This window comes from Sphingobacterium ginsenosidimutans, from assembly GCF_039536865.1.
Classification (GTDB): domain Bacteria; phylum Bacteroidota; class Bacteroidia; order Sphingobacteriales; family Sphingobacteriaceae; genus Sphingobacterium; species Sphingobacterium detergens.
Genome location: NZ_BAAAZK010000003.1, coordinates 57,672 through 115,342 on the forward strand (window position 1 = coordinate 57,672; position 57,671 = coordinate 115,342).

General features: G+C 41.2%; 42 protein-coding genes (1 of these 42 only partly in view). 16 read left to right on the forward strand and 26 right to left on the reverse strand.

What is annotated here, in order from left to right; all coding sequences use genetic code 11:
- Positions 1-645: 645 nt before the first annotated feature.
- On the forward strand, positions 646-1,425 hold the full coding sequence (locus ABFX33_RS08675) for a LuxR C-terminal-related transcriptional regulator (RefSeq protein ID WP_346085537.1): 780 nt from the start codon (positions 646-648) through the stop codon (positions 1,423-1,425).
- A 14-nt stretch (positions 1,426-1,439) separates the two neighbouring features.
- Here ABFX33_RS08675 and ABFX33_RS08680 read toward each other — a convergent pair whose 3' ends face one another.
- Positions 1,440-1,955, reverse strand: a complete 516-nt coding sequence (locus ABFX33_RS08680; RefSeq protein WP_346085539.1) for a methylated-DNA--[protein]-cysteine S-methyltransferase — start codon at positions 1,953-1,955, stop codon at positions 1,440-1,442.
- 386 nt (positions 1,956-2,341) lie between these two features.
- Between ABFX33_RS08680 and ABFX33_RS08685 the strand changes: the two genes are divergently transcribed.
- Positions 2,342-2,878 (forward strand): ExbD/TolR family protein, encoded by a 537-nt coding sequence (locus ABFX33_RS08685; protein ID WP_346085540.1) that lies wholly within the window; start codon positions 2,342-2,344, stop codon positions 2,876-2,878.
- Positions 2,879-3,128: 250 nt separating this feature from the next.
- Here the strand turns inward: ABFX33_RS08685 and ABFX33_RS08690 are convergent, their stop codons facing one another.
- Positions 3,129-3,695, reverse strand: coding sequence for a hypothetical protein (locus tag ABFX33_RS08690; RefSeq protein ID WP_120259387.1), 567 nt, complete (start codon positions 3,693-3,695; stop codon positions 3,129-3,131).
- A gap of 181 nt (positions 3,696-3,876) precedes the next feature.
- On the opposite strand from ABFX33_RS08690, the gene ABFX33_RS08695 reads away from it, so the two are divergent.
- The 3 genes from ABFX33_RS08695 (at position 3,877) to ABFX33_RS08705 (ending at position 6,473) form a co-directional block, all read left to right on the forward strand.
- The gene (locus ABFX33_RS08695) at positions 3,877-4,269 is read left to right on the forward strand and encodes a group III truncated hemoglobin (protein ID WP_120259386.1); all 393 of its coding nucleotides are present in this window, start codon (positions 3,877-3,879) and stop codon (positions 4,267-4,269) included.
- A gap of 252 nt (positions 4,270-4,521) precedes the next feature.
- The gene (locus ABFX33_RS08700; protein WP_346085542.1) at positions 4,522-4,896 is read left to right on the forward strand and encodes a BlaI/MecI/CopY family transcriptional regulator; all 375 of its coding nucleotides are present in this window, start codon (positions 4,522-4,524) and stop codon (positions 4,894-4,896) included.
- Complete coding sequence (locus ABFX33_RS08705; RefSeq protein WP_346085544.1) at positions 4,893-6,473, forward strand: M56 family metallopeptidase; 1,581 nt, start codon at positions 4,893-4,895, stop codon at positions 6,471-6,473. Before ABFX33_RS08700 ends, ABFX33_RS08705 begins: the two co-directional genes overlap by 4 nt.
- A gap of 119 nt (positions 6,474-6,592) precedes the next feature.
- Here ABFX33_RS08705 and ABFX33_RS08710 read toward each other — a convergent pair whose 3' ends face one another.
- The 8 genes from ABFX33_RS08710 to ABFX33_RS08745 all read right to left on the reverse strand — a co-directional run bounded on the left by ABFX33_RS08710 (position 6,593) and on the right by ABFX33_RS08745 (position 17,548).
- On the reverse strand, positions 6,593-7,138 hold the full coding sequence (locus tag ABFX33_RS08710) for an SRPBCC family protein (RefSeq protein ID WP_346085546.1): 546 nt from the start codon (positions 7,136-7,138) through the stop codon (positions 6,593-6,595).
- 3 nt (positions 7,139-7,141) lie between these two features.
- A complete protein-coding gene (locus tag ABFX33_RS08715) occupies positions 7,142-8,308 on the reverse strand; it encodes a TlpA family protein disulfide reductase (protein ID WP_346085547.1) in 1,167 nt (388 codons plus the stop codon).
- 19 nt (positions 8,309-8,327) lie between these two features.
- Positions 8,328-9,449 (reverse strand): redoxin domain-containing protein, encoded by a 1,122-nt coding sequence (locus ABFX33_RS08720; RefSeq protein ID WP_346085549.1) that lies wholly within the window; start codon positions 9,447-9,449, stop codon positions 8,328-8,330.
- Positions 9,450-9,471: 22 nt separating this feature from the next.
- Complete coding sequence (locus ABFX33_RS08725; protein ID WP_346085551.1) at positions 9,472-10,749, reverse strand: M43 family zinc metalloprotease; 1,278 nt, start codon at positions 10,747-10,749, stop codon at positions 9,472-9,474.
- 36 nt (positions 10,750-10,785) lie between these two features.
- Positions 10,786-12,270, reverse strand: a complete 1,485-nt coding sequence (locus ABFX33_RS08730) for a RagB/SusD family nutrient uptake outer membrane protein (protein ID WP_346085553.1) — start codon at positions 12,268-12,270, stop codon at positions 10,786-10,788.
- Positions 12,271-12,282: 12 nt separating this feature from the next.
- Positions 12,283-15,819, reverse strand: a complete 3,537-nt coding sequence (locus tag ABFX33_RS08735; protein WP_346085554.1) for a SusC/RagA family TonB-linked outer membrane protein — start codon at positions 15,817-15,819, stop codon at positions 12,283-12,285.
- A gap of 48 nt (positions 15,820-15,867) precedes the next feature.
- Positions 15,868-16,902: a FecR family protein gene (locus ABFX33_RS08740; protein WP_346085556.1), complete on the reverse strand. Its 1,035-nt coding sequence runs from the start codon at positions 16,900-16,902 to the stop codon at positions 15,868-15,870.
- Positions 16,903-16,969: 67 nt separating this feature from the next.
- Positions 16,970-17,548, reverse strand: coding sequence for an RNA polymerase sigma factor (locus ABFX33_RS08745; RefSeq protein WP_257093530.1), 579 nt, complete (start codon positions 17,546-17,548; stop codon positions 16,970-16,972).
- A 294-nt stretch (positions 17,549-17,842) separates the two neighbouring features.
- On the opposite strand from ABFX33_RS08745, the gene ABFX33_RS08750 reads away from it, so the two are divergent.
- From ABFX33_RS08750 to ABFX33_RS08760, 3 genes are all read left to right on the forward strand, one after another.
- A complete protein-coding gene (locus ABFX33_RS08750) occupies positions 17,843-19,321 on the forward strand; it encodes a PhoX family protein (protein WP_346085558.1) in 1,479 nt (492 codons plus the stop codon).
- A gap of 90 nt (positions 19,322-19,411) precedes the next feature.
- Positions 19,412-21,205, forward strand: coding sequence for a cytochrome-c peroxidase (locus tag ABFX33_RS08755; protein WP_346085559.1), 1,794 nt, complete (start codon positions 19,412-19,414; stop codon positions 21,203-21,205).
- A 253-nt stretch (positions 21,206-21,458) separates the two neighbouring features.
- Positions 21,459-22,751, forward strand: a complete 1,293-nt coding sequence (locus tag ABFX33_RS08760) for a DUF3108 domain-containing protein (protein WP_346085560.1) — start codon at positions 21,459-21,461, stop codon at positions 22,749-22,751.
- A 144-nt stretch (positions 22,752-22,895) separates the two neighbouring features.
- Here the strand turns inward: ABFX33_RS08760 and ABFX33_RS08765 are convergent, their stop codons facing one another.
- Both ABFX33_RS08765 and ABFX33_RS08770 read right to left on the reverse strand, forming a co-directional pair.
- Positions 22,896-23,330: a hypothetical protein gene (locus tag ABFX33_RS08765; protein ID WP_346085562.1), complete on the reverse strand. Its 435-nt coding sequence runs from the start codon at positions 23,328-23,330 to the stop codon at positions 22,896-22,898.
- A gap of 245 nt (positions 23,331-23,575) precedes the next feature.
- A complete protein-coding gene (locus tag ABFX33_RS08770; RefSeq protein WP_346085563.1) occupies positions 23,576-24,781 on the reverse strand; it encodes an aminotransferase class I/II-fold pyridoxal phosphate-dependent enzyme in 1,206 nt (401 codons plus the stop codon).
- 174 nt (positions 24,782-24,955) lie between these two features.
- Between ABFX33_RS08770 and ABFX33_RS08775 the strand changes: the two genes are divergently transcribed.
- Positions 24,956-25,414 carry an Lrp/AsnC family transcriptional regulator gene (locus ABFX33_RS08775; protein ID WP_346085565.1) on the forward strand — a complete coding sequence of 153 codons (459 nt, stop codon included), beginning with the start codon at positions 24,956-24,958 and terminating at the stop codon, positions 25,412-25,414.
- A gap of 65 nt (positions 25,415-25,479) precedes the next feature.
- Here ABFX33_RS08775 and ABFX33_RS08780 read toward each other — a convergent pair whose 3' ends face one another.
- The 4 genes from ABFX33_RS08780 to ABFX33_RS08795 form a co-directional block, all read right to left on the reverse strand.
- Positions 25,480-26,502: a bestrophin family protein gene (locus tag ABFX33_RS08780; RefSeq protein WP_257093555.1), complete on the reverse strand. Its 1,023-nt coding sequence runs from the start codon at positions 26,500-26,502 to the stop codon at positions 25,480-25,482.
- Positions 26,503-26,537: 35 nt separating this feature from the next.
- The gene (locus tag ABFX33_RS08785; protein ID WP_346085566.1) at positions 26,538-26,804 is read right to left on the reverse strand and encodes a PqqD family protein; all 267 of its coding nucleotides are present in this window, start codon (positions 26,802-26,804) and stop codon (positions 26,538-26,540) included.
- Between the two features lie 494 nt (positions 26,805-27,298).
- Complete coding sequence (locus tag ABFX33_RS08790) at positions 27,299-28,486, reverse strand: hypothetical protein (protein ID WP_346085568.1); 1,188 nt, start codon at positions 28,484-28,486, stop codon at positions 27,299-27,301.
- A gap of 75 nt (positions 28,487-28,561) precedes the next feature.
- The gene (locus tag ABFX33_RS08795; protein WP_346085569.1) at positions 28,562-30,331 is read right to left on the reverse strand and encodes an erythromycin esterase family protein; all 1,770 of its coding nucleotides are present in this window, start codon (positions 30,329-30,331) and stop codon (positions 28,562-28,564) included.
- Between the two features lie 396 nt (positions 30,332-30,727).
- On the opposite strand from ABFX33_RS08795, the gene ABFX33_RS08800 reads away from it, so the two are divergent.
- Together ABFX33_RS08800 and ABFX33_RS08805 are read left to right on the forward strand one after the other, a co-directional pair.
- Positions 30,728-33,136, forward strand: a complete 2,409-nt coding sequence (locus ABFX33_RS08800) for a TonB-dependent receptor (protein WP_346085571.1) — start codon at positions 30,728-30,730, stop codon at positions 33,134-33,136.
- 23 nt (positions 33,137-33,159) lie between these two features.
- Positions 33,160-34,359: a hypothetical protein gene (locus ABFX33_RS08805; RefSeq protein WP_257093568.1), complete on the forward strand. Its 1,200-nt coding sequence runs from the start codon at positions 33,160-33,162 to the stop codon at positions 34,357-34,359.
- A 132-nt stretch (positions 34,360-34,491) separates the two neighbouring features.
- Here ABFX33_RS08805 and ABFX33_RS08810 read toward each other — a convergent pair whose 3' ends face one another.
- A complete protein-coding gene (locus ABFX33_RS08810; protein WP_346085573.1) occupies positions 34,492-36,099 on the reverse strand; it encodes a TlpA family protein disulfide reductase in 1,608 nt (535 codons plus the stop codon).
- A gap of 649 nt (positions 36,100-36,748) precedes the next feature.
- Between ABFX33_RS08810 and ABFX33_RS08815 the strand changes: the two genes are divergently transcribed.
- Positions 36,749-37,891, forward strand: coding sequence for a peptide-N-glycosidase F-related protein (locus ABFX33_RS08815; RefSeq protein WP_346085574.1), 1,143 nt, complete (start codon positions 36,749-36,751; stop codon positions 37,889-37,891).
- 151 nt (positions 37,892-38,042) lie between these two features.
- Here the strand turns inward: ABFX33_RS08815 and ABFX33_RS08820 are convergent, their stop codons facing one another.
- A complete protein-coding gene (locus tag ABFX33_RS08820) occupies positions 38,043-40,097 on the reverse strand; it encodes a CBM96 family carbohydrate-binding protein (protein ID WP_346085575.1) in 2,055 nt (684 codons plus the stop codon).
- Between the two features lie 272 nt (positions 40,098-40,369).
- On the opposite strand from ABFX33_RS08820, the gene ABFX33_RS08825 reads away from it, so the two are divergent.
- Entirely contained in the window at positions 40,370-41,002 is a 633-nt protein-coding gene (locus ABFX33_RS08825) for an MgtC/SapB family protein (protein ID WP_120259343.1), read from the forward strand.
- A 220-nt stretch (positions 41,003-41,222) separates the two neighbouring features.
- Here ABFX33_RS08825 and ABFX33_RS08830 read toward each other — a convergent pair whose 3' ends face one another.
- The 6 genes from ABFX33_RS08830 to ABFX33_RS08855 all read right to left on the reverse strand — a co-directional run bounded on the left by ABFX33_RS08830 (position 41,223) and on the right by ABFX33_RS08855 (position 51,426).
- On the reverse strand, positions 41,223-43,613 hold the full coding sequence (locus ABFX33_RS08830; RefSeq protein ID WP_346085577.1) for a PDZ domain-containing protein: 2,391 nt from the start codon (positions 43,611-43,613) through the stop codon (positions 41,223-41,225).
- A gap of 330 nt (positions 43,614-43,943) precedes the next feature.
- Entirely contained in the window at positions 43,944-45,377 is a 1,434-nt protein-coding gene (locus ABFX33_RS08835; protein WP_346085579.1) for a RagB/SusD family nutrient uptake outer membrane protein, read from the reverse strand.
- A gap of 12 nt (positions 45,378-45,389) precedes the next feature.
- Entirely contained in the window at positions 45,390-48,767 is a 3,378-nt protein-coding gene (locus ABFX33_RS08840; protein WP_346085580.1) for a SusC/RagA family TonB-linked outer membrane protein, read from the reverse strand.
- A 189-nt stretch (positions 48,768-48,956) separates the two neighbouring features.
- Positions 48,957-50,204, reverse strand: coding sequence for a FecR family protein (locus ABFX33_RS08845; RefSeq protein ID WP_346085582.1), 1,248 nt, complete (start codon positions 50,202-50,204; stop codon positions 48,957-48,959).
- A gap of 62 nt (positions 50,205-50,266) precedes the next feature.
- Positions 50,267-50,845 carry an RNA polymerase sigma factor gene (locus ABFX33_RS08850; RefSeq protein ID WP_346085584.1) on the reverse strand — a complete coding sequence of 193 codons (579 nt, stop codon included), beginning with the start codon at positions 50,843-50,845 and terminating at the stop codon, positions 50,267-50,269.
- Positions 50,846-51,045: 200 nt separating this feature from the next.
- Positions 51,046-51,426: a hypothetical protein gene (locus ABFX33_RS08855; protein WP_346085585.1), complete on the reverse strand. Its 381-nt coding sequence runs from the start codon at positions 51,424-51,426 to the stop codon at positions 51,046-51,048.
- Between the two features lie 435 nt (positions 51,427-51,861).
- On the opposite strand from ABFX33_RS08855, the gene ABFX33_RS08860 reads away from it, so the two are divergent.
- Positions 51,862-53,346 carry an alpha-L-fucosidase gene (locus ABFX33_RS08860; protein ID WP_346085586.1) on the forward strand — a complete coding sequence of 495 codons (1,485 nt, stop codon included), beginning with the start codon at positions 51,862-51,864 and terminating at the stop codon, positions 53,344-53,346.
- A gap of 141 nt (positions 53,347-53,487) precedes the next feature.
- Here ABFX33_RS08860 and ABFX33_RS08865 read toward each other — a convergent pair whose 3' ends face one another.
- Positions 53,488-54,549 carry an alpha-L-fucosidase gene (locus tag ABFX33_RS08865; RefSeq protein WP_346085588.1) on the reverse strand — a complete coding sequence of 354 codons (1,062 nt, stop codon included), beginning with the start codon at positions 54,547-54,549 and terminating at the stop codon, positions 53,488-53,490.
- 212 nt (positions 54,550-54,761) lie between these two features.
- On the opposite strand from ABFX33_RS08865, the gene ABFX33_RS08870 reads away from it, so the two are divergent.
- Positions 54,762-55,259: a DinB family protein gene (locus ABFX33_RS08870; RefSeq protein WP_259187390.1), complete on the forward strand. Its 498-nt coding sequence runs from the start codon at positions 54,762-54,764 to the stop codon at positions 55,257-55,259.
- Between the two features lie 17 nt (positions 55,260-55,276).
- The gene (locus ABFX33_RS08875; RefSeq protein WP_257093636.1) at positions 55,277-55,996 is read left to right on the forward strand and encodes a DNA alkylation repair protein; all 720 of its coding nucleotides are present in this window, start codon (positions 55,277-55,279) and stop codon (positions 55,994-55,996) included.
- A gap of 327 nt (positions 55,997-56,323) precedes the next feature.
- On the opposite strand, the gene scpC is transcribed toward ABFX33_RS08875, so the two are convergent.
- On the reverse strand, positions 56,324-57,671 hold the 3' portion of the coding sequence (gene scpC / locus ABFX33_RS08880; protein ID WP_120259333.1) for a succinyl-CoA:acetate CoA-transferase ScpC. 146 nt of this gene lie beyond the right edge of the window; only the last 1,348 of its 1,494 coding nucleotides appear in the window; its start codon lies beyond the right edge, outside the window — the gene reads right to left on this strand; the stop codon is at positions 56,324-56,326.

Here is a 57,671-nt window from a genome sequence, read left to right on the forward strand (position 1 = left end):
TGAATTTAGTAATGGTTCAGAAGTGGAGTTACTGATTAATCTGCGCGAATCCAATTACGCTACTTTAGAAACAAAATCTTTCCAAAAGATTATAACTTGAATAACAAATGTTTATCTTTGTATAAATTAAAACGTTCTTTAAATCTTTATTAAGATTTTGCAGATTAAAATATTAGTGGAGTTGTGGCAAATTCGTAGCAATGTTCTGATTTGAAATTTTAAATATTTCATTTTCAACAACTTACACCAAGTAATTCGAATCCCTCACTCTCCGCCACCAAAAATAAAGCCCGACGATAGTCGGGTTTTGTCGTTTATAGACTTTTGCAAACAATGTTTGATCAAAAGTATTAAACGACGAAAAAATGAACGGAGTGAATGGCTTTATTTTATGGTGAAGCCACCCCCTTTGGGATCATCTTATTATCCCTCACTCTCCGCAGAACAAGCCTTTCAGAAATGAAAGGCTTTTTTCGTGGTATTCGGATTCGAACCAGAAGGATCGGCCGGGGTTCGAACTTCTTCATCTTCCCCTATCGTCCCTTAGACTAATAAAAAGTGGCTTTTTTGATAAAAAAATCGAAGTCCTTTCATTCAGATATTCCTGTACATTTTGTAGATTTATGCTATTAACCGATTAAATTTATGGAGTCACCTAAATCCAAATATTATCTTACAGCAAAGAAGTTCTGGAGGACAGTTGTAGACATTGAGAAAACAGCGGACACCTCGGAATTACAACAACAGATCGAATTTCATAAACGCTTGTTAAATATATTTCAAGCAGGCAATTTCTATTATCTAGTGTTCAATATGTATACCGGGGAAGTCGAGATCATTAGCGAAGAATGCGAAAATTTGATCGGCTATAAACCAGAAGAGCTTTCTCTTCCATTTCTCATGGAACGCATCCATCCTGACGACAAAGCCTATTTCCTCAACTTTGAATATAAAGTCGTGGAGTTTTTTAAGAGTTTACCTTATGAAAAAGTAAAAAGCTATAAGGTCCAATATGATTTCAGGTTCAAAAGAAAAGATGGGCATTACATCAGGATCCTGCATCAAGCTATTCAGATAGATTATGATGAAAACAACTTCTACCGTACGCTCTCTCTGCATACCGACATATCGCATATAAAACAAGAAGGAAAACCCTGTTTCTCACTTATTGGACTTGATGACGAACCTTCTTTTTTTAATATTCAACTCGATCAAGCGTTCACAAAATCCTATGATATGTTTACAAAGCGAGAGCGAGAAATTTTAAAATGTATCGTTGAGGGCAAGATGAGCAAAAAAATTGCTGATGAGCTGTGTGTCAGTCTCCACACGATAAACACGCACAGGAAAAATATTCTTGCTAAAGCTGGCGTAAAAACACCCGTGGATCTAATAGCCAAGGCGATAAAGGAAGGCTGGTTATAGGTTAGGGCCTACTTTCAATCAAACAATGTCGGAGTCCGATCTTTCTTTTCCAGATCAATAAGAATAGACTTATTTTTCAGACCACCTGCAAAACCAACGAGTTTCCCAGATCCACCGATGACCCGATGACAGGGTACAATAATGGATATCGGATTCTTGTTCAACGCACCACCGACTGCACGTACAGCTTTGATATCACCTAGTTGGCGTGCCAGATCTCCATAGGTTTTTGTTCGACCATAAGGAATAGTGAGCAAAGCTTCCCACACCTTAAGCTGAAAGGGAGTTCCCTGCATATCCAACGGTAGGTCAAAAACAGTGCGCTTGCGGTCAAAATACTCCAAAAGCTGTTGTTGAGCGAGTAAAAGTAATGGTGCATGGTCCTCTCTATCCGGTTTAGATAACTTTGTACGGGTATAGTCCTCACCTTCCCACAATACAGCAGTAAGACCACGTCTGGTCGCCACAAGCCTTATGTTCCCTACTGGCGATGCGATATCTGTATAGACAAGTCCGTTATCCTGCTCCATATTTTTTATTGGCAAGTTACTAATCTTTTTTATTTCATTTCCCGCAACGAAAATATGTTCCTCTACAATTTCCCTTAACTGACGACCTATATTATAAAACCGCCACGACCATCTGATCACTGCTTCACCTTTTTGCGATAGCCACAACCAAAGAAGACAAATTCTCAATCTTAAAAGCTAGTATCACCACAACACGATTATTAGCATAAGCAAATCTTGGTCTATCATCTTCTACTAGACAATTCTTTAACCTATTGTAATTGAACCGACTGAAAAAATTCAAAGAAAAAAACGGTTCCCATTGTCAAAAAAAATATGGAATAGTTCTCGTCGGGGCATCATATCAATGTGTATGAACAAGAGTTATAACCTAAAGACAAAGCATCATGGCAGAATTAAACCAAAAAACACAAGAAAGCGGAAAGAAAAAAATTAGAAGCCGGAAAATGGCCCCAAAGGTAGATCTGACAGCGATGGTAGACCTTGCTTTTCTTTTGATCACCTTCTTCATGCTGACCACAACCCTAAACAAACCTGCAGCAATGGATATTGCCATGCCAGACAAAACAAAAGGCGAGGCGACACCACCAGTGCTCATTGACGAAAACCGGACAGCGACATTGATTCTTGGGGATGGAAAATTTATGTGGTATCATGGCGACTTCAAGAAGCCCATTGCCTTTTCTGAAAAACCAAGCGATATAGAGAAAACATTACCGCAGGTGCTCGCACAGTTGAAAGCAAAGATCAGTAACATGCCCAACAGCAAGGATATGATCGTACTGATCAAGCCGAGCAAAGAAGCAAGGACGAAAGATGTGATCCATACAATTGATGAGATCAAACACCAAAACATCACACGCTATGTCATTGGCAAAACGCAAGAAGAAGAGGAAAAACAGTTGTTAGCTTCCATTCAGTAAAATACGAAAGGGAAAGCACCAATAGCAATGAAAATCGACTAAAGTTCTTTCTATTCAATAAACCGAGCGTAACGAGTTCATTGATGCCTTAATGAAAAATACGAATCAATAAAAAACAGGCAATTCAGAAAAAAAAGCCTAAGTATTCAATATTCAAAAAAGGACTTTAGCGATCGAGCATAATCAAAGTCAAAAGGGCCATTCCAAAATTGAATGGCCCTTTTGTCTTTGTGTTCAGTATTACAATCTATTATCTTTTGTCCAGATTTTCCCAATAGCGTTCCACGTTCTCTTTTACCTCGGTAGGCAAAGAAGCATAATTGTCTGAATAGGAAGTCTTCGTATATCCATCCTCCGCCTCCGCACGCAGACGATAAAATTGTCCCTTATATAAAACCAAAGCAATACAGCTCAGCTGCTTTTCGACGTGATCCTTTGGATGCCTGGAATAGATAAACACCGCATCCAGTTTCCCATCTTTGTCAGCATCAAAGAAGGCTTTTCTGGATTCCCATACCGAAGTAATAATACCATCTTCAACGATAGTTTCCTCCACAATAGGCACCCACATACCATCTTTTCGCTGAAATTGCTGTGCATATAGTTTATCCGGATCTGCTCCGCGTTCCTCTTTTGAAAAAATGATATAATTATCTTCCTTTTCGGTCTGAATATGCTCCACCTGCAGCACACGTTTGCCTTTAAATGGAAAACCCGAAGATTCAAAATTTTCTTTGTTGACTGTAATATCGGTGATTTGTGCCTGCGCGGTGTAACATCCCAGCAGCAGCAGGACAAAAAAAGTGTATTTTCCCATGTGTTTTCCCTAAATATCTATTCAAATTACTGACAATAAAAGAAAAATCCAATATTTTTAACATGCATCTTTACATCAACCTGATTCAATTCTCCTATATTCTCGCTAAATTTATCTTATTCATACACCGTGCAACAGCTACAGATGAGGTATCCGTTTCACAAAAGCAGGCATTAAACCCATGAAACAGGACATTCAAACCATCGCGGACATAAAAATATTAGTCGATCAGTTTTACAGCACCGTTCGTCAGGACAATCTCCTAGGCCCTATTTTTCAGGAACGTATTCAGGACAATTGGGGCATACACCTGGAAAAAATGTATCGCTTTTGGCAGACGATCCTGCTGGATGAACATACCTACTTTGGCAGTCCATTTCCACCCCATATCCCCCTCCCCATTGAGGCAAAACATTTCGATCAATGGCTACTTCTGTTTGAAGCGACCGTCGATCGGCTATATACAGGTGAAAAGGCTGACGAAGCCAAATGGCGCGCACAAAAAATGGCACAGATGTTCCAGTTTAAAAAAGAATATTTTAATGCCAACCCGAAAAAGAAACCGCTGATATAGCACATTTTATATTCCAGGTTCGATATGCAGTCCCACTTCATTTTCTACTAGCATTCCAGATAAAGTTACCTCCCAGTATCCGATAGGCTCATTTTTTTAGCAGTCGCCATGCTCTTTTATTTTGTAACAAAAATTGCTTACCACAAGCACGAAAACAAAAATAAAGCACTAAAAATCAATTAAATACACAAAAATAACAAATTTTAACATTTCATATTCTACATAATGTAGAATAGATTCTATATTTGTAGTATGAATAAATTATCAGCGACTGAAGAACAATTGATGGGATACATCTGGGACATGAAAAAGGCCTTTATGAAAGATCTTATGGAAGCCTATCCTGAACCCAAACCTGCTCCGACGACGATTGCGACATTATTAAAACGAATGACCGAAAAGGGAGCCATATCGTATGTATTATATGGCAATTCAAGAGAGTACTATTCCCTGTTCGACAAGGACAGTTATTATCTCGCACACGTCAATGATATTGTTGAAACATATTTTGATAATTCAGCTTTAAAATTTGCTTCTTTTTTCACAAAACAATCGCAGTTGAACAAGGAGCAATTGGAAGAACTGAAAAAAATAATTGATTCAGAAATTAAAAACAAAGCGACATGATTATCTATCTGGGAAAATTGATCGCCTGTTCAGGCTTACTGTATCTGGTATACATTTCTCTTTTGCAACAGCAAAAGCTCTTGGTATTTAACCGGTTTTATCTGCTTGCCATTATACCTATCGCTCTTTTTACACCATTGGTGCAAACTGCTCTGCCGTCATTTATCCCTGATTTTTTTCATTTTAATAGGGTTCAAGCGGAAGTCGTTCCAGAGCATATGGAGCTTGCCATCACAGCCCCTGCAGCCGTCCAACAAGAACCGTTGATATCAACCAACACGGTTATTTTCCTTGTCTATCTACTGATTGCTATTGCACTTTTGGTTAGGTATATAGTAAGCTATAAAAAGTTTTCATCCTACATCAGTCGGGCATCAGCGACAGACAATCCTTCAATTTATAGTATTCATGGCCTTAAAACTCCCTTCTCATTTTTCAGACGGATCTATGTACCCCGTGGCGCCTATTTACAAGGAGAGATTGAGGCTTCGATTATCGCCCATGAACAGGCACATGCAGACCAGCGACATTCCATAGATGTGATGCTCATGCAGTTCATGCGCATTGTATTATGGTTCAACCCTTTGGTTTACCTGATCGACAGAGCTGTTCGACAAAACCACGAATACCTGGCAGACGATGCCGTAGTACAGGTTTATGAACGCGCCAGTTACCAACATCTGATTATCCAGTGGAGCATGTCCTCCCCCGATATAAACGCATTACCGGCCAGTAATTTTAATTTTTTAACAACAAAAAAACGATTAATTATGTTACAGAAAAGAACGAACAGTGGTAAGCTCCTGCTGATGCCTGCGCTTACCTTATTGCTGACAACAGCAATTAGCCTGTTGTTTTCGACCCAGGTCGAAGCACAGAAAACAACGCCGGCCAAAACAGAAAAAACTGAGCCTGCGAAACTGGCCAAGACTCCCCCCACTTCCAAAAAACCGGGTGCCCCAAAAGCGGTATCTGAACGGCCTAGTCCGCCCAGAAGAGAAGGAGCTCCCGCAATGGAACCCAAGAAAAATGCTGCTCCAAAAGAAGAAACAATACGCTTTCCAGAGCCTAAAAAAACAGGTGGAAACAGAAAGAAAACAATGAAAAATAAGCCACCAATGCTTGAAGAAGTGAAGGTGGAAACAGCACCCAAAATAGAAGAGGTGTATGTTGAAAACGTAAAATTTCAGGAACCTAAACGGATCAATGTAAACGGTAATGCGAATGGAAAAGCTACCGATAATGGCACCTCCGGCGGAAGTTCAAGTGAAAAGCATCAGGAACCTAAACGGATAACTATGCGTGGAACAGCGAATGTGAGCACTGTCACATCGGTAAACGCAAACAATGTTCAAGTCAATGATCCCAAAACGGTATCGATAGTAAAAACTGGAACTGCCACATCTGGATCGGCAAAGGCAACGGAAATTAGGTCGGCGGAACCACATACCATAACGAATGTAAACGTGCGTTCTACTAGTACCATCAGCTCCGAAGCAAAGGAAAACAACGGAAAGCGAGCCGCAAAAATCGTTCTTAAAGGTCAACCCGCAAAAAAAGAGTTTACATCAAATTAAACAGGATTTATGTCAAGTGACATGAAACGTCTGATTCAAAAAGCAAAAAACCGGAAGAACAATCGTTCCTCCGGTTTTTCAACCAAGCCTATGGAAAAATCGTGAAATCCATGAGGCTGTTATTGCATACGTACCGCCTGAATCACTTTCGGCTTGGATGTTAGGTAGTTCCTAAACCCAGTTGCATACTGTTCAATCTCTGCATTTAAGGTTTCGATGTACTTCTTTTTTGCTCCGCTATCACCATCCAGTTTTACCATCCAGTTAATTTCAGTGCTATCATCCCCTTTTTCTTTGGTAAATATCGCTACCTGAACCGCTTTCAAGCCCGTTGGCAGCGCATCTTTTTTAATCGTATACACCAAAAAACGATGCTGCTCCTCCAATTGGTTCAGCAATTCATCGCGCTTGGAACCGTCCTTAAATGTCACCTCCCGTGCAATAGGCAATTCAGTACCCTTGTTAACCATGGATTTCACATAGCCATTGGAAAGAACGGCAACCAAGCCGTTATTCTTCAGCAACGACCAGACCGAGTCCCGTGCTACGGGAACCTCGATCCGTCGGTCTATATCCCAGCTTACAACAGCTGCTGTGGCCATTTGCGCCTTACCTTGCATCGCAACCGATACCAGCAAAACAAGCATGAAAAGAATACGTTTCATCAGTTATTTGTTTAAAAGTTTGGCCAATTCTTTTTCAAGATCGGCACCACGAAGATTTCGAGCGACCACTTTACCATCACTGTCTAACAAGAAGTTAGAAGGAATTGCTGTGATATTATAATACTGAGCGGCTTCATTTTTCCAACCTTTCAGATCCGATACCTGTGCCCAAGGCATTTTATCATCTTTTACCGCTTTCAACCAGTTATCTTTCTTATCGTCCAATGATACGGCAAAGACATCAAAACCTTTTGCCTTAAAAGCATTGTATGCTTTCAATACATGTGGGTTCTCAGCCCGGCAAGGACCACACCAAGAAGCCCAGAAATCGACCAATACATATTTCTTACCTTTCAGGTAGTCGTATAAGTTGACATTCTTTCCTGCGGCATCTGCCTGTGTGATATTGATAAATTTAGCACCATCCTCTGTTTTCTTCACAGCAGCAAGAGCCTTGTTGATATTTTCCTTCACTTCCTTTGCTTCCTGTAACCAAGGGTATTTTTCGATCAGGGGATTGACATAGCTCAGGATAAATTCCTGATCACGTCTGGGACTGACATAGCCCAAAGCATAGACCACCTGCGGTTCATTTTTATAGTTCTTAACGTACCATTTAGCGCGGGTAGCCATATTATCATATTGTTCCATCATCATATCCGTCAACGATTTAGTCATTGCCGTATCCTTGCTCTGCATAGCCATGTACTGTCTTTTACCAATAGCAATGGTATTCTGATAGTTTTGATAATTTTCCCAGTTCAGCATATTGATCAACTGATTGTCTTTACCTTCAGATTCAATAAAAACATAAGGCGGATTTTTGATTTTGATTTTAGCGGTATCCAAGCCTCTAAAATCAATTTTTAAATCATCATTACCGGCCCAAAAGGTGATTCTATCCCAACCAAAAACATCCAGGCTGTAAAAACGAGGTGTTTTTGCCGGTACTTTTATTTCATAGGTATTATCTGCCTTTAATTGAATTTTCTGAAAAACCTCTGCATCCTTCATCGCTTTGTCTTTCAATACAAAGGGATATTTTTCTTGACTCTCTTTATCTGGTGGAAATTTCACTGTTCCCCGTACGGTAATGTAATCTCGCGTTTGCGCAATTAATGCTGTAGTCATCAATAGTCCAGCGACTATACCTAATACCACTTTTTTCATGTTGTATCTAATTATATGTTTAAAATTTAACCTTGAATAATTCTTCTAATTTTTTCTCCATAGCGCCACCACCTTTGGGCTCGAATCCGATTTCCTTCATAATGATTTTGCCTGAGGGGTCGATCAGATAAGAAGTCGGCACTGCATTGACATTAAATAGGGAGTAAGAAACCTTGCGGTCGTCGTATAACTGTGGCCAGGGATTAGACTCCTCCTTTACAGCTTTTAACCATGCGTCCTTATTTTGATCGATCGAAATATTGATCACAATAAAATCCTTATCCTTGATCTTGCCATAGACCTCACGGATCCTTGGGAACGAAGCCCGACAAGGGGAACACCAGGAAGCCCAAAAATCCAACAGAATGTATTTTCCCTTAAACTCATTAAAGCTGCGTAATTTTCCAAGGGCATCAGGCAGTTCAAAGTTCTTGACCGTAGCGCCTATATACGCATTTTTCTGTCCCTGGATCTTGGCATATAAAGTCTGCGATTCTTCGCTTTTTTTGACCTTATCCGATAATTTATTGTAATAATATTCTAATCGTTCGAGCGGTAAAGTCGTTTCCTGCGACTGTATAAACACAGGTGAAACCAATGCATTTGGTTTCACAAATACATTCAGCAAAGAATCATTCAAGTGCACAAAAAGCTGTTCTTTATACGCTTTTGCTGCTTCAAATTGTGCATTTCCGGTCTTCATGGCATCTGCACCATATTTTTCCTGTGTCAGACGCATGGATTCCCGAAATACCTTGATTTTCGCTTCATTGTATTGGTAAAAAGAAGTCGCTGAGGCAAGACCGCTCACTTTACCGGATGATAAACCTTTCAGCACATCAAATTCCACGTTTATGGTACCCGATTGATCGTAAAACAAGACTAGCGGTGCATACATACGACGTTTGGCATGATCATATTCAATGGAAATCGCCCGTGATCCAACTTTTTTATCTTCAAAATTGATTTCGAAGTGGCCATTTTTTATTTCCGCCGAATCTTTCACCATACGATTGTACAGGTATACTTTGTTGTGCCCTTCCGTATCACCAGTTACCTTCCCAATGACCTTGACCTTAATCTGACCGATGGCCAGCTGCGCGATCAAGAGCCCTAAAACACTAAAAATTATTTTCTTCATCTATCTAAAATTTATTATTAAGCTACTCTGATTGCCATGCTTTCCGTACGGGACAGCGTTCCATGACCAAACGCATCCGCTCTATCTGTCCCTGGGTGAAGCTATTCCGTAGCGAAGCAAAGCGGACATCATCCATAGCGTTGTTTGCCAGAAACTTTTCACCATCTAAGCCTGTCTTCAGGAGACCTGAAGATTGGTTTGCCGTCTGCGTATTCCCCGTAAAATATTTCTTCGTATCCGCCACAAAGTCATTGACAGGCAAGGTTATTGAATTCGTTGCATACAGACCATAATATATACCCAGATGAGGAGCGATTTCTATTTTGAGACTCGACTCCGGAAAGAAAATTGACCGCTGAATCCCCAGACCGTAGATTGTATAAAAATCAGTTGTCGGGATTTCGGCTTCCGAGTTAACGATATTGGCAATCCCCTCGATTGCCTGCTGCCCCGCAGGTACGAGTTGATAAGCCGCACGGTTATTTCCAATACTGGTATTTGCTACTGTTGGATAGATATAGATATTCAAAAATTTATCCTTGTTCCATTGGTAGGCAGCAGTCGCATTGATTTTCGCAGTAAAATTTGTGGGTAAAAACTGCGCTGTGGGTGAAGCTTTCCAGCTTGCATCATATAGGATCTTATTGTAACCAGGTAGTGCTAAAGCCATTCCTGCCGGATTTTTCTTCGCCAGACGGAATTCAAAATTTGCCTGCCCGCCATTTGGATCTTTACCATACACATTGTTAAATACCGCATTTGCATAGGCTATAGCCGACTCCAATTGTTTTTGCTGAATATCCTGATAGGTCAGGGCATCATAGCCGGGGTCCGTCGTACTCAGCTCAAACACATGGAATACCACATCAATGTAGCGTTTTGCTCCCAAAGGCTTTGGCGCTTTAATCTGTACTGATTTAACCTTAGATTTCAGGCCACCGATCTGCGCATAAAATTCTCGTGTGTTCTTCGAAAGATATTTTACCTGATATTCCATTCCATCGACCAGCTGTCCATCCGCAAAAATCTTGACTTCAGCTTTCGGGAGCTTAGCGTAGTCCACATACATCATCGTATCTCTTGGCTGTCCCCCCGCATCCTTGATCTGCACTTTACGATAGGCCTCCAGCACAAATTGCAATGTCGCTTTGCCATCGGCGATCAGCGATGTGCTTCCTGTCGAAAAGTAGATGGAATCGATATCTCCGACTTCTGCTGTATATGTTTGGTAATTAAACGTGTCTTTTTTGCAGGCCTGCAGCCCTAGCAAGACAATGAGTACAAAGAGTATATTTTTCATCTTTATCTATTTTTTTCGTTCATTCATCTATAACACTTAAAAAATAATTGGATTCCAGCCTTCATTTGGTACGATATGCGGATTTTCCTGCAATTCAGTCAATGGAATTGGCAATGCATAGTGATAGCCTCCGGCCTCGACCTTAATGTCAAATTCCTTATCGAAAAACTTGAGCTTACGCTGCATCGTGCCCAGTCGGTAACGTTTGAGATCTAACCAACGCTTATCCGTATCACAAAAGAATTCCTTGCGTCGCTCGCTGATAATCTCGCGCAGCAGCTGTTCATTATTCAGATTGTTTTTTGCTGTTGCCCCTCTAAATCCTTTAAACTTATTTAAGGTTGCCAGCGCTTGCTCGTTCTGATTTAAACGGCAGTAGCTCTCCGCCAATATCAGATACGCTTCCTCTGGCGTAAACAAGTGAATACGCACATATTTTGGTCCATTGGGCATCCCGTCTGGCCAGGTACTTGACAATACAGCTCCATTGAAATACGCCGCCTTCCGTATGTCATCGTTGTCAAAAGATTCCAAAAATCCGGGATCCACTTTTAGATTTGCCGGAGCAAAACCCAGATAATCGTAAGGCGATCCGTAGATGGCGCCGACATTACCAAAGTTTAACGATTGCATATAAACTGCCGGATATTCGGTATTGAGATTGCGCTGCACATTTTGAAAAGCCGTCAGTGTATTTGGAATATATGCATCCACACCATCAATAGCCGCCAGTGCATAGTTGCGCGCTTCTGTATAATCTTCCGCTTGTCTGGCCGAGGACTCGGCCTTAAACCAATAGACCTGAGCCAACAGATTCTGGATAAAACGACCATTGAAAAAGCGACTGTAACCAGGGTTCCCTCCTTCCGATTGGTAGAAGGCCAAAGCCTGTTTCAGATCGTCAATAACGACTTTGTATACATCAGCCGATTTCCACCTCTTCATTTCAATACCTACCACCTCTTTTCCTGTATGCAGATACAAGGGAATTCCCCGGTCTTCCTTATCCATAGGTGCGAAATATTGCTGCAGTTTGAAGATATAGTAGGCCCGATGTACCAGCATCTCCCCTTTTACGCGTTTCAGTTCACTCGGATCACCCTGCGTTAATTCGTCCGACTGATCGATCAATGCATTTAGAAACCCGATCACAGCATAATAGTTGTTCCAGATATTATCCGAGGTCTCCATATCGTTAAAAAGTAACTTATTAGCATACAATTTTTCGATACCGTGGATGTTTTTTGGATTGATATACTGCCCCATATTACCAGCAAAATCGAAATTGTCCGCATAGGCCTCAAACATCATATTTTGTGCTTCGTTCATAATTGGAGCCTGCCCAACAATTGGACTGGTGTTTGACCGTGCAAACATATCCAGATAACCAGCCAATACAGATTTTACGTCGTCCAGGGTTGTTACCGCCCGTTGGTTTTTCGGTGGCAGATCCAAGAAGTCCTTACAACCTTTATTGATTAATGTACAGCACAATGCGATATAGATTACTATCTTTTTCATCTTTAATAGCTATTAAAATCCAATATTTAACGAAAATGAATAACTCGGTGTGGTTGGATAACCAAAAGCCATCTGTGTCTCCGGATCCGAACCTGAATAAGGTGAAATCGTAAATAGGTTATTGGCAAATACGCCGATCTGCAGCTGTTTGATCAGTTTTTTGAGCACTGCTGGATTTGCGCGCCAGTTGACACCGATTTCGGTACATTTGATATACATCCCTGATTCAACATCCCTATCGATGAGGTAATTAACATAATTTGAAGCTGTCGGTGAATAATAAGGGATATCCGTCACATCACCATACTGACGCCAGCGATATTGCTGTTCCTTGAGACGGTTTGTACGTCCAGCTGTCACATCATCTGTCATCCCACTCGGTCCCTCCCGACGATCCTGAAATCCCTTGATCATATTACCGTCCGCAAACACAAAGTTTGTTGAGAACGTCATGCTTTTATACCGCAAGCGTGTATTGAAGCCGCCATATAGTTTAGGGTCCTGCTGTCCCAGATAGTATGTCCGGTACTTACTCTGTAGATCTGCCGACGATATTTTTGAAAGATCAATAATTTCCTCGCCGTTGATATTTCCGGCCGCATCCAGACGTTGGGCCTTCACCATCATGTGTCCATTATTCGGATCGATGTGGTCATATTTATAGCCAAACCAAGAACGCATCGCATAATTCTCTACATTTTGTGGTGTTAGATTAGACACTGTCGGTTCTTTCTTATAATACACCTTATCGAGGTTATTTTTGACTGTCGTCAGATTTCCGCCAACCTCCCAGAGCCAGTCTGTCTTTTTGAGCAATTCCACACGTGCCGAAAGTTCCCAGCCTTTATTGGAAAGTATTCCCGCATTCACGACAGAACTCGTACGCCCTACCGATACTGGCAATACCACATTGTCCAAGAGATCGGTCACCCGATTATCGTAATAGTTGGCTTCGATATTCAGACGGCTATTCAAGACAGATATCTGGACACCATAATTTATATCTCGCTTCTTTTCCCATTTCAATACAGGATTACCGTATTTAAACGCTTGTGCTTTTACGACATCATCATAGACCAATGCGCTGAGGGTATAGGTATGGAAGGGATAGACCGAACGGTTGATACTGCCTGTATAACCAAAACCTGCCGAGAGTACAAATCGGTTCAACCAGGGCAGTTGTTCCTTGACAAACTTCTCTTCATGTCCGTTCCATTTGGCTCCAACCGACCAGAGTGGTGTAAACTGATTTTTTGAACCAATGATATCCACACCGTCCGAACGGAAATTCGCATTAAAGACATAACGATTTGCATAACTATAGGTTGCGGAACTGATAAAGGATACCGAGCGATCTTTTTCATAATACGTACCGCCTAAGCGTGACAGATCCAATTTCTTATAGTTCGCTGGTGGCACATCATCCCAGGAAGGATAACCCGCCATACGGTAGTCCTGCAAATAAATGGGATTGTAGTGAAAGAAACGATTGTTTGTCCGCTCGGAGACCTCATTGGCAAAAAAAGCCTGTACATAATGCTTGTCTGCGAAAGTCTTGTTATACTCGATGGTATTCCGGACCGTGTAATCGAGGGTTCTGCCTGAATTTTCCTCCAAAAAGCCATAGTTAAATTTCGGTAATACTCCAGATCCACTCGTCCGGGCCACATTTAACCAGTTTTGAGCAAAGGAACGGTAGGTACCCGCACGGGATTCATCCGCAGTAGATACATTGGTATAATTCACAACAGCGGATCCACGGTATTGGAATCCATTTAAAAACTTCCATTCCAGTCCAAACTGACTCCGTACATTGGCATAATCCGTGGTCAACGTATTTTCCCGCAGTTCTTTGATGATATTGAAAGTCTCATAATTTAAATAGGCCGTTTCACCAACTTTACCACTTAAATCCCGATAGGTCTTATCCCAGGCATACGAGCCATCTTCCTGATAAGGTCGTTCATACGGATTGGCAAATAGCGCATAACGGAAGGGATCCATGGCCGATTGCCCCTCCTTATTTTTCTTGATCGTAGAATACAGATTAAAATCGACCAATAGTTTATCGTTGATATTACGCGTCAGTTTGACATTCATCCCCCCTTGTTTGTTGTTATTTTCCATCAGTGTACCATTGGCATCCTGATAGTTCAACGAGACATTGTACTGGAGTTTCGTACTTCCACCACTCATGGCAATATTATGAGATTGCTGATAGGCCGGATTGTATAGTACATTGATCCAGTCTGTATTGATCATTGACAGTTGGTTGATTTGCTGTTGTGCTTCCGCTGCTGAAATAGCGCCATTATCCACTTGCAGCAGCAATTGGTTGGCACGTCCACCATAGACCGGATGAAAATCTTTGTACAATTGGGTTTCGAAGGCCAGCTTTTCTGCCGAATTCATAAAATTGAATGCATTGCCCGGCTGCATATTCAAGGACTGCTTGGTGCTATAATTGATATAATCCTTGCCAGCTTCCCCACGTTTGGTCGTGATCACAATCACACCGTTGGCCGCGCGGGCACCGTAGATAGAAGCTGCGGTCGCATCTCGTAGAATATCGATGCTGGCGATGTCTTCCGGCGGAATATTTCCGATCCCGTTGGTCAGCAAGCTATTGATATTAGAACTTGTTTTATCTGTTCCAGCAACCCCACCGTTCTGTAGCGGCATACCATCCAGGATGATCAGCGGCTCACTGCTCCCGGTCATGGTATTACTCCCGCGAATGATAATTGATCCAGCTTCGCCCGGCCTGCCCGAATTGGAACGAACATAGACACCGGTCAGTTTTCCACGCAGGGCCTTGTCTACGGTCGTTATCCCCGATGCCTGCAGATCTTCCCCCTTGATGGAGGAAATATTTCCGATCAGTTTATTGCGTTCACGTTTTTGAAAGCCTGTGGAGATGACCACATCATCGAGCTGTTGTGCTTTGACACGCAAAGTCAGCATCAATGTTGTCTGTCCAGCGACATGGATTTCTTCGGGGTGATAGCCCAGGCAATTACAGAGCACCTGCTGCCCATCAGCAGGGCGGAGCAACTTAAAAGTCCCCGTACGATCAGTGGCAGTACCGATCCTGGTACCTTTGATCAGCAGGGTCGCTCCCACAACAGGATTGCCCCGTTCGTCAACCACCTTCCCTTGAATGGTATCTTTTTGTGCTGCCTGCAAGGTTAACGCTGCTGCTTTTGTTTCCCCGGTTCCTTTCGTCGTTCTTTTCTTCACCAAAACCTGCTGTCCCGAAATCTTAAATTCCAATTTCGTCTGCTGTTCAAGTAGCTGAATAACCCGTTCTATCGAACAGTTGGCACAGTCAAAGGAAATCGCAGGACTGTTTTCCACGGCCTTGTCGTAGAGAAATACATACTTGCTCTGTTTCTCGACCTGACGGAAGACGCTTATCAGCGATTTTTGTTTGGCGGCGATATTGATCTGTGCCTTTAGCCCTCCAAGCGGTGAAAGTATCAAAAGCCATACGCCTCCCCCGAGCAAAATGGATTTCACACGCCTATACTTCATGAAATGGTGTTTCATAATGTTTTAGGTTAAATATTAGAAAATTGATTAGTTTGCTTTTGTTGCTTATTCGTTTTTCGTGACCGTAATCTCAATATCAAAAAACCGCAGCATTTCCACGACTTCTTTCATGGAGTCCGTTCGCTTGATCCTTCCTGAGATTTTCTTCGTAGTATCCTGCTGTTTTAAGCCTATAGACACTGGATACCAGCGCTCAAGCTCCCTGACGATTGTGAGTGCGTCAGCATCTTCAAAGTAGAATTCGCCATTACGCCAAGCCACTACCGATTCCGGATTAGCCAATGTATGAACAGCCCCCACTTGCCCATCTGACACATACTGTTCGGCTGGTTTCAGTACCGTTGGCGCATCTTTTCGTCTGCTATCGCGCACCGCCACAGCGCCCTCCAATAAAGTGACGGTCTTGCTTCGCTCATTGTGATACCCTCGGGTATTAAAATGCGTTCCCAATACCTTCACCTGCTGTTGTCCCATCGTGACGATAAACGGAGATTTTTTGTTGTGCGCCACCTCAAAGTAAGCCTCACCAGTTACCGAAACTGGGCGCTCAGCCCCTTCAAAATGTGCTGGAAATTTCAGTTGCGAAGATGCATTCAGCCACACCTCTGAACCATCAGACAATGTCACATGTAATTGCTTTCCGCGTCCAGTTTGAAGGGTTTGAAGCTGCCCCTGCAGTTTCGTATGATCTAGTTTTCTAAAATCCAGTGAACTGGCGTTGTGCGCCAATTGAGACAAATTGCTATCCAATGGGCGCGCACCATCCAATAAAACGGTATCACCTGTAGATAGAATGAGTTTTGACGATGAACTAGCATCCACATAGGTTGCTTTGAGCTCCTTCTCGTCCATAAAAGAGGTGGATGAATGCAGCCACAATTTCCATAGCGAGCCCAACAGCAACAAGACAATAGCTGCGGCACTGACCGCCCAGGGATTCCGATAGATCGGAACAGTCTTTACAACCGTATTAACCGCTGACAGACTATAGTCGTTATCTAGCTCCGCTTTACGGACAATCCCCTTCCAGATATCGTTCTGTTTATTCTTATTTGGTTTATTGGATAGAAAATGCATCATCAAATTTTTATTTCCACTTATATAGTCTGTCCTTTTTCAAAAACATACTATATAAAAAATAAAAAAATTAAAATTTGATAAAAAACAGGAATAAGAGCCAGGTAGCCTTATCACCAAAACGGTTCTTAATACGCTTTAAAGCAGTAGAAATTTGGTTTCTCACAGTCTGTACACTAATTCCCAATTTGTCTGCAATCTGTTGGGCAGATAGGTTTTCAAATCGGCTGAGCAGAAATATTTCACGCATTTTTTCGGGCATAGCATCAATTTCCTTTCTTACCTGCTGATTTTCGGCGGCAAAATCCTGCTTTTCCCCCTCTTGAAAACTATAGTCCCAGTATTCCTCCTGTTCATTAATGGGGACAAAGATGGGGAGTCGATCCCGTTGGGCATAGAAATCGTATATTTTATGACGCAGCATGGACATCAAGTAAGCAGCGATATTGCTTTTCACTTGCCAGCCAGCGCGATTTTTCCAAATAATGTAAAAGACATCTTGTGTAATGTCAGATGCATCTTCTTCTGTAGGTAGTTTTTGCAGGGCTGTCCGATAGATTTTTTTCCAATACGTGTCAAACAGCCTTTTAAAAGCAATGGGATCGGCATTATTAATCGCCTCAATCAGTTCAACATCGTCTCTGTTCACAGCTAGGTTTTTCGTTAAAAGGTACTTGTTTAGAATTTATAATTTCCAAGTATAGAAAAAAAAACTTAGAAAGCAATTTCTAAAACCTCTTTTTAAGACAGCTACCTTTAAAAAAAATAGCGAACTCAAGTTCCTGTATGCGAATAAAATAACTGATTAAATTAAATAGATTAAAGTACACTAGAACAACCTATCCAAACAGATAAATTAAACTAAAAAGTATAGACAAAAGATAAATTGTTTATTTAAAATAGAGTTAATATACAGCTAATATCGCTAGAATACCTTTGCGGTATGAGAAGAAACCAAATTACAATCCTGAGTTTACTATTGTCAGTGGCAATAGCTGGCTGTAAAGACAACGACAAAATCGGAGATGGTGGAGAGAATCCGCCGGTGGAAAATTTAGAAAACTATTCAAAAGAACCTGCTTTTGTCTTTGGTATGCCCGGTTTTGAAAATTTAAAGATCACCACCCTGATCTCAAGTTCAGATAAATTATCCGGCAGTCCTGAATTCGTATTCGCTGGTCAACCTGATGGTGCTGGATTTATGAAGGATGACAAATCAGATGGTTTCCTGATGATCAGTAACCACGAAATCACGCAATCGGTATCCCGTGTTTATCTTGATAAAAACTTCAAACCTATTAAAGGCGAATATATCATGGATGGTACCGGTGGTAGCACCAGACTGTGTTCGGCTACACTTGCCACACCTGAGGAGCATGGGTTTTCCGCTTTCCTAACAGCTGGAGAATCTGGCGAAGAGAGTATGGTTCACAAGCTGGATCCACTGGGATCTGTAGCGCAACGCTCAGACAAAAACCGTGTTAAGCCGGCTTTAGGTAAAGCTTCCATGGAAAATGCGGTTCCTCTACCTAAAGATGTATCCAATGGCAAGACTTATATCCTGATCGGAGAAGATCAATCTTACGGTTCAAGCCATCAATCTGCTGGTCAATTGATCCTATACGTCGCTGATCAACAAGGTGACTTGGATAATGGCAAGCTATACGCCCTAAAGCGTAGCAATAATGACTATACCGAAACGAATATGAAAAAGGGTAGTTCTTATGATGTCGAGTTTGTCGAAATTCCAAATGCCAAAAATAAAACTGGTAAAGAAATCAACCAGGCAAACATAGACAACAAAGCCATCCGTTTCTCTCGGGTAGAAGATGTGGATTACCGTAAAGGTGCTGGTAATGGACGTGAAGTCTATTTTACCGCAACTGGGCAATCAAGTGATGGCAAGACCCCAACAGAAGGGTTAACAATGTGGGGCCGCGTCTATAAACTGAATATGGACGCTAAAGATATGTTGAAGGGTAAATTAGAAGTTATAGCGGAGGGAGATTCCGATCCGGGAAATAACCTGATCAATCCGGACAACCTATGTGTGACTGAAAACTTCGTCTATATCCAGGAAGACGGTGACTCCTATTATACTGATGCCAAACACGATTCTTATATCTGGCAATACAATATGGCGACCAAGACCTACAAACCTTGGTTAAACATGAAACATGAGCGCAACAACCAAGATTGGCAAAAAGCTTATAACCAAAGCGGCAACCTGCAGAAATTTGGCTCTTGGGAATTTGGAGCGATGACAGATGTTTCCAAATTGGTTGGCATTCCAAATACCTTTGCTGTCAATATCCACTCTCACACTTGGCAGAATGATAAATTTGCCAACGCGGATGGATCTGGTGCGGTTACCAACAAGGAAGGTGGTCAGGTCGTTCTTATCCGTAACGTACAACGATAATTTAAAAAAATCAATACTAAAACTCAAAAGGGTATTCTTTCATAGCGAGAGGATACCCTTATTGTTATTTTATTCAAACATAAAAAATAAATGAAATATTGGCTTGTGAGCGGTCTGATAGCAATTGTATTATTGGCTATCATGTGTAAGGGAAATCAGGAGACAGATCCCCAAGATTTGCCAGCAATCAGACAACAGGTGTTAAAGATCAATACCGCTTTTGATAAACAGATTGACCAACAGATCGCCAACGTCGAAAACAATAGTAGCGACCAACAGTTGCAACAAGGATTTGATCAGTTGCGGCTCACCTATAAAACTATGGAATGGGCAGTTGGCTATTTTATGCCCGAGACCGCCCGTTTTTTGAATGGTCCCAACCTGGACGAAATCGAACTGGAAGAAAATGCCGTCATCGAAGCTGAAGGTTTGCAAACTTTGGAGGAATATTTCTATCCAAGTTATCAAAAGGAAGAAAAACAACAGATTATTCGATTTTTAAAGAAGCTAAAAAACAAATCCCTAGCGATCAATACTTATTTTGAGGTCAATACCTTATCATTGCCACAGCTCATGGAATCATTACGCAATGAGGTATTCCGGATCACGACATTAGGCGTTACAGGTTTTGATACCCCCATCTCGGGGAAAGGTCTCGTCGAATCGACTCATGCCCTCGATGGTGTCGCTGATGTATTGCGTATGATCAAAGGACAGGTCAATCATCCTGGCGAGATCGAAAACATCTTAGGCTTAATTAAAACAACCAATACGATATTGGGCAAGAGTGCAGATCGGAACCAATTTGATTACCTCGGTTTGATGGATCAACATTTGAATAAAATTTCTGATGCACTGCATCAATTTCGAAAATCCGAAGGTATCCCATCCTTGCAGGTCAATCATCCTATCTCGCCCGATGCATCCAATCTTTTTAGCAAGGATGCCTTTAATCCCGATTTCTTTGTTCCCTCAGAGCGACAAAAAATGAGTCCTGAAAAAGTTGCTTTGGGCGCCAAATTATTCCGGGACAATATCTTATCCGGGGATCAAACCCGTTCTTGTATTTCCTGTCATCACGCAGACAAAGCCTTTGCAGATGGGGTCAAAGTGCCTAGTACCCTATCGGGTGCGAAGATGGACCGCAATACTCCTTCCCTTTCGTATAGTAATTATCAACATGGGCAATTCTGGGATATGCGTCGCGAAGATTTGGAAGGGCAAAGCGTGGATGTCATCACCAATAGGGATGAGATGCACGGATCCATGACGGAAATTGCCAAACGTCTGAATCAGCATAAGACCTACACAAAAGCGTTTAACAAAATTTATAAAACCGATACTGTTGAAAATTGGCAGGTACAGAATGTATTAGCCAGTTTTGTCCGTTCATTAAGCACATTTAACTCCCGCTTTGACCGTTATATGCGTGGTCAGTCGCAGCTACTGACAGCAGATGAAAAAGCCGGGTTTAACCTCTTTGTAGGCAAAGCCAAATGCGCTACTTGTCATTTTGTTCCCCTGTTTAACGGGACGGTACCACCTGAATATGCCAAGACCGAATCTGAAGTATTGGGCGTGGCTGTAGACTATCGTAATAAGCAACTGGATCCCGACCGCGGCAGAGGACGCTATCATGAGACGGTACCCCAATTGCAATATTCCTTTAAAACACCGACAGTACGCAATAGCAGCAAGACGGCGCCTTATATGCACAATGGTGGTTATGTCACCTTAGAACAGGTCATGGATTTTTACAACAAAGGCGGTGGTCAACAGTTTGGTTTTAAGCTGGACAATCAGACCTTACCGACAGATACATTAGGTCTAACAGCAAAAGAAACGGCCAAAATTATTGCCTTTCTCAAAGCTTTAGATGATTGATCCAAAAAGTAATATATCATCTCCTGGGTAGCAAAGACACTATCGGGAGCCTATCAGAATTCAGATACAATAAGAAGCCGCATGAACGGAGAGTTCCATGCGGCTCAAGTATGTATAGATTATCAGGATTATATATGACGATTGAAACCCACAATTGCGCCGAAAAATTTTAAAAAAGTTTTTTCCTACCTTAGATAAAGAAATCAAACGAGGAAAACCAACTTGTTTTTCATTAACTAACGTAATATTTTATATGAAATCATATGCACTTGTTTTAGCAGCGGGCCTGCTTCCGGTTGTTGCCTTGTGTCAGAAGATCGTTGCCCCCGGCAGCCGGGATATCAACACCAAGTATATAAAGCCTCAGAAATCGCTTTACACGGTATATTATGTCAAAGATACCAATTGGGACAAGCAGGGTACAATAACGTACGATATTGTTGCGGCCAACAATCAACTGAGCCTGACAAGTTCTTATACGCCCAAAGACAATGCTTGGGTCACGGCCCGCACCAGCGTCGTGGATGGAAGCACACTAAAATCCATCAGCTATGCGGCTGACACCAAGAAAACAAAATTAAATCTCAATTTTGGCGAAACGATCACTGGTAATTATTATTCCAAAGAGACTAAAAAAGATAAAAAACTGAATTTAAAATCCAACGAACCATTTATCGACTTCAACTGGACAGACCATCTGATGGGTACACTTCCCCTAGATGTCGGTTATAAGGCACGGATTCCGCAGTTTTACTACAATGACGAGTCCAATGTTCAGGTGGAATACTACAGCATTAAAGAAGTCAAAAGCTATAGTTATGGCTCGCCGAAAACAGGCAAACATGACAGCTGGTTAATCACGCTATTGGAAGAGAACACGGGGGCAATCTATAATTATGTCGTGGACAAGAAAGACCGCCGTTTATGGCAACGGGAGATGTCTATGGGCAATGGTAAGTGGGAAATTACCGTCAACGAGGAGCTCGATTACCAACCCATCAAAAACCGATTTAACAAAGAGCAAGCTGTTCAACAGATATCCAATGGTAACAGTGTGATCGTCGGCACCGCTTATGCACGGTCCAGCTCCGGCAAGCGGCTGGCTGGTCTTGTCAATACGGCGAAAAAACAATATGCGCCAAAGGGAACGGAAATTATGCTTTTTCCAAATTCAGCATACTACGAAGAATGGCTTGAGGTAAACAAAAAAATCCGAAAGCAAAAGAAAGTTGCGGAGGTTCCACTGGATCCCGATTTTGGCCACTCCGTCAAACACACCAAGGTTTATGATGATGAGGGACACTTTGAATTTGCGGAGCTCATGCCGGGCAATTATATCATTATGACCAGCTTTGATTTTTCCAACTCCTATAATTACTCCTATGTATCGGGTTACACCAATTATTACAACTATTGGGGTTATACCGGATCGACAACAAATTACGGTACCGGGCGATCCTCCTATATTGACAAAGCAAATATAGAGAAGCGCATTAGCATAGATAAGGATGGCGAGAAGAAAGAAGTCAATTTAAAAGAAATGTAAGCATAAATAGAAAGCCGCACAAATGGGGAATTTGTTGCGGCTTTAACACGAACTTATGAAAAACATATACTTATGAAAAGTATCTATCTATAAGACGGTTGAAAACCCCAATTGTCCCTACAAAAATAAAAAAATAAATTACCGCTATTTCTTTTTGAGTCGTTCCAAATAAGTATCCACACTTATGGGAAAGGTCCGAAAACTACCCAAAAGAAAACAGGCGCTCGCCCCCACCCAAACGGAATAGTTAAATGTCACTTTGATACCAAAAGACAAAGTCATCATCAATGCAAAAATAGTCAGCAAGCTACCCGATAGTAGCGCCACCAAACGTGTCCGATAACCGATTAGCAGCAATAGCGCTAAAATGACTTCCAGTATCGTAGCCCCTATGGCCAGCACATTCCCCATGGCAGCAGGTGCAAAAAAATTGAGATGATTGGAATAAGCCACAAAATTGGCCCAGTTTCCCCAGGAAGCATTCGCAGTGCCCGGTGCTCCCCAAAAACCCAGACGATCCGCCACTGCAGATAAAAAGGCTGTTGCCACAGCCAGGCGAACAAAAAGTTGACTATACATATGCTTTATTTTTTGATCAAATATAAAACAACAATAATCGTGTCAACTTAAACCAGTTTAAGAAATCAATTGACTAACAATAATAAGGCCGCCAGTACATCGGGTACTGAGCGGCCTTAAACATCAATTAATACGAATAAGAATTTATATGGTGTATCCCTCCATTAAAATGTGACACACTCTCTAAGTGACAACCGAATTGCCAAATAGTCCCAATAGAAAAACAAGAAAATTGTATATTTTCTCTAAATTAAAACTCCGGTTTTCATCATACATACCTTCATGCGCTGATAGGTTCGTTCAATATCATGATCCAGCCCAATAGAAAAACGGATCAATCCATCCGATATCCCCATGCTTACCCGTTCTTCCTCCGGAATTTCAGACGAGGTCGAACTGCCTGAACAGGAAAATAAGGTTTTATAAAACCCGAGACTTACCGCGAGATAGCCAAGATTCTCCACCTGCATCATTTCCATCAATTCATTGGCCTTTGCCGTCGTTCCAGCATCCAAAGTCAATATACCGCCAAAGCCATACTCGGCGTGCATCATGCTTTTTAGCAGTTCATGGTGCCTATGGGAAGATAATCCGGGATAGCAAACTTTTAGTCCATCCCGTTCAAAACGTTCAGCCAGATACAAGGCATTATAACTATGTTGCTTCATGCGGATATGGAGTGTTCTTAGATTTTTCAGAATACTGGCCGAACGCAGACTGTCCATTGTTGGCCCCAGCAACATACAGGCGCCAGAGTTTACATTTTTGGTGTCATTGATAAATTCCTGTGTCCCACAGTAGACACCGCCGACCGTATCGCTGCTGCCATTGATAAATTTGGTAAGGCTATGGATCACAACATCAGCTCCCAGGAGTCCCGGCGAAACGGATAAAGGCGAGAAGGTATTATCCACCACCAGTTTTAAATGATGTTTCTTGCAGAGCGCTGACAGTTTTCTTAAATCCGCGACCTCCAACAGCGGATTGCTGACACTTTCACAATAGATTATTTTTGTAGTCGGGCCTATCGCACGCTCAATCGCTTCGAAATTACTGATATCAACAAAACTTGTTTCAATCTGAAAAGGCGGCAGAAAATTTTTCAGAAAAGCATAAGTCCCCCCATAGATCGTACGGCTGGAAATGATATGGTCGCCACTTTTGCATAGCTGTAAAAGTACGGTCGTTATCGCCCCCATTCCCGAAGCCGTTACATTCGCGGCAGCCGTATTTTCCAGTTTGGCCAGTGCTTGCGCTAGATACAGATTCATCGGTGATGAATGTCGTGAATAGAGATAACAGCCATCCGCATTGCCCTCGAAGGTATCAAACATGGTTTTGGCCGACAGAAAGGTATAGGTTGAACTATCCGATATCGACGGATTTACACCCCCGAATTCGCCAAAATATTGCAAATCCTGTATTTCATTTGCTGCATTAAAATCTTCCATCTGAATATAATTTGGTTTATAGACAATTCTATTTTTATCTATAAAATTGAGGTATTTTAAGTTTTATTACAACACTTTATCAGTATATTAGATTATAAATCTAATGTTTAAAACAATTTTAGACAATAAATCTAACATGATTAAATTCAACATCTTTTCACCAAAAAATAATCTATGCAACTGGACGAAATCGACAAAAAATTGCTGCAATTTCTACAGGAAGATGCCAAGCAGACCAGTAAAGAGCTCTCGCACAGACTTGGTCTCTCTGTTACGGCGGTCTATGAGCGTGTACGCAAACTTGAAAACAGCGGGGTGATCTCCAGATACGTCGCACTGCTCAATAAGCAGAAGATCTCGAAAGATTTTATGGTACTCTGCCATGTCAAGCTCACACAGCACAAAAAAGAATATATTCAGCAGTTCGAACGTGAGGTCATGGATTTACAGGAAGTCACCGAATGCTTTCATGTCAGTGGAGATTATGACTATATCTTAAAAATCTGTGTACGCGATATGGAAGACTACCGACATTTTATGCTGAGCAAGCTGACCTCGTTACAGCATATTGCCAGTACACATAGTTCTTTTATGATCGCTGAGGTAAAAAACACATTGACCATTCTCGTTTAAACAAGCTGTTTAAACGAGAAGGTATTGCCATTGAAAAGACGATGTGTTGTTAAAACCGAGGATTATTAAACCAATACGCCGTTTTTTGAGGCAATTGGCTCTGGAAGATTATCTTCACCCATCAACTGTAATAAGTCGATCTCGATCGTCCGACAGATCGACAGCATCGGGATATCAAACATCAGTCCGCCGAAAGGGTTTTCGGTATAATCCCCAACCAGTTCCATCACGATATAGATCCATCCGATCACAACACAAAAGGGAATACTTGTCCAGATTCCCCAATGCCCCAATTTGGCAAATTCATTGACCAACCCTAAGGGCAATAACATGATCAAAATAACATTAAAAACAAATGCTGTACTTGCAAACTGCCTTGGCGAAGGAAACTTTTTGATCCGTTCGGCCTGTCCCTGGAAATCATAAAATTGATTGAGACAAGCCTGCAATTGTGTTTGATTAAAATCTGAGATAATCCCATCATTTTTTAAAGCATTGATATCTTTTGCCTGTTGGGCATTTAGATAAGTTGCAAAGTTCCGATAACTTGATTGCAACGCAAACTCCTCCGTTGAAAGATATTTATGCAAAAAAATAGGTGTTCGGCTATAATCCGGAAAACCTGCTTTGATCAATCTATGTCGCTTGACATTCAGTGCGCCAATATGCCTTTTCAGGCTGATGTGTTCCCATTCCGTCGGAACAAGCAGCTGCTCCCGGAATTGATACAACCAGGCAATATGACGGTAGGTTATTTTCTTTCTGATTTCTTCCAGATTTTGCTGATCCCCTTGTTCGGTATTAAAGGCATAAAGCATGGATACAAAGGAACGGCTGGAGTTGACGATCCCACCCCAAATCTTACGTGCCTCCCATAACCTATCATAAGCTTGGTTATTTTTAAAGCCCACATAAAAAGCTTCTGCTGTACCAATCAGTGCTAAAGGAACCCAAGGAATGATCATCCATTCCCACTGAAAGAAATAATAGACCACAGCAACGAGGGAACACCAAGCTGTCAGCCAGATCAAGTGGACACCAGCAAGGTTGAAAATCTGTTTGTAATTAAAATACTTTGTTGTAATCATAAAAGGTATATGTCATTAAGCCCTTCCAATATCAGTTAAATCAAAAATCCTTGTTTTTCAAATTGCTTGACCAATTTTGCAGCATCTTTTTCAGCCTCGTTCTCCTCCACCTCATAATTATCCAACAAAACGGCTGTTACACTTTCGACATTAAATTCCTTTCCCTGCAGTTCCAACCAGATCTGTACAGCTGTCTCATTAAACGTATATACCTTCGATGCATCCTGTTGAGCTTGCCCTGGATAGACTAGAATATGCTCATCGCCCAATTTGCGTAGTTGTAAATCTCCTCTAAGTTTCATCTGGCTATTCTTCTTTTTATTTCTATGACATTCAAATCGTCTGTTTGGTTTGTCCTATTACGAAAAAATATATACTTATCCAATGAATTCGAATGGCATTTTCGTCTCCAAGGCGGCTTCCTATCAAAGATAGAAAAGACACTGGAAAATACCGCACTCTATTTATTATATTATCATATCCCGCAATAAAAAAATTGAAATGGAATAGTGGATAACAGAAGTTAACAATTTTATTAAACATATCAGCAATTTTTAAAGATGTATTTATAACCTCTATTCTATCTATAGGACGACTATACCCAGCAAAAGGCCTAAGAAAAAAGCAAAAATTGACAACAGGAGATCACACGGACCTTATGTTGTCGGCAATTCAGCTATTTTCGCCGGCGCCTATACAAGAAAAAGAGCTAATACATAAAAAATCCGCTCTCTACCGGAAGCTATGCTATTGTAAAAACGGAATCAAGTTAATTTAGCTCTTCGATTTCTTTGACTTACAAATCGAAGGTCAATATTTCATTCTTTATTCTACTATTATATGGGCTATTACCCCGAACTGTAGATAAACGATAAAAGGTTGGTGCATCACCCCAGGGCCGAAATCTATAGCGATTATCCTTAACGATTTCAGCAAATAATTGAATCTTTTCCAATGGAGATTTGTGGACAAAGGCCTTATAACGCCAGTCTTCGGGTAATCCGAAGAAGAAACAACGTGCCGCATCTACTCGACTCAGAACTTTCTTTTCGGCATCTGTCAACTGTGTAAAATCGGACATCGCTTTTTGTAAAAGTTCCATCAGTTCTGTTGTGGCCCAACTATCAATAGCCAATATTCCATATCTTCCATAAGTAATCGAATTCATCATGACTGGATCTGTTTTTACATAAATTGAATCGTGGAAAACATCTTTGTATACATTCCAATTTATCTTGCTTGAATCAATAGACATCGTATAATAATCTTGTCTAAAGAAGACGAAGACACCATTTCGGCTTTCAATTGGTTCATCATCTGTCTTATAGTCAAATTTGGGATAGCCGGGTTCAAAAGCCGCTCCGATATCGGAATGATTGAAGAGGAATTGATCCTTGATGTCTTTATATTTCGCAAACTTGCCGATCTTGACAACAGTAGTGCCCCTATTTTCATTGATCCTTGCCTCTCCCAGCGCATTCGTCACTTGCGATTGCCAGACTTTCACATTTGAATTTCTTAATTCGGGCAAGGTTCCTCGTTGTAGCACGGTTCCATTTCCACCCACAATCTGTACATCTTGTGTTATTGACTTTCCATTGGTCCAACCTGGTGTAATAAATTTTCCATCTTCCAAAAAGGATCTTCCGTCAAGGTATTTGCCAATATAATGATCTGGATAGGTGCCCATATCATTGGTAATACCTGGCTGATATACACCATATTCCTCAGCCCCCTTCAAAATTCTGGAGATATCAAATGATACCTGCGTACTATCTGCATCTATCTTTAGGGACAGAACGACAACTCCCTTTTTTTCTAAAGCCTGTTGTAGGGAGTCTACCCGCCAAGCTTTACTAACACCATTTTTTTTAGTTTCCTCAGGCACCGGTTCGGGCTGGGTTACTTTATCTTTTTTGCAGGACAGACATAATACTGTAAGTGAAAAGACAAAAACAATATTTCGGAATACAAGATATTTCATACATTCTTTTCTTTATAAGTCGATTACCTGGGACTATCCCGAGGTATTTTCATTTTTCTCCGTTCTTAAAACACTTCATCTATTCGCAGGCAAAAGGGTGGAAGGTGATGATGTTTTTATGAAAATCAGATAGTCAAAATCTTCAGAAATCTTGCCTTCTGAGAACTCTATTGGATTACCTCCTCCTGCGCCAGTTCTTCTATATTCTAATTTGCCCAATAACCATTCGATATCTTTATGCTTATCAGATTTGGCTTTTTTTAGATCAAGAATAAACATCGGTTCCTGTACTTGCTCAAGCAAATATTCCAAGGTTCCGGGGTAAGCTTTTACAGCGTCATAACTCGTAAGGCCTTTTTTGCCAACGGCAGTATAACTTCCATCATAAAAAGAAAATCCAAAAGTTACATAATCATCCTTGAGTTTCTGTGCAAGGTGATCTCCTTGCATTTGGTTTGTTTCCATGATGTGTGCGTTATGCGCCCAAATGACAAATTTTGATTGCGGATTTTGCTCTTTTATCCACATAAAGTTGTCTGCCATACACTCGTCGCGCCACGAATAGTTATTCATAGCCAGATATTGCTCAATAATAACGATATTCTGCTGTAACCATGCTTTTTCGGCAGTTTTAAATGAAGATATTTCGACGCTGTTCTTTAAGAATGAGATCATGCCATTGATTTCCTTCTTCGCGCTAGCATCGACGACGATCATACCGCTGTTTTTTTGTGCATTACTTCTTACAACGTCCAGCTGGTTTTTCAGACTGTCTATTTTATCTTTTATTTCCTTATTTTCTTTGAATGCATTTAGAATTTCATTTACAGCTCCTGCGTAAAATTGCATATCGAAACCTGTGAATGTTATGCGTTGTTTTGGCTGGTTAAACCTGCGCATCCATTCGACCATGTTCAATACTTCGTCGGTCTGCCAAGTCCAAAAATACATACCTGCAATCAGCTTTTTCGGGTCGCCCTCTCCCCTGACTGTATAATCATTCAGCTTGTATGATTCGGGCATATTCGCCTCCATGGAAAACATATCGAACCCCTTATTTACTGCTAAATATTGGATGATACGGTTCTTCATCTTGAAGATCTCGCTCGAACCATGGGTCACTTCACCCAAAGCAACTACTTTACTGCTACCAATTAATTTACCTAGCGGTTTAAGATCTTTTGTATCGCCACTATCGGGCTCGTATGTTCGTAATGGATAGCTATATTTTTTAAGCGCAGCTAGCTCACTTGGCGAGAGCGAAGTTTTGGGAGCAGCCTCTACAATGTCAACAAATTTCTCACCGTCAATATACAATTCGAGGTCGTCGAACCATACAGTTCCTTCTCCTGGAAATAATCCACCGAAATTTATGTTTTTTGCGTCCTTGTTAACATCCATCTTGATGGAAACCTGTGTCCAATTGTTATCCCCTTTCAGTCCCCGGTCTTCCATATTATCGAATCCCAATGTAGCACCATTATCGCCATCAACCCTAAGCCATAGTCCGGCATAGCCGTTCTTGACACCTTTCGTTTTTACCCAACCTCGATATTCCACGCTTTTACCTGCATAAGTTTCGATGGGAAGTGTGCCCGTATAAACCCCAAAATCTCCATTCAGGTCACCGGTCTTTTCCATTTTTAGACTATATTTTCCAGCGTGCTTTTCTATGCTGTCCAACAAATAGCTGAAACCTTTCCCGCCGACAAACCAATATTTGGGCAATGACGTGCTATAGTTTTTGAGTTCAAAGCTCAAGTTCTGGCTTTTCTGTGCAAAGCCAACAATGCTAGACAAGCATAATGATGTAAAGACAATTAGAATTTTTGAAATTCCGTTCATAGGGCTGGTTATAATTGATAAATTGTAAAAAGCATTATTTCAATATAATTATTTTCTTTAAATTAAATATACAAAAAAAACTATCCATAGAATGAAAAAAAACTATACGAGAAAAAAAATTGAAGCAAAAAAATCCTTTGCCTTTCCAACATCAGTCATTCCTTCCTAAATCCCTCTGTTTTTCCTTTCACTGCCTGGCAATAACTCAGCTTACAATTAGTCCCCTTAACATGATATTGTTAAAAAATGTAAAAACTATTATTTGTATTTAATCTAAATAAACTTATATTTGTCCCGCTTTGAAAAACTTATACTCCATATAAAGCTGATTGGCAAGAGTATAATTAAACGATCTAATCATATGTCACTATAAAAAACATACATAACGTTAATAGCATGTTCAAGTCAACCTACATTTTTTTCATCTCGGTATTCTTCCTTACCTCCATAGCACAAGCTCAAACGTCCTTTTCAGGGTATGTGAAAGATGCCTTCGGAAAAGCAATCGAAAGCGCCACCGTTACCGTTGTCGGCACCAACCTCAGCACATCAACTGATATCGATGGGTTTTATAAATTAAAAATAGATTCCAAACAGAACCTTAAAATTGAGGTAACCTCTGTCGGTTATATCACGCAAAACGTCTCACTGAAAAGTAATGAAACGTACAAAGACTTTCAGCTCAAAAAGGATGACCACATGCTGGAAATTGTCAATGTAAAAGGGCAAACGGAAAACCAAAAAAAAGTCAACGAAATAAAAAGATCAGGATTCAATGTGAGTGTTGTTGACATGAACCGATATGCCAACCAGACCGCCAATGTGAGCCAGATTCTCCGTACAGCTCCCGGTGTGACCTTTCGGGAAGACGGTGGACTGGGTTCCAATTTTGTCTTCCGTATCAATGGTCTTGCCGCCAAGATCTATATCGACGGTGTCCCGATGGATGATTTCGGATCTGCCATGTCTTTAAATAATATCCCGGTTAATTTGGTCGACCGAATAGAAATCTATAAAGGGGTTGTTCCTGCATTTTTAGGATCGGATGCCCTCGGCGGAGCTGTCAACATCATTACCAAACAACGGAATAGACATTTCTTGGATCTTAGCTATAGCTATGGTTCCTTCAATACCCACCAGACATCTTTGGTCGGGATGTATACCAATCCTAAAAATAAACTATCTGTCCGGACAAATGCTTTTTACAACTATTCGGACAATGACTACAAAATGTATACCGAGGAAAAATACGGTATTGTCTTTGAAAAAGTAGTAAACAATAAATTCGTCCCCATTGATGTGGTGAGGCGCTTCAATGACCGCTATTATTCGTCTATGGCCCAAGTTGAGATTGGCCTCCGCGATAAAAGCTGGGCCGATCAGTTTTTCGTTGGTCTGACCTATTCCGGAAATAATAAACAAAATCAGCTCGGCGCCACGATCAACAAGCCTTATGGTGGCAGCTGGCGAGAATCGGCCTATATCATGCCTACCCTGAGCTATAAAAAGCAAAATTTCATTATTGACCGGCTATATGCGGACATCTACGCAAACTATGGCTTTGATATCACCCGCAACAGGGATACAGCACAATATAACTATGAATGGACCGGTAGTCCGATCAGCAACCCCAATGGTCAGAACAGGCGAAAGAAGGTCTACAACAAACAAAACACCAATAGTGTACTCGGAAGGATAAATCTGAACTATGACTTCGACGAAAGCCGCAACCATAGTTTGAACCTCAACTATAATATCAGCAGCAATTACCGCAAAACCTTTGATAAAATAGCAAACAATAATACCTCAGGTTTGCCCAAAAACATGGTTAAGCATATTGCAGGGCTGGCCTGGCAGAGTCAATGGTTTGACAAGCGTTTGGTCACCAATATTGCGATCAAATACTACGGCATAGATACCGATCAGCAGGTTGATCAGCGCAAATTCGGAGATAATAATGAAATCTTGAGTGGTGCTATTATCACACAATCAAAATATCTAGGCTACAAAGGCTATAGCTTTGCTTCCCGTTACCGGATTTTCAAAGATGGCGGAGTTAAATTCTCTGCCGAGCGGGCTTATAATATGCCCGAAATGATTGCCATTTATGGTGATGATCAAAACTATCTTGCCAATTGGGATCTCAAACCTGAGCGTAGCGACAACCTCAACACGGGTTTCTATTATAATACATTTTTTAATGAAAACCATTTTATAAATCTTGACGTTTCGGGATTCTACCGTCTGGCAAAAGATTATCAAAATGTACGTATCGTCACAAACGATGAACGCGACAAATTTCAGTACTATAATATTCCGGGCGTAAAAATATATGGTGGAAGTTTCGAATTTCGCTATGGCTATAAAGATATCATCACCGCCGCGCTAAATGGAAGTTATGATAAAGCCATCGACAACCAAAAATATACCAACGAAACCAGTCAGGAGGTTAGCTTGTCCTATGGTTATCAAATACCCAACCGACCGTGGACATACGGCAATCTAGATCTTGGTTTTGCTCAAAATGACTGGTTCAGCAAAGGCAGCCGCACACAATTTAACTGGACAACGCAGTATACCAAATGGTTTTATCTGAGCGATAGCCATCTTGGTTCGCTGGCTTCAAAAAATTACATCCCCACACAGCTTGTTCACTCCTTGCTGGTGAGCTATTCCTGGAACCGCAACAGATACAATATCTCCGGTGAGGCCCGCAACATCTTCGATGAACGCGCCTATGACAACTTTCGTCTCCAAAAGCCCGGAAGAGCATTTTACGTAAAATTTAGAATATCATTACTATAATTCATCAAACACCATCAATAATCATGAAAACAAATAGACTATTTGGCTATTGTGCATTAGCAGGACTGTTATTATCTTCCTGCAAAGATAGCCCGAGCATCCCTGAAGTTACAGAAACCATACCATCTACGTATTCTGTCTGGGTGGCTACCGCCAATGGATCGTACCTGTTGACGACCGATAAAATCATGAAGGATACCTTATTGTCGCCTGCGAATAACAAAGGGGTTGACATCACGGGCAACCTGCCGCAAGCCCGATATGCAGGTTATGCCTATATTTTCAATGGCTACTATTACTTATCCAATGACGGAACCCGTTTTAGTAAACACCAACTGACAGACAACGGACAATTCAAAGAAGTCGATAATTATGCTTTCCCAACCGATTTCTATCTGGGGAAAGTTGCAGCCCAGTTTAGCAGCACAGACGAAATTGTTTTTACGGGAACAGGAGCGAGTGACGCGAACCTGGAGAAAAAAGTATTTGAAAAGGACATCTACTTTATGAATACTAAGGATATGACGATCTCAAAAACCTTAAAAGCGCAGATTCCAACGTTAGACTATACCGTTTACAAACCCGATGGCAGTGTTGATCCGACGATACTCAACGTCACCAGTATGCGCATTGGCGGTGGAAAAGCGTATTTTGGTTTCTTCTACTATAACTACGATTACAAACCAGTAGACAAGAAAGCTTACGTCTATATCTGTGATTACCCAAGCATGCAAAATGGTCATGTGATGAGCGACGAAAGAGCGAGTTATGTAGCGGGTCACTGGCAAAGAGAGAACTATTCGTTCCTGGATGATAACAATAATCTTTATATATTGACCCGTGGTAAAACGGATGGTACCTACGCATTGATGCGTGTCAATAATGGTCAGAATCAGTTTGATAAAAACTATCTATTTGACCTAAAAGACTACGCAGTAAAAGGTGGTGACCTTGCTTGGTTGGGTGATGGAAAAGCATACATCAGACCTTATGTGATCGATGTTGCTAATAAAAGAATCGTTGCCAACCTAGCTGAAATGACAGGCGGAGATCCGACGACAACAATCAACCTAATCGAAAATGGTAACCTGTATACTGCCGTAAAAACTCCGGCATCAAAATGGTTTATTTACGAGTATAATATCAAGAATAACAGTGTAAAAAAAGGTGCTGAGATTGATCCGGGTGTAACCCAGGTTTATCACATCAATAAATTAAAATAAGATAAATCACAAAGTCGATGTAAAAATCCGCTCCTTGTAGGGAGCGGACTTTTATGTAATTTAAATTTAGGCCTTTAGCCGTATTTTCTTCTTCTCGTTTTCACTGCTTCCTTAACAGAAAATAACCGACCACTAACTTCCCGGCATAAACGTATTCGTAAATAGTTGGGGATAGTTATTAGTCAGCTCAGAATGCCAGTTATGCATTGGGAAATCGTCATTCCGGATCTTGCCATCAGGATCCATCAGGATATACCGCGGTATTCCATTGAATTTAAATAGCTCCCGCAGTGCCAAGTATTCGTCAGGCGAAACAATATAGCTTTCGAACATATGATTTTTGACGACATAATCCTTGTAGAAATTCATATCCGGAGTACCACTACTATCGGTCACAAAAACAAATACAAGATTGGGATTATCTTTGAGTTTTAACCGCTTTTCTTTCATCGCTTCAATACTCGCACGACAGGGGCCACAGGATTCCGCCCAAAAGTCTACAAGAACAACTTTACCACGGTACTTATCCGTCAGCTTTTTAAATACGGTAGCAGATGCAGTCTGCGGCAACGCATAACCATCCCTGGTTTTCTTTATTCTGGTCTTTAAAGCCAGCACTTCCCTTTTTAGTTCACTATTGGTCAGAACCGCCAATAGACTGTTAGAAATCGTCGTCATCTGAGCGGTATCCCCAGCAACTGACAATCTGTTTTTCAAGGTCCGTAGTTTTGCGACTTCAGTAACCAATGTTCCGGCTATCGCTGCATTGGCCTGTCGATTAGATGAATCCAATGCCTGATACATATCCCCTTTTCGCTGATTCATTATTACTTTATTAAATCCATCTAGACGAAACAGCGGAGAGTACTCAAAACGATTGATAAATGTCGAAAATTGCCTAGTAACAAAAAGTGAAGGATCATTTAGATCCAAGCGTTTTATAAAATCGAAATAATCCGCCGGAAGTTTTCCCTTGAGGTTGGGATTGGCCGTGTCCTGCTGTGCAAAGTACCTACTATACATCTCGGCATCAAAAAGCTGTACGGCATAATTGATTGCCACATCGCTTTGGATCAAATGCTTTATTTTAGCTCTATATTTTGATGTTGTCAGGCGTCTGTTTACATCCTGTTGAACAGAGTCCCAGATGGAGACAAGCCTTTCTTTGGTTTTTTGTATTGGTTTTTCTGTCAAGATCTTATCAAGATGCTGATAAAATTCACTTTGACGGTTGTCCCATTTAAAATCTTTTAGCTGTTGGTTGTCCAATGCAAGTGGCCCACCATACTGTAACAATTCCAGTTTTTTATCTGTAGAAGCCTTAAAAATTAGGACTAAGGTTTGACCGGGTTCAATATAGTATTTATAGATCTCATCATTAAAGGACAGATAGGACATTTCCGGATTCGTGGCTAGGTAACTGGATTCAAAACGGCCATCGGGATAAATACGGGCGGTCACTGGATACTCCTCTCTCGTCAATTGGTTACCACTGTAGATAATACCACTTGTAAAGCCAAGCTTGGAACTATAGCCTTCAATATAACCAACGATACGCACAGTATCTGGTCTAAAAAAATTTTTATCATAGTTTTTTAGTACTGTTTTGATCTTCGCCTTAGCGAGTTCCTGCTTCATCCAACGATCGGGATCAATGGTTGCAGTGTTTTTCGAAGATGTTTGCGCCACTGCAAACGAAAAATTCAAAAAAATAAAAAAGACTATGAGTGGATATTTCATAACTAATGGCTTTTAATCCCTTTAAGTTAAGCATTTTACATCAAACAAACCGAAAGTTTCAAGGATACAACCCTTAAAATGTGACGGATAACCCGATTCCTCTCTCCTAAGAACTACTTTTTCATTTTCTTTGGGACAATTAGCTCGCTCAGCCGTCATATAGCATATAGACTTAATTTTTTATTTATGAGGGCATTTACGTTTTTATTTGTAGCCGATATTGTGCTGTGGCAGTTGCTCGCTGTTCTGGAATTTATGCTAAAAATCTATTCGCTATATATGCTTTTCAAACACCGCGAACGGTACCGGCCTTTTCTGCTTCCATCTTTTTTAATGATCGTCCTTGTACCGCTATTCGGTAGCCTGATTTTCCTTTTTACAACTAAGGTCAAGAACAATAGTAATTTAACCTAGACAAATCATCTGGTCTTTTGAAGACTGACTGATACACTGACCAACATGAAACTAGGCATCTGCCCTCACCTAATCAGATCGATCTTTTAAAGACTGTAGCAGCAGCTCGATAGCATCAAAAGCGAAACAATTAAAGTTTTCGGATCTATCTGAAGAACAGAAATTTTATTTCGTCTTTTTTAAGACAATTTTCAATTTCGATTGTCTATATATAGAACTTATAAACTTAATTAGCATGAAAACAAAATTCTTTATTATCATTCCAATGGTTATGGCAATTTTTTGGAGTATTTCCGGCTGTCAGAAACCGACTGGAGAACTTGCACCTACGGATCTCGCAGGAGAAAAATTGGCAAAAAAAGCGATCGTAAATGCGACTGATACAACCGTTAAAACATTCTCAAAAGAGCCTGTAGCAAATGCTACTGTAGTGGCAAAGAAATTTAAATTTCCAAGCTCGAGTACCGATGTCAAAAAAATTCTCATGCATGTTTACTTGACCTGTCCGTCGGGGGGCTGCCCTCCCTGGGATGTCTATGCGAATGTCCGATTGATGAAAAGCAATGGTGACGACAACAAGACCTACGGCTATGAATTGGGACGATGGATTACGCCTTACGGGAAAGATAATACAAGTATCCCTGGTGGCTGGGTCATCGATGTAACAGATTTTCGGTCACTACTTATCGGAGATGTTACCTTAGAAACACGAGCGGAAGTATGGAGCGGTACATGGGAAGTCTCTATAGATTTCGAGTTTCAGCGGGGAACGCCAACCTATAAATATAGTGCTGTCGTTCCGATCATGCAATACAACGACTGGTCCTGGACTGGAATTAACTTTGGCAAAGGTACAGTGACAGCAAATAACTACAACGGAAAACAAACGGGCTTTAACATCAGTGGCATGCCTTCAAATGTTGAGCGTACTTCATTCAGAAGCATTATTTCGGGATGGGGCCAAGCCTATCCTGCCGCTCCAGGTGGCCGAAGATTCGCTGAATGGGCGTTCCGCAAACATGGAATCAGTATCGATGACAGCCCAACTTTTGTACATGATATGAATGGGCTTGGATGTGCTGTGAATCCCAAAGTTGTCAAAAACCAAGCTGGGAACTGGACACCTGACAGAGCGGGCTGGTGTCCTGGTCTAGAAGTACCTGTGCGCACAAATGTATTGGCATCACCAAAAGCTGGTGGCTCTTTCAACTTCAATTATGTACTCCAGGAAGATCAGTGGAATCCAAATAATCTAACCGAAAAATGGCGGGATAACGGTGTTGACACTGGTGGTGCTTATTATGCCCTCTCTACCTATATGGTCATCGAAAGTAATTCTCCGATAAGTGGGTCACCTGTCGTGAGCAATAGACCTTAATCGTTCGATAAAACTGTAGATACTAAAAATGGAGTGTAAAGAAAATTACACTCCATTTTACTATTGCTTTCAATACTGATTGACCTGTTTATTCGAGATTCAACTTTATGGTCGAATTGTCCCGAAGAAAATTAAATTTCTTCAAAATAGATCAATATTGAAGTTCCAGTACCGGTCTGTTTGCCACAGCTTCCTTGCTACTAAATGCCATATCATTGGTTGACGAAGCAGCTCCGGTGTTCAGAAATAGAAACGATACTTTACGATCTGTACCTGTCAGCTGTCTATTGATGGCATTGGTAACATCAATGCTTTGAAGACCCACACCCGAAATAACGATCTTCCCAGCCGATACGGTGTCCATCGGTGCATTATTCCAGTTAATGGTATTTTCCAGCCAGGAGCTGGTGCTTGTCGTATAGATATTAATTGTACGCTGCGGTGCTGTATTGACGCCACTGACATACATTTTTAAAACCGCCGAACTTACTTTTGGCCGCGTAACTGCGGCGATATCAAATTTGACATACGATTTGCGCGCATAAGATACCGCATCAGATTTTACGATCAGATCCGGCAATGTACCATAATTGGTACCAGCATAGGTACCATTGCGCACATAGGCATCGGCAAGACTACTGCCGGCCTGTGAAATTACTGTGTGTTGAAAAGCACCGACATCTGGATTGCCCGCTGGTAAAACATTGCCGACAAAATCTTTTCCGCCATTGCCCTCAATCAATATCCCCGCATTGCGCACTGGGGAATTGGGATCAACATCATAGCCCTTCGCAACATCAAAACCCGTTCCGGCAGCCGGATTTAAGAAAGCAGGATCTGTATAAAAATTATTGCTCAATGGTGCAGTTCCCCAGTTGAATGCCGTAAAGACATTGCCGGGGTAAAGGTTATTGTTACTAAACCTTGTCTGGGTTGTTAAGGGAATAGAGGTGCCAGCATCATTGCGGGCCAAAACCAAACCCGTGGCCGAAGGTGCCACATAAAAAATATTATTGGAATAGGTTCCGTATGGCGCACTATGGAAGATGGTACCTCCTGGATTCTTAATGTAGAATACATTGTTATAAATCTGGTGATTGCGGTTTGTGCTACCGTTGAAAAGAAATAGTTTTTTCTTACCAGTAGTCCCGATATCATTGACACTGACATTATAGCGTACAGTAATATTCTGCGAATTGTACATAAACAGCATAAAGCCGCCGTTGTTGTCATGTGAATAATTATATTCAAAAATGTCTCCATTGGTCGGGGAATTGGCATCGTAGCCATCGGCATCAAAGGCCATACCGTCATTGGCCCCACCACCGGTCAGTCCATATACCTCATTATACGCAACGACTGTGTTTTTGCTCTTTACTGTCCAGATACCCGCATAGTTATAATTGGTTGTATTCATACAGGCTTTATAGACTGTATTATGGGTAATCTTACAGCCACCTGTCGCCCCGGCCATAATAATGCCATCGCCGTAGATATATTCCAGCAGATTATCGTCAAAAAGTACATTTGTCGCTGTGCCGGTGGTGCGTATGCCCGTGACAGAAGAGTTGGCTATATGGCAGCTTTGTACTAAAACATTACTCACCGTGCCATCAATAATAATACCGCCAGTCGCTTTCACAAAATTTGGTTTGCCATCAAATGCGGCATTGACATCGTGGATATAACAATTCTTGATAGCAATATCGGTACCACCATTGACCCGGATTCCTGTGGCTGCATAACTGTTTCCACTGGGCACGGTATTGGTCAGTTCCAGGTTATTCACTTCAATATAAGATACCTTATTTAAAAATAGGGTATTGGAACCATTTCTTTTCCCACCACCGTGGATGACCGGTCGCACCTCACCATCATATTTGTCAAGCACAATCGCAGCACCGCTGGCTCCAGAATTTTTGATATGCAGGGTGTCATTCCATACGCCGCCACTCTTGAAAAGGATCCTGTCCCCCGGACTGAACACCGAAGCATTAATTTTCGCGAGGGTCTTCCATGCGGATCCGGCACTTGTGCCGACACTGTCATCGCTGCCGGATGGGTCGACATAGTAGGTTGTGCCCGATGCCGTGCCATTGGCGAGCGCCTTTGCTTTAAGTACATCATTTGCAACGAGTTTGTCGGATTCCTTGCAGCTCAACAAGCCCAGCAGGGCAATTGAAATCAGGATAATAATTTGTTTCATAATTTTGGTTTAAACTTTTATCGTAAAGGTTATTCATTAACACTTAGTACATAACATATAAAATCAAAAATTGTCCTGAACTATTTTCAAAAATTATATATTTTCTTTACTGAACCCGCAGCTTTACTGTCATTCATCCCATGATTGAGGCCCCTATTGCCGCCAATACTTTATTTTCGGTCGATAAGTGAAAATAATTTTAGCGGACAGACAAAAGCGCTTTGTAAATAAAGCCGAAACACGCTACTTTTACGGTAGGTAAAAGCGAGCATATGAATTTTATTGACGACATCCATCCCATCCTATTTTCCATTATTGTGGGTGGCATTATTGGGCTTGAACGGGAGTACCAGCTGAAATCAGCGGGGTTGCGGACCATGATATTGGTTACCTTGGGATCCTGTATGTTTACGATGCTCTCCTTGAGTCTGGGTGGACCGGGAAGTCCCGACCGTATCGCTGCCAATATCATTACGGGAATAGGTTTTGTAGGCGCAGGTGTCATCTTTAAAGAGGAAAACCGTGTATCGGGTCTTACCACAGCGGTCACGATCTGGATCTGTGCATCACTGGGCATGACCATTGGTGCGGGTTACTACAAAGAAGCAACAATTGGCTCCATTGCCGTGTTCCTAATGCTTATTGTCTTTAAATACATTCAGAACATTATCGACCGGATCAGTATGCGCTATACCTATGAAATTACACTTCCATATGATGAGGCTGTTCTGACCAAATATGAAGGGATCTTTAGGCAACATTCCCTAAAAGCAAAACGGGGTAAACAGATCCGACGTGGTGGGAAATATACCGTCATATGGTACGTACAGGGCACGACCCAGAATCATGAAAATTGTGCAAAGCTGCTGTTCAATGATCCGACAATTGACGAGTTTAAATTCTAAGTCTTTTACCACTGCTGACTTTGGCGAGGCTATTGATTTTAGAATTGAGGTACTAAGGTTATTCTTTCCTATCTATAATTTCTTAGCCAAGCAATAATTTTCTTCAACAATACTATTTTCGGAAGACGAATATGAAATAAAAATGAGGTTGTCACTTCACACTTTAGACAACCTCATTTTATTATTGTACCAGGCTATTAATCATACAGTAGATGACTTACTAAAGTTGCAAATTCAATTCCTGCTGTTGCTGATTTCTAAAGACATTAACTTTTGGTTGATCGGCGTGGACATGTTTTTTAATCGCTTGCTGAAGATCTGTTAATTTATCTGTCTTCTCACCTTGATAGTTTAGCACCACATCGCCTGTCCGCAAACCGCTTTTATAGAGTGTACTCTTTTCATCCAATTGAAGGACCAATACACCAGCGATCGATGGCAGACCTGCCGCTGATTGTTCGCCCAATGTTTCAACAGTCTTAAATTGTCCGCCTTTCCAAGCCCACTTCACGCCCTGCTCTTTTGTGTCTTTTTGAATCAGCTCCGGTATCTCAGGGCTGGCAGCGAGGCTTTTCAATCTTTTGCTGGTCACACCAAAATGCAACATATCAAAATTTTTGAAACCTTGGTCTTTCCAGTTCTTCAACCGAAAATCGCCTAGAGCAGGCGCGACAAAATTCATTGCGACAACACGCCCATGTTTTTCTATGCCTTTGGCCTGATCTTTTTGAAGATCTTCTTGTCGTGCGTAAATATTGTAATCCACCTCATCCCCCCAATACTTCACCTGAATATCTTGATGAGCATGCATCACAATATTATAGCGAAAGACATCATGACTATTTTGGAACCAGACATGGGGATGAAAACCATTGTTGAGCATCACATTGTTATATACTTTGCGGTAAAAGCCCTCCCTCAATTTCAACCCGCCACTTAAACACAAGTTATTGTATATTTCATAGTTGGAGGATCCATCATCCAGATCAATGTCCCATCCGTGATCACAGCGAAAACGGTTGTCGTGAATTTTTGTTGTTTTGACCGCATCCAGTAAGATCAAGTCTGGGTGAGCTGCTGTCAGCTGATCCATCTTGTTTCTATCGGGATGCCAAAAACGATCACGTCCCCAGGAATTAAACGCGCCATGGTCGCTGGTTTCCAGCACGGTGCTAAAAACATCATTATAAGCGATCTCATGACCGCCCCAGGTACCGTCACCTACATTGATCCCTGCGCGGGGTACATTGTAAATTGTATTGTGCAAAATACGCAAAGACTCTGCCATAGACACTTGTACACCTGCCACTTGTTTTTCGATCAGACCGATGCTGTGGATCAAATTGTCACTGGCTTCACAATCCATGGGGTAATTATTACTTTTAGGACCTTTAAGGGTGTCCATCTGATCGAGTGGAACAAATTTTTCATAGCGAAACGCAGGTGAACGTACAGCCTCGGGATCACCTACAAAGTTGATGGCACCGGCACCGATCTGTTCGATACGATTACCACTAACTTTAACTCCACGGTTGTAATTGTTAACGAAGATCGCATTTCCCCCCAATTCGATAAAATCATTGGCACGAAGGATACAGTTTTCAGCACCTTCGATCTTCACTGCTCCTTGACGATAGATGGTCCAGTCGCTACGCAACAAAGGTTCGGCTGTTTTCATAAACGTAGGTGCAGTATGCATAAAGCGGATACCGCTGACTTCGATATCGTGCACTGGATTGTTGGCAGATCCAGCAATTGTAATCAAATTTTCCAGCTGTGGTGCTACAAATTTCAATTGATTGGGGTCTTTACCTTTAGATGGCATGTAATACAGCGTCGCTGTCCCCTCATCCAAATACCATTCTTGTGCACTGTCAAGTTCTTCAACTATATTCTCGACATAGCGGTAGGTTTCATGCATTGGGCTTGGCCGGTTATTTTGCTCTCCGCCTTCCAATGTTACCTTTGATGCTCCATCTTTTCCGGTAATACGGTAATGGAATCCACCCCAGCGACCTGAATGTAAAGCATGTACAATACCTCCTGTCGGATTTTTCCAGGTGGCAATACGTTCAGGACTCAGTGCGTCAGCAGCGTAGCCCTGAAAGGGTAATACGGATGCGTCATAATTTGGATACCGCGCCCTGACGAGATGTGCATCGTTCGCATAAAGACTTTGGAAACTCGTTCCTGCTGGAACTTTGGCTTTCCAGATCCCCTTATCTCCCTGTTCCCATTTCAGATCAAGCAGTTTAGCTCCACTGAGGATAACTTGCTTTCCGTCTGCGGCTTTGATCCGAAATGGCAGTTTTTTTGTACCGGACCGCGCTGCAGATATTTGAATTGGTTTGTCTAGATAGTAAGTGCCACCAGTAAAAATAATTTCAATTCCAGTTGTCGCCTTTCCCTGTTTGGATTTTTCAACGGCACGCAAGGCTGCCTCGGCGGTAGCAAACGGCCGCGCTACCGTTCCCGGATTTTGGTCATTGCCCTTTGTACTGACGTAAACTCGCTTAATCGCACCAGACTGTTGCGCTTGTATTGTAAACACAGGTGCACAGCTCAGACCAATAAACAATAATTTGGGCACTAGACTTGGTTTTATCTTCATAATTTCAATATTTCATTTGGTTATCGTTTGGTCAATTTTAGCTTCTTATTGTAATTCAATTTCAACCTCTTACTATATTAACCTCTTATTCTACACGACGACTAATAAACGAATTTGTCCCTACAAATCCGTTTATTTTAGTTGTTTTATTTTTCAGGGGCCGCCCATAAAACTGCGGCCCTTTTTATTTAATTTGCTCTAATCTCCCTTGATCTCTTTTTAACTATTCATTTTTCAGGGGCTCGCTTTTCTTTTGAGACAGCTTGTTGTTTCATACTCTTTCTAGTTGTCCAATTAATTGGCACTTTTTCTGCCCCTAGTCAAATATTGTTATTTATATAAGGGATTCTGTGGTATATTATTGTTGGTCACTTCGGTCGTCGGAATAAGCCAAGTCTGGTTGTATGGTCCGACTGGAACGTTCAGCGAGGCACCACGTTGTTTCTGAATACGGTCAAATGTATTGGTCCGCTTCATAATCGTCCAAGACTGTCCCTCCTCATGCAATTCCCAATCAAACTCTCTCCAAACTGCCTGTTGGAATTGTTCCTTGGATAATCCACTCAAATCAGGTACCTGTGTAGGATCATTTTTATCCATACGTGCTCTTTTACGAATAGCATTAATATAGCTATAGGCATTTGCAGGACCATTGATTGCATTTTCGGCTTCAGCGGCAATCAGATACATCTCTGCCAATCGGATAATGGGAACAGTATATGGAATACTTGCCTGTGAGGGTAAATCTCCTCGATTGATAGAGACGGTATCCACAAATTTCTGAAAAAATGGGCGATCCAGAACCTTTTTATCAGGCTTGATGTAGTTGCTGATGATCCCCCAGGAAAAACGGCGATCACCTTTTGAAAAACTCGCCATAAAATTGTTTGATGGAACCAGGGTCGGATTATAACCAGGAGAAGTATTGGATGAGCCGTTCAAGAAATTGGAACCACGACCTGGTTCATATAACTTCTCCCAAATGGATTCGCTGGTATACTTCGTATTGTGAAATACCTGCGCATAATCATCCATAAGTTTGTATTTTCCGGAGTTGATCACCGCTGTAGACTTTTGCAGCGCATCTTTATAATATTGAGTCTGCTTGAGCGGATTGCCGGCCATAGTCAGGTATACACGTGCCAGAAGTGCAGTAGCCACGTTTTTATCCACCCGTCCCTGCTGTGCGGCTTTGTCAGGAAGATTCTGCTCAGCGTATAGTAGATCTTTTAACACCTGTTCGTAAACCTGAGCCTGTCCAGTTCTGGGCAATCTTAGACTGTTGTAATCTTGAGGAATCTTCAATGGTAACGGCACATCACCAAACAATTGTACAAGATTAAAGAAAGCATACCCCCGCAAGAAGCTGGCCTCGGCAATTAATTGTGCCTTTTTACTATCATCCAATGGCGCATTGGGAAGATATTGCAAAATAAAATTAGCGTTCTTAATCACTGCATAGGGTGTATTCCATGCACCACCTGCGTTGTAATAGTCAGGTGTAGGTTGATTATTATAAATTGGCAGGGCTTGTTCGGCTGATGCAGAAGGCGTTGCATAGAGATCGGTAATCATCTCATGCGTATACACTACATACAGTGGAAAATCAGCGTAGATACCTGTTACTGCTGATTCATAGCTGCTCGGATTCTTAAAAAATTCATCCGGTGAAATCACCGTCTTTGGCGTCTCTTGCAAGGATTTTTCACAGCTCTGTAACAGACAGGCGGTCAAAAGGGCACAAAGGATATATCTTGATTTCATAATTGTTCGTATTTAAAAATTAACTCTTAAACCTGCGGTAATGGACTTAAAAGCGGGATAGTTACCGCGGTCCCAACCATTGACAGACGCGGAAGCCCAAGATACTTCCGGATCATAACCACTATACTTGGTAATAGTCAAATAATTCTGTGCACTGAGATACACCCGGAGGTTGGACAAACGCCAGGATTGCAACAGGCTCTTGGGAAAGGTATAGCCTATGGTCACATCACGCAAGCGCAAATAAGATCCATTTTCCACCCACAGCGAGTTGGCATAGTCTCGGATTGCACTGCCACTTTTTTCACTTGGGCGATCAAACTGCGCCTCTCCTGCACCCGTCCAACGGTTATTGTAGGCCTCATACGTAGGATTCCAATTGCCATTGAGGGAAATATTGTACTTACGGAATTCATTGACAATATCATTACCATAACTTCCGACGATCAAAAAGGAAAAATCAATATTTTTGTAGGTAAAGCGATTGTTAAAACCAAAAGTAAATTTGGGTTCCAAATGACTAATTACCGTTCGATCCTCACTTGCCGAAACAAGGCCCTGACCGTCCCAATTTTTAAAACGATAATCTCCTGCGCGCTTATCTGGCTCTCCATTATCTTTCGCCTCCTGATCGGTCTTGTAGGTACCTTCCACAGTAAAACCATACAATTGCATCATGGATTGGCCTACAATGGTTGGAAACCAGTTGCCACCAGCTCCGATTTCCTTATACGTAATCGAGTTTCCATATGCATCACGTCCCATGTCTAATACTTTTGTCCGATTGGCGGATAGATTGAGTGAAGTATTCCAAGTAAATCCCTCCCCTATATTTGGTCGGGCAGAAACCTGAAATTCAAATCCGCGATTTTGAACAACACCTATATTTTGCAATACGGAGCTGAAGCCACTTGATCCAGGCAAGGTCACATTGAGCAATAGGTCTTCTGTGCGTTTGTTATAATAATCTGCTACAACCTGAATCCTGTTGTCCAAGAATCCCAACTCCAAGCCCAAGTCTGTCTGCTTGGTTGATTCCCATTTGAGGTTTGGGTTAGCCATTGAAGACAGGAAAAAGCCTGTTCCGATCTTACTATCAAATACGACATCCCTTGCACTCACATTGGCCAGTGTCTGGTAATTACCTATACCCTGATTCCCGGATTTCCCATAAGATCCGCGGATTTTAAATTGAGAAATCAGCTCCTGGTCTTTTAAGAATTCTTCCTTATGAACATTCCAAGCCAAGGCTGCAGAAGGGAAAAAGGCGAACTTTTGATTAAGGCCAAAACGTGAGGAGCCATCGTATCGGCCTGTCAATGTCAAAAAATAACGATCTGCGAAACCATAATTGATTCGTCCAAGATAGGATATTAGTTTATTGTCTCCATAAGATGTAGAAGGCAAGCCTTTCGTAATAGCCGAACCAATAGCATTATTTTCATACAAATCACTGACAAAACCAATACCGCTACCACTATTGAGATTATCGCCTTTGCTCTTCTGATAGGTAAATCCAGCGACAGCATTGATGTGATGCTGCCCGAAATCTTTTTCGTACTCCAGGACATTTTCATTAATAATTGTGACAGAACTATTATAACTTTTGGATGCGACGCCAAAAATTGGTTTTCCATTTGCATCTGTCCGTTGTCCCAAACTAATCGTGCCCGGATAGTAAAGATCATTTTTGGTTGTTCCCTGATCTATTCCAATACTGCTCTTCAATTTTAAACCAGCCATAATATCCACAGCCAAACTCGCATTTCCAATAATGCGAAGATTGTTGGAAGTATTATTCCAATTCTCGGATAATCCCACAGGGTTTGTCTCACCCCAGGATACCCCCGTAAACTTGGTATAATTTCCATTTTGGTCATAAACCTGCATTGTCGGAGGTAGCACCATACTGGACCAAGGAATCCCTCCTCCACCATCGGCACTTTCATATTGTGCACGGTTGTACTTCGAATTTTGTAGAGACATCGATGTCGCAAAGGTCACCCGATCCCAAAACCGATGTTCAATATTACCTCGAAAAGATAAACGTTGAAATCCAGAATTGCGGATAGTTCCATCTTGATTAAGATAACCAAAAGAGGTGTAATACTTTGTCGCATCATTACCTCCACTAAGGTTAAGGTCATGATTTTGCACCATTGCCGAACGATACACCAAATCTTGCCAATCGGTCCCTTTACCTAGGTTGCGGATCTGTTCGTCAGTCCATGGCAAAGGTTTGTTTTCATTTTTGGTGATATTATTATTTTGGGTTACTTCGTTTTGCAGATTGGCAAAATCCTGTGCATTGAGCACATCAATACGTTTCCGCAAATTTTGTACACCGAAATAGTTGCTATATCCAATTTGTGTCTTGCCACTTTTCCCCTTTTTTGTGGTAATCATAATAACCCCATTGGCTCCTCGGGAACCATAGATCGCGGTTGAAGAGGCATCTTTCAGTACAGAAATATTTTCGATATCCTCTGGGTTCAACTGTGCTGATAGACCATCCAAGGGCATACCATCGACTACGTATAAGGGATCATTGCTGGCGGAAAGTGAATTGATACCTCGGATCTGAATTTTCATTGCTTCACCGGGTTGTCCTGAGGCCTGATTGACCCGAACACCAGCTGCTTGCCCCTGTAGTGCCTGCGCCACATTGGAAACGGTATTGACCTGTGTAATTTGACTGGATCCTATGCTCGATACGGATCCTGTCAAATCAGACTTTTTGACAGACCCGTAACCTATGACGACAACTTCACCGATGTCCATATTGGAATTTTGCAGTACAACTTGTATTGTATTCTTACCGTTTGTCGACAGCTCCTGCGTCATGTAACCCACAGAAGAGATTTGCAAGATAGCCTGCGCCGCTCCACTCAGTTTAAATCGGCCACTAGCATCCGTCTGGGTACGATTGCTTGTTCCTTTAATCTGCACAGTAACCCCCGCAATCGGCTTACCGTTGTTGTCCTGTACGACTCCTGTGATTTCATGCTGTACATAGGTATAGACTGGAACCGTCTTTTCTGCTTCGCGGATCACAATCATCTTATCGACGAGCGTCCACTGCAAATTCTTTCCCCCGACAATCATATCCATAGCTTGTTGTAAACTAGCCTCCTCAATACGCGCAGTAATCGGAATATTGGCAATCTGTGCCCCGCGAAAGAAGAAGCGATACCCCTGTTGCTTCTGAATGGATTTCATCACTTTTTTTAAAGTTTCATGCTGCGCGTTTACGGTAATCTTCTGTGCTTTGACACTTGCGAAGGTCTGTAGGACAGCAGCAATACATAGCATAACCGTTAATTTCATATAGAGTAATAATCGGATCGCTGGACGATACATAGCCCGTCCAGTATATGGTTTAAAAAACATATCTTTGTGTGTTTGATTGGTTATTTAATTCACGTTAATAAGTCCTGTGTTATACACAGGTGCTAGCCCGTCAAACAATTTAGCTGAGTGATGTGTCCAGCATCGCTCAGTTGTTTTCTTGGCCTATTCGATTGGTTATTGTATTTCCGAAATGACCTCCTTTCTATAGAATTTCCCCTTATTTTATTGTTATTCCCCTTCAATCATCAAGCGTGTACGGTCGGCTTTCCCCTCCAAGCGTAATTTGACCCCGCTTTTTTGCAATATTTCAACTACTGTTTTTAAACTCTTATTCCGCTCAATTGTTCCGAAAAAAGCAACACGCGGTTCTTTCGCTATGTATTGTATATCGATATCATACCATTTACCCAATTGCTCAAAAGCTTCCTTTGCATCTTCGCCATCAAAATAGAATAACCCATCTTTCCAAGCGATGGCCTGATCCACATCAACTTCTTTGATTTGAAAGGCATTGCCATCAAATGAACTTTGTTTCCCTGGTGTCAATAAGACTGATTTCGAAGGATATCCTGCTGCGGATACGACTACTTTACCTTCCAATAAAGTTGTCTTCGTGGTCTTAATATTAGGATAAGCCGTTACATTAAACTTCGTCCCTAAAACCTCCAACAACTGCCCCTTGGTTTTTACTAAAAAAGGGATACGGCTAGGTTTAGCTCCACGAACAGCATTATTTGATGTGAGTTTGGCGACTTCAAAATAAGCTTCCCCTTCAAGTTCAACCACGCGGTTATTTTTATCAAATCGTAGCGGGTAATGCAACTTAGATCCTGAGTTAACCCAGACTTGAGTACCATCGGAAAGGATTATTTTATAAAAATTCTTTACAGGAACCTCCAATGTTAGCAAAGTATTATCTGCAATCTTTGTATTAGTCAAATCTGTCGTGGCAAGTCTATCACCATTTACATACTGAATTTCCTCCCCCATTTGGATGCCTTGATCGTCTGACTTTAGTGCGATAACAGTACCATCTGGTAAGGTCAAGCGTGCGCCGCTTTTTCCCGGTTTTATATCTTCCGTATTTTTATAGGTCAATGTTTGGTCCTGTTTATCCGATTGTCCCTTTTGTACGATGAAGTAAATGGAGAAACAGCAAAGCAAAATCGCTGCAGCCGCATACCACCACAAAGCGGAGACTTTCCTAGTTTGCACAGGCTCTTCCATTGCTTGGACTTTCTCCATCACTTTTGTCAGAAGCATCTGATCATCTTGACTTTTTTTCGAAGTATTGTTCAGACGATGCCAAATCGCTAGATCTTGCTCCCATCCGCTATTTTCTGCGAGTTGCTCAAAGAACACACGGTGTTGTGGATCCGAATTGAGCCAAGTCTGCAGCTCATGCTGCTCCAAATCCGTAAGGTCGCCCTGAAAGTGATGAAAAATAAGGTATGCAATATCTCTAGGCACAGTCATAATCATGGTTTTTATAGATAAACCGGAAACTGAGCAAAACCTTAGTGAATATTTTACTTTTTTTAAAGATGCTGAAAAAGATAGGGGGCTAGGAACAATGCCAATAACATATCATTCCGTCCAAATCGCTGTCTAAGATGACTTAGCACCTTAGATTTAGCGTAAAACACATTATTAGCGGTGGTGTTTAATAATGTACAGATTTCCTCCGTACTGTAACCTTCCAAATAACTCAATCTAAAGATTTGTGCTTGCTGTGTTGGCAGTTTATCCAACTCGGCATATAATAATTGAATAAACTCAGCATAAATAATATCGAATTGTATATTTCGATCGTCCTGTTGGTCTATCCCCTCAAGCCCATGGTAGACAAAGGGCGATGATTTTTCCTTTTCAATATGATTCAGACAGGCATTCTTCGTGGTTTTAAACAGGAAATATTGAATATGGCCCAGATCAGTCATCCGTGCACGATGCTGCCAAAGTTTAAAGAAACTATCAGCAACAATTTCTTCACATACGGTTTCATCTCGAATAAATTTGTAGGCGAAAAACAATAGGGATGACCTATTTTGCTGAATGCAAAATTCTAGCATCCGCTGGTTTCCAGCCTTAAAGTCTTCAAAATAATTGTAATCCATTTGAGCTAATCAATAAAGCAATTTATCATAGTAAGACGATTGAAATAAGGTATTTTCCTGTTAAAAATGCTACTTTTTTATCTTTTTTAAAACATCCAAGTATTTTTTCTTTACACCATTATCTTCCTCCAACTCACAAAGGAGTTCCACTTCGGGGATTAAAAAATCATTTTGAACGGTTTTTAACTTGATTATTTCGGCTAGGGCATAGGCCAACGAACAACCGTTCCACTATTACGTGTATTTTTCAATAAACTAGCGACAGTATTATCCAATTGATCTGGGAAAAGCCAAATGATATTACCGATGATTTTCGCACTTTCCCATTTTATTCTCGGTTCATTACCCCCTAACACATTTGTCAAGTATTTCAATAGTGCGCTGTTACCGATTGCTGGGTTCTTTTTCGTCGCATATTCAATAGCTTCTAGGCAAGTCGCTTTGTCAACAGCATTTTGTTGATCTGCGTATTCCAATAGCAATTGGAGGGATAGACCACCATTGAGCAAACCTGCTCCAAGAATTGCCACCTTACTTTTTAATTTTATCGATTTGTCTTGAAAAATCTCTTCTATTTCCATCTGTAGATAAATTGCTTATTATTTTAAGAGAGGCAAATAAAATCATGCTGAAAATAAAGATAAAAATAAAAGTCGTTTGCTTTTTACAAACGACTTTCTTCAGGTCTTAATTTTAAAATAATTAAGAGAAAACAATAGATCAGGAACAAATTTCTCCCTAACTCCATTTCTGGAATTTGCATACATCCGAAGCTTTGACAATGATTCCATATTTTTAGTATCTTACTCTCTTATTGACGGTTGAATGTTCAAAATGTCCCATAAAAAGTGATAAAAAGATATTGTTATTCATTTTTTAAGTTATTTTCACTTTTTCAGGGACAATCTAGACTTCCAATCGTCTTTCTATATAGAAATCCGGTATCCAGTCGAATACGGTGATCTGAAAAAGAATAGACCTAAGTTTGAAGAAATTAAATGTATACCAAATAAATTATGAACAAAACACTATTTTTCATCGCGCTATGTCTTGGTCTAGCCACCCTAGGTCAGGCACAGGTACAACAACCCGGGAACAAGCCGAATCAAGCCCAGAAAGAAATGATCAAACGTGGCTATGGCATGTTTATGCATTTTGGCGTCAACACCTTTACTGATATGGAATGGTCAGATGGCAGCATTCCCGTAGAAAAATATAACCCAACGCAGCTCGATCCGGATCAATGGGTGCGTACAGCTCGGGATGCGGGATTCCGTTATGTCCTATTGATTACAAAACATCATGACGGTTTCTGTTTATGGGATAGTAAATACACTGATTATGATGTCGCCGCCTCACCGGTGAAAACAGATGTGGTCAAGGCTGTATCCGATGCCTGTAAAAAATATGGTCTGGATTTCGCAATCTATTATTCCCTGTGGGATCGCAAAGAACCATCTTACAAAGACAAGGATCCCCAAAAGTATATTGATTATATGAAAAACCAGCTGACAGAACTCTTTACCAAATATGGCAACATTAGTGAACTATGGTTGGATGGTGGTTGGGATCGTCAACCTGATAATTGGGGGCTAGACCAAGTGTACAAGCTGGTCAAATTCTATAGTCCGAACTGCGCCATCAGCGTTAACCATACGATCGTTTATAAAGAAGGTGAACGAAATGCCGCCTTACCATCAACTATGACCGAGGATAATAAATATTATTTTCAATATTTTCCCTCCGATTTCCGTCTTTGGGATCCTAAGTTGATCACCCGTTATGACAAAAAACAATATCTGCATAAGGGCCAGTCCTATTATCTCCCTTATGAGCATACGATCTGTTTGAGCAGTCGCTGGAACTGGTTTCAAAAATCGACAGAATTGCCGATCAGGTCGGTCGACGAACTGGAAGAACTGTTCTACTGGAGTACAGATAATGACAACTGCCTAGTCGTCAATGTCCCTCCTGATCAAACAGGTCGTATCCGCGAATATGAAGCGAATGCCGTTATTGAATTAGGAAAACGACTGGGGCTAAAAAAAGGCCAGCCCTTGCCTAAAAACGGTCAGTTTGTTTCGGCAAAAGCACCCGTGACCGCAAGCTCAACCGCACAGGATACAAAAGTGAACTACGCCGCGTCAAATATTACTGATGGAAGCCTAGAAAGCCGCTGGATGGCCAGCGATACAATAGCAACAGTTGACATTCAATTGGATTCTAAGAAAAAATTTAACAAAATCAGCATCTTTGAATATCAGGACACCAAAAATCTAGGGGATGGGTTTTCCAATATCAGACTCAATAGAATTCAGGAGTATAAAATACAAGTTTTTAATAAGGGCAACTGGGAGACAATTTATTTGGGTGCTGAATCTATGGGCGATTGTAAGGTCATCCGGTTACCGAGAGCATATCAAACAGAAAAGCTACGATTGAATATCACAAAAGCAAGCGGCTTACCGTCCATTTATGAGATTAATGTTATTGACAAATAATGGAGCAGTCAACTAACTCATTGTGATGTATTCAAATAAGGAAAATGACGCTATTTTCGATAATTAATATTGGAAGGGCCCAATAAAAAAGAACCAGATTCACGATGAGTCTGGTTCTTTCTAATACAATTTGTTAATCGTTTATTTTGCCTGACCTTTTCGCTCCGCCGCCGCTTTCAGCAATATTTCTTTACTTATCGCAGGAACCTCACCATTTCCGTCTGGACCTATATTCAACAATAAATTTCCACCCTGTGTATTAATTTCTACCAACTTTTTGTTTACCTCCTCCGGGCTCTTCCAAGCACTGTCCGATCGTTTGAATCCCCATGAGTTATTCAAGGTATAACAAGCCTCCCAATCATAATCTACTTTCGCACTGAGGTGCTCTTGCTCTGGTGTACCAAAATCACGTTTGAATTGCTCACGTTTGGCTACACGATTATTGATAATAAGAGATGGCTTTAACTCACGTAAATATTGGTAGAGTTCCTGTCCAGCGGCCATATCCCACCAATTAACCCAATCACCATCAAACCAGAGCATATCGGTATCGTACTTGACAATCAATTCTTTCAACTGATTTTTCATATACTGTATATAAACAGCCCTCTGATCTGGTTTCATCGCGACCTGTCCCCATTTGTCCCAACCGTTTTTTCCATCGCTATTACGATACTGTGAATCGTGGTGCCAGTCTATAATACTATAGTAAGTACCAAATCGGATTCCTTTTTTCTTACAGGCAGTAGCCAATTCCTGTATGAGATCCCGCCCCTTCATTGGTGTTGAAGCAATATCATAATCTGTATATTTTGAATCCCATAGGCAAAACCCTTCATGGTGTTTGGTCGTAACTACCAGATATTTCATACCTGCATCTTTGGCTAACTGGACGATTTGATCCGCATTAAAATGCGACGGGTTCCAGCTATGGATCAACTGGGCATATTCTTCCTTGGGAATATCTGCCCCTGCCTGAATCCATTCGGCATAGCCTTCAATTGGCTTTCCCTTATAGTCTCCACCCAATTGGCTATAGAGTCCAAAATGGATAAACATTCCATATTTGGCGTCTCTAAACCATTGCATATGTTTGTCAAAGTCTGCTTTGGATTGGTTTAAATAATTGACTTGAGCTTGTACCTTACTATTAAACAGCAAGGCAATAAGAGCGAGTGCAAGACCTGTTAATTTTTTCATTATTTCGTAATTTATAATTGGTTACACGAATTGTCAAAGCAAATAAGGCTAACGGGTTTCCCTTTTTAACCAAAGAAAACACCTGATCAATTCACGAATAATAATCAGCATGAAGTATTCCATACTTTATCTAAATATCGCAAATCTGTTTGGAAAGATTTATATTTACGTAAAAAGTTTTAAAAGATTTACAAAACTATAAACCAATAATTATGAGCTTAAAAACGTTAATCACCAAAAGCGTACAGTACAACAACTGGGTAGTCAACAAGTATCTAGATTGGTTAGGTACCAAGTCAGATGAGCAACTCAATCAAGAAGTCCCATCGAGCTTTCCGACGATCTTAAAAACATTGAACCATATATGGCAGACGCAGGAGTATTGGTGGAGTCATATCTCAGAACGTAATGACTTTGATTTCGAAAAAACATTCAGTAATAAAGAGGATATCTTCAGGGCCATCAAAGACAGTTCGCAGAAACTCCAGGACTATGTAGAAGGTCTATCGGAACAGGATCTAGAAAAAAATGTAAAGGTCGAATCGCCTTGGTTCCAGTGTGATTTTTCAAAATATGAATATATTCAGCATTTGATTATCCATGGGACCTACCACCGAGGGCAGATCGTCACCATGGGCCGGAATATCGGTATAACAGATGCTCCGATGACGGATTATAATTTTTGGAATATCTATAAAGATCAAAAATAATAAAGCAGATCGTGCAAATGGAAAAAATGACCAGTAAGGTTCGTGTAAGAGAAATCCTAGAGCAGGCCAAGCAAAGTTGGGAACAGCAAGGGCAGGATGCGCTCCTTGTAGTCATATATGAAGGTTTATTGAAAAAGAAGGTTAGCTTTCCTCTTTTGGAATTCGCAGCAAAGGAAATGGCATTATGGATACCCGAGGATGAACAACTATACGTTATGGATATACTGGTCGCAACCAAAGAAATGGGAAGTTATGTATTGGCAGGTATGATGCTACAACTGCGCCTACCTTTATATCTTGAAGAGTCGATCCAAAGAGCATGCGCTTATATTGTAGGCGGAGACCAATGGTATGTCTGCGATATCGTAGGTGAGCGTGTACTTGGTCATGCCCTCCTTACCTATCCAGAAAAAACAATCCCTCTATTGAAACACTTGGCCCAATATTCCGACAAATGGATTGTGCGTACGATAGGTGTTGCGACACATTATGCGGTAAAGAAAGACCTCTCACCAAAATTTGCAGAAACAATGTTCAGGCTTTTACTTTCGCTATCTGATGCAACGGATTTCCATATTAAAAAGGGAATAGGTTGGGGTGCCAAAACCATCGCGAAATTCCATCCGACAATCATAGAACGCTACCGAAAACAGATTGAGTTACCAGAGACCAAGCAATGGTTCCGGACGAAAATTACCATCGGTCTCAATCGGAACAAAGTAGCAAAGTCATTATAGATAGCGCCGAAAAAGTCCATAAATAGACAAAAAAAATGCAAATACCGTAAAGAGCTGCTACGGTTATATTTGAAAAAGCTCGCAAAAGGTGGAATGGGTCTGGTCTTCCTCACAACTACACCGCTATTGAAAATTGAAGATTTAAAATGAGATAGCGAGTAGAATAATTGTTTTATTAGTCGTATTGTCGGAAAACTAAAGCAGAATCCCAGGGAATAGAATATTTGAAATGATCCTGTGGGAGGATGGGTACCAAATTATAAAAGAATAGGGCTACTGAGGATTCAGCTAGCCCTATTCTTTTATAACATGCTACGATATGTGCGGTTAGTCTTTTTTCATGGTTCCTTTTTCTCTTAAGTTGATATGCCAACTGAATGCTTCCTCCAATAAATGTGGTGTATGCCCTCCCCTTTCACAGGCACGATTGTAATAATCCAATAATTGCGCTTTGAAGTCAGGGTGTACACAATTTTCAATAATAACTTTTGCGCGTTCCCTCGGCGCCAAACCACGTAAATCGGCCAAACCATAATCTGTCACTAAAATATCAACATCATGCTCTGTATGATCCACATGGGACACCATTGGAACGATATGGGAAATGACATCGCCCTTAGAAGCCGCTTGCGTGACGAAGATGCTTAAGTAAGCATTTCGCGCGAAATCTCCTGATCCACCAATACCATTCATAATATTGGTACCCGAAGTATGCGTCGAATTTACATTCCCATAAATATCAAATTCAATTGCTGTATTGATCGCAATAATGCCCAAGCGCTTGATTAAGCCCGGTGTATTGGAAATATTCTGAGGACGGAGTACAATCTTGTCACGGTATTTGTCCAAATGATCAAATACCCGTGAGTAACATTCCTCTGATACGGTAATGGAAGAAGCTGACGCAAAATCCAGCTTACCAGCATCGATTAAATCAAATGTACTATCTTGCAATACCTCAGAAAACATTGTTAAATTATGGAATTTACTATGTATAAAGCCTGTAAGTACTGCATTGGCTACTTTTCCGATCCCAGCCTGCAATGGCATCAAACTTTCGGATAGATGTCCCAATTCAACTTCATTTTCAAAAAACGCCAATATATGTTTCGCTATTGCTGTTGTTTTAGCGTCTGGCTCAGCAATATCTGCTGGACTGTCAAGCTCATTGGTAAATACGATACCCACGATCTTGCTGGGATCCAATGGAATTGTTTTTCGACCGATTTTATTTTCGGGCGCTACAATAGGAATTACATTACGACGTGGATAATCTTCTGCCTGATAAATATCATGTATCCCTTTAATCGTGGTCGGTATAGCGGTATTGACTTCCAAAATAACCTGTTTAGCCAATGCGGCAAAAGTAGCGGAGTTACCAACCGAAGTCGTTGGAACGATACTACCATCGGATTCGATCGCGGCAACCTCCAAAACGGCAATATCGACCTGTGGCAGATTTTTATTGTGTAACAGCTCTGCAGTCTCACTTAAATGCTGATCTATAAAAAGAACATCTCCAGCATTGATCTTATTGCGAAGGGTACGATCCACTTGAAAAGGCATGCGTTTGGATAGCGCTCCGGCTTCTGCCAGTTTTCCGTCTGTACCATGACCTAAAGAAGCCCCTGTAATCAACGTTATTTTCAAAGGATCTTCTTTGGCCCGATCTGCC

Coding starts and splice junctions, on each gene's coding strand:
- ABFX33_RS08675 (WP_346085537.1), top strand. CDS start 646: ATGGAGTCACCTAAATCCAAATATTATCTTACAGCAAAGAAGTTCTGG.
- ABFX33_RS08680 (WP_346085539.1), bottom strand. CDS start 1,955: ATGGAGCAGGATAACGGACTTGTCTATACAGATATCGCATCGCCAGTA.
- ABFX33_RS08685 (WP_346085540.1), top strand. CDS start 2,342: ATGGCAGAATTAAACCAAAAAACACAAGAAAGCGGAAAGAAAAAAATT.
- ABFX33_RS08690 (WP_120259387.1), bottom strand. CDS start 3,695: ATGGGAAAATACACTTTTTTTGTCCTGCTGCTGCTGGGATGTTACACC.
- ABFX33_RS08695 (WP_120259386.1), top strand. CDS start 3,877: ATGAAACAGGACATTCAAACCATCGCGGACATAAAAATATTAGTCGAT.
- ABFX33_RS08700 (WP_346085542.1), top strand. CDS start 4,522: ATGAATAAATTATCAGCGACTGAAGAACAATTGATGGGATACATCTGG.
- ABFX33_RS08705 (WP_346085544.1), top strand. CDS start 4,893: ATGATTATCTATCTGGGAAAATTGATCGCCTGTTCAGGCTTACTGTAT.
- ABFX33_RS08710 (WP_346085546.1), bottom strand. CDS start 7,138: ATGAAACGTATTCTTTTCATGCTTGTTTTGCTGGTATCGGTTGCGATG.
- ABFX33_RS08715 (WP_346085547.1), bottom strand. CDS start 8,308: ATGAAAAAAGTGGTATTAGGTATAGTCGCTGGACTATTGATGACTACA.
- ABFX33_RS08720 (WP_346085549.1), bottom strand. CDS start 9,449: ATGAAGAAAATAATTTTTAGTGTTTTAGGGCTCTTGATCGCGCAGCTG.
- ABFX33_RS08725 (WP_346085551.1), bottom strand. CDS start 10,749: ATGAAAAATATACTCTTTGTACTCATTGTCTTGCTAGGGCTGCAGGCC.
- ABFX33_RS08730 (WP_346085553.1), bottom strand. CDS start 12,270: ATGAAAAAGATAGTAATCTATATCGCATTGTGCTGTACATTAATCAAT.
- ABFX33_RS08735 (WP_346085554.1), bottom strand. CDS start 15,819: ATGAAACACCATTTCATGAAGTATAGGCGTGTGAAATCCATTTTGCTC.
- ABFX33_RS08740 (WP_346085556.1), bottom strand. CDS start 16,902: ATGATGCATTTTCTATCCAATAAACCAAATAAGAATAAACAGAACGAT.
- ABFX33_RS08750 (WP_346085558.1), top strand. CDS start 17,843: ATGAGAAGAAACCAAATTACAATCCTGAGTTTACTATTGTCAGTGGCA.
- ABFX33_RS08755 (WP_346085559.1), top strand. CDS start 19,412: ATGAAATATTGGCTTGTGAGCGGTCTGATAGCAATTGTATTATTGGCT.
- ABFX33_RS08760 (WP_346085560.1), top strand. CDS start 21,459: ATGAAATCATATGCACTTGTTTTAGCAGCGGGCCTGCTTCCGGTTGTT.
- ABFX33_RS08765 (WP_346085562.1), bottom strand. CDS start 23,330: ATGTATAGTCAACTTTTTGTTCGCCTGGCTGTGGCAACAGCCTTTTTA.
- ABFX33_RS08770 (WP_346085563.1), bottom strand. CDS start 24,781: ATGGAAGATTTTAATGCAGCAAATGAAATACAGGATTTGCAATATTTT.
- ABFX33_RS08775 (WP_346085565.1), top strand. CDS start 24,956: ATGCAACTGGACGAAATCGACAAAAAATTGCTGCAATTTCTACAGGAA.
- ABFX33_RS08780 (WP_257093555.1), bottom strand. CDS start 26,502: ATGATTACAACAAAGTATTTTAATTACAAACAGATTTTCAACCTTGCT.
- ABFX33_RS08785 (WP_346085566.1), bottom strand. CDS start 26,804: ATGAAACTTAGAGGAGATTTACAACTACGCAAATTGGGCGATGAGCAT.
- ABFX33_RS08790 (WP_346085568.1), bottom strand. CDS start 28,486: ATGAAATATCTTGTATTCCGAAATATTGTTTTTGTCTTTTCACTTACA.
- ABFX33_RS08795 (WP_346085569.1), bottom strand. CDS start 30,331: ATGAACGGAATTTCAAAAATTCTAATTGTCTTTACATCATTATGCTTG.
- ABFX33_RS08800 (WP_346085571.1), top strand. CDS start 30,728: ATGTTCAAGTCAACCTACATTTTTTTCATCTCGGTATTCTTCCTTACC.
- ABFX33_RS08805 (WP_257093568.1), top strand. CDS start 33,160: ATGAAAACAAATAGACTATTTGGCTATTGTGCATTAGCAGGACTGTTA.
- ABFX33_RS08810 (WP_346085573.1), bottom strand. CDS start 36,099: ATGAAATATCCACTCATAGTCTTTTTTATTTTTTTGAATTTTTCGTTT.
- ABFX33_RS08815 (WP_346085574.1), top strand. CDS start 36,749: ATGAAAACAAAATTCTTTATTATCATTCCAATGGTTATGGCAATTTTT.
- ABFX33_RS08820 (WP_346085575.1), bottom strand. CDS start 40,097: ATGAAACAAATTATTATCCTGATTTCAATTGCCCTGCTGGGCTTGTTG.
- ABFX33_RS08825 (WP_120259343.1), top strand. CDS start 40,370: ATGAATTTTATTGACGACATCCATCCCATCCTATTTTCCATTATTGTG.
- ABFX33_RS08830 (WP_346085577.1), bottom strand. CDS start 43,613: ATGAAGATAAAACCAAGTCTAGTGCCCAAATTATTGTTTATTGGTCTG.
- ABFX33_RS08835 (WP_346085579.1), bottom strand. CDS start 45,377: ATGAAATCAAGATATATCCTTTGTGCCCTTTTGACCGCCTGTCTGTTA.
- ABFX33_RS08840 (WP_346085580.1), bottom strand. CDS start 48,767: ATGTTTTTTAAACCATATACTGGACGGGCTATGTATCGTCCAGCGATC.
- ABFX33_RS08845 (WP_346085582.1), bottom strand. CDS start 50,204: ATGACTGTGCCTAGAGATATTGCATACCTTATTTTTCATCACTTTCAG.
- ABFX33_RS08850 (WP_346085584.1), bottom strand. CDS start 50,845: ATGGATTACAATTATTTTGAAGACTTTAAGGCTGGAAACCAGCGGATG.
- ABFX33_RS08855 (WP_346085585.1), bottom strand. CDS start 51,426: ATGGAAATAGAAGAGATTTTTCAAGACAAATCGATAAAATTAAAAAGT.
- ABFX33_RS08860 (WP_346085586.1), top strand. CDS start 51,862: ATGAACAAAACACTATTTTTCATCGCGCTATGTCTTGGTCTAGCCACC.
- ABFX33_RS08865 (WP_346085588.1), bottom strand. CDS start 54,549: ATGAAAAAATTAACAGGTCTTGCACTCGCTCTTATTGCCTTGCTGTTT.
- ABFX33_RS08870 (WP_259187390.1), top strand. CDS start 54,762: ATGAGCTTAAAAACGTTAATCACCAAAAGCGTACAGTACAACAACTGG.
- ABFX33_RS08875 (WP_257093636.1), top strand. CDS start 55,277: ATGGAAAAAATGACCAGTAAGGTTCGTGTAAGAGAAATCCTAGAGCAG.